The organism is Pseudomonas sp. MS646 (assembly GCF_036693845.1).
GTDB classification, from domain to species: Bacteria; Pseudomonadota; Gammaproteobacteria; order Pseudomonadales; family Pseudomonadaceae; genus Aquipseudomonas; species Aquipseudomonas chlororaphis_E.
Window position 1 is genome coordinate 6,117,350 of the sequence record NZ_CP144763.1, and the last position, 57,671, is coordinate 6,175,020.

The following is a 57,671-nucleotide window of genomic DNA, read 5'->3' on the forward strand; positions in this document are numbered from 1 at the left end:
TTGCCTACAACTACGCCAGAATTCGCCCGCTTGTGCGCCTTGTTCCTGGGTTCTATTGTCGTTCCTGCCACTGCCCATCAGTGGTCGGGTTTAGTAGCCCGAGGTAATCGAAGTTGTACAAGCACGTCTCAAACAGGGCCCTACCCTGTTCTTGATGGTGGCTGTACGCAGGGCGCCTAGGCGCGCCGGCTTCTTCGGTTCCCCGGTCTACTAACCTGCGTACAGCTGCCACCCCTTTGTTTAGTAGCTTCGGGTTGTCGGCATCACATCAGGAACCGAAGCGTATGTTCAAAATAACTCCGAACCCACCAGAACCAGGGTCCACCGCACAATCCGCAAAATCCAAAGCCAAGCAGCAAGACGAAGCCACCAAACGCGTGCTCGATCACTACCTGCTACCGAAATCGGAAAAATCTCAAGACGCCCCCAAACCAGGCCAGCTATTCACCGTCGTGAAAGGCCTCGACAACGAATGCTTGCTCGCTAACCTCAGTGAGACGTTGGCTTCGGCTGATGCGATGGTGAGTGATTTGGCGTTTGAGCTGGAGGGATCGCGGCGCCATGTGGCATTGGGGATTCAGCAGTTGATTGAGCTGGGTTCGTTGTTGGCGAATCGGGTGTTGGATAACGTGGAGCCGGGGCGGTAGGTAGAGGCTTACCAATCAAACCCGACGCCCTGCGTCGGGTTTTGATATTTCAAGCGTAGGAAAGGGCAGCATGTTTACTACATACTCCCCATAGACATATCGCTAAAGACTTCGTAATCTCGCCACAAGTCTTTTCGCTTTTCTTCTCTTAGCGCCTGTCGCACTCCAACTGTCGGCTCTCTCGCTCAGGAGATCAACACGAAGGACGAACTTAGCGATCGATATGCAGAAATATAAATACTACATGCGCTGCTTGCTTATAGGTAATCTATAAAGGGAAATCTAACTTGGCTGCCAAGATCACACCCCGTCTAATTGAGCTAACCTACGAGGCAGCGCTGCAGTCATATTGGCGACGGAAGGCACTGCGAAAATTCCTTATTGCATCGCATATTTCAAATAGCTTCATCTTAGAGTGGTCAGAAGACGAATCGAAACGCGATCTTCTAGATCGACTTTTCCAAAAATTGCAAACAACAGATAAAGGCAAAGCCGTTATTTTTCAAATGGCACGGAACCTATCGGAGCAATCTTCCTTTCCCGATCTTCGAAATTGGGAAGACTCCGAACAAAAAACACAAAATGCTCATAAGGCGGTTCAGGAACTTAAGCTATATTTAAGCCTGCAAGATGCGGAAATCACGTCCGAAAGGGAGCGTTTGAAAGTTCAAGAACGAGCACAAGCTGAAAAAGAGCTTGTTAAACGCTCATTGACAGATAGAGCAAAGCTTCAACAGCTTCTGGATGCGATGCACTCACGGGTAGGCACGCAAGAGGGCGGCTATGAATTTGAAAATTGGTTCTATCAATCGCTAGATTTTTGCGAACTACAAAATAGAAGGCCATATAAAATTGATGGCAGACAGATAGATGGCTCACTAACCCACGAAGGTACGACTTACCTCGTAGAGCTAAAGTTTACAAAAGATCAATCTGGAGCCAAGGACATCGATTCGCTTAAAGCAAAAGTTAATAAAATGGCTGACAACACGATGGGGATTATGGTTTCCATTAGCGGCTACAGCTCAGTAGCAATTTCTGAGGCATCAGGAAGTAAAACCACGTTAATTATCATGGATGCCAGCCATCTATATTTATTTTTGTCCGGAGCTATGAAGTTCGGGGAAATAATTTCAAGAATGAGACGTCACGCATCTCAAACAGGTGAAGCCTATTTGCCGGTCAGCAAATTTCATGCCTAGTGATATTGATAATATCAGACGTCCGCCTGTCTCTTTCCTACTTCTCCGGACGCTACGGACGGTATCCGCACCTGCGCTATACACAGTTAGATTTTTCATAGCCATTGTTCAAAACTGCTCGGGGAAAGCTAGCTTTCCCGAGTTTTTCAAATGGCCAAATAGCCTGCGACTAAACCTGCTCATATTCATGAACTGTTTTATTCACAATGTATTTTATCGGGGCGGCAGGATTTAGCGACTGACCGTCAAAAAACACATAATTTTTACCCTGTCCAAATGAGCTATTAAAAACAATGCCGTCGAATTTCGCTTCGCTTTTAATAAATTCGCATAAGAACTGCGTTGGAATATAGTCCAAGTTGCTATTTTCTGGTCTAATAGGTTTGGAAAGCTCATTGGAAAATAATTCAAGGAGCCCGAGATAGCCCAATACAGCTGACAGTTGTTCCTCTCCAAAAGCTGACGCGGAACAGTACTTTCTAGGTGCTGTTAAGTCCAGGAGGGATAATTCGCGCACTGGAGTGACTTGAGCGACATATACACCGCTAGAATTGCTCGGCCTGACCTCACTTATGCAGGTTACCAAACTGTCCGCTACATAGAGATAGGGAATTCCCAATGGGTTCGCCCGTCCCCCTGTCACAATTTCACGTGGAGGACAGCCCATTTGCCCGGCGTCCAATGGTTTGTCTGATATTCGTGCCCTGAAGAAACTTTCCCGTACATCAACCGGAATTTTTAATTGCTCCAGAAGCTGAAACAGCACCCCTTCATTGCTATCCGGCGCTGATCTGCTGAAGAGTGAGGCGTGCATGGTTGCCTTCGGAAAGAAACGATTCCTATGCTTAAGCTCTACCTTAAAGTCTTCCCATTCATCAGTATAACTTGCGACGTCAAAATCAAATAAAAACCGCTTGCTCGCTGTATCGCTTCCGAAAATATCCTTAACAAGGATGTCTGTCTGTCGAATCCCGTCACTTAAAACTCCATACGACCTAAGGATCTCAGCGAATGAATGTCCTCCTTCATCCTCACGCAGACCATAGGTAAAGAGCTCCAACTTATCAGCCAAATTGGTGGGATCAATGCAAGATACTTGACCAGTTCCGCAATAACTGCAACGACTAATTTCGCCTTGGGCATTTATTTTCGCAACTATAACGGAGTCATGAAAACACTGAACGCAGCATCTAGGCATCATGCACCCCTGACAAAGTTACACGTGGTTTCAATGTGATGCTTTATTGAGTACTTTTTAACCTGCCCTAGTCCTGGAAAAGGATTATCTCTTAACGAAACCAACTCCTGGAAGCCCTGTGTTTTATTGAATACCTCCGGATTGGATACGGAAAAATCCCACAACTTTTCAAGTGCTGATTTGAATTTGCCCCCTGGGTTAGCAGGTGAATCATCGTTGAATGATGAAAAGTGACGAACGTACATGGCATCAAATTCAGCTGAGTTAATATAACTCAGGTGAATAGTTACCACGTAGGCTGGCCCACCAGCTTCACTATACTCCTCACTTAGAATTGTATAATCACCAAAGCCGATGGCATTTGAATAGGATTTCCACTCTGTATGCAATGAAGAATAAAATGATTTATCTTCATAGTCTGCATTACGAATTTTTTTATCAAAAAAGTCTCCAAACAATACAACATTTTTTAAGAGCGAAAGCGCTCCAGGATGGATTTTTTCTTTGTTGACTAGAACGCATGATGCAGGGCCGAGCTTATCGACAAATGATTTATCTATGCCGCCATCTATTAAGACGGCACTTTCAGATAATGCGAACCCAAGCTCGGATAGTAATGATAGATCCTCTACACTTTTAGCTTTTATACATGGCCTAAAGGATTCTGACTGCCCACTAATCTCAAGCAAGACTTTTTCACTTTTAGAAAAATCGCCAATGTTTGGATTAACAATGACCAGAGGCTTAATTCCTGATTTATTTAGCGCCTCAATTGTTTTGTGCAGAGGAATCAGATTCCCTCTAACAGGCTCAATGACAGGACAAACTAACTCAGGCGAAATATTTTCTGCAAGTTCCCTAAGAGCGATCAGTTCAAACTGCTTGCCCCGCAATATTGGGTAATACATATAGCATCCTTACTAAAAATTCTGTTTAGATTATTAGACAGACTGCGCCGATGGGTAGCGCGCAATTTAAATCCGATCCCGGCCATTAATAAAGATCTTGGAAGAGATAGAATAAATTCTTTTTCAATTTTCCTGGTTTTTTTAAGAGTTGCGCAAAAAGCTCTCCTGACGTCAGGGGAAGGTATTTTTTGTAAAATGCTTTCGCATGCGGAAAAGATTTCCGTATTGGGGTAATCAATATTCTGATGCGAGACCGCCGTAACGATTTCTTTATATTCATGCACGCGAAGTGAGCGCATAAGAATGGAGATATCTACTGGCTCCTTAGATATAACTGCCTCTCTGATTAAACGAAGATTTTTTCTAGGGGTTAACTCTAGAATACCCACATCGTGCTCACAAGAGTTTAAAACTTTTGACAGATGCGACTGCCCTACAACTACATACACCTTATCAAATAGTTTTTTGTAGGATGCCAACTGCTCTGGCAGGCGGTCCAAATTGTCAAAGTCGGACTTTATTTCGTAGCATGTGGAGCTGCCATTTAAAATAACGCAATCTGCCTTACTTCGCCCTACCCTGAACTCCGGCAATACAGTTGCTGTATTTAGAGAGTGCCTACCCAAGAGTAAGCGCTCAGCAACAATATTCTTAAAAAAGTATTCGGTTCTGTATTCTTTGGATAGCGCTGAATAAGAGCACTCAAATACATCAGCAACGGTAAATTCTTCTTCAAGCTCTTCTTCGTAATGAGCCGCAACTTCCAAAAGAAAATCGAAATTTCCGGATGCTATTTCCGTAAGTCGTTTGCTTGAGAACAGTCTCGCTGCATCTCTTGTAGTTAACACTCTATTGACCTCGTACACCATCCCGTCAGTGATCGCCAAGCCAAGAGCAGATTTTCCCCGACGGCCGGTGGCATTTTCATTGCCACGTCGCCCACACCGTGCGTGCACCTCAATCGGTGGGGAGGGCTAGGCGTTGTCCGGCATTAGATAGGCCGGTGATACGTTGCCGCAAGAATACGCCAACTTGTAGGGAAGCGCATAAGGACAAAGAGGATAGATTTTTTCACAAAATGCATCTCCACCAGATTCGCGTGCCGATCAATCCCGACCGGCACGCGTGCTTTACTTTTCCTGTCTTCTGATAGGCCGCTTAACCCAATGCCCCCGCAACCGTCGTAGTCCCCCGCCCAATCAACCGCCCCAACACCCCATTCTCATCAAACAACGCCCCTTTCGCCGCCGCCACATCAGAATCCGCCAGCAACGCCGCCAACCCCACACTGATCAACACTGCCTCAAACTCAGCCTGCGGCAGGCTCTGATAAACCACTGGCTTATCGGTTTTCTGGCTGATCAACGCAGCCAGTTCGGTCAAGGTGTAGCTGCTATCCCCCGCCAGTTCATAGACTTTGCTCGCCTGCCCCTCAGTGGTCAGCACCATCGCTGCGGCTTGGGCGTAGTCGGCACGGGGCGCGGAGCTGATACGGCCCTCGCCGGCGCTGCCGAGCAGGACGCCATGTTCCACGGCGCTCGGTACGTTCGCCAGGTAGTTTTTGGTGTACCAGCCGTTGCGCAGCAAGACGTGGGGCACACCCGAGGCTTTCAAGGCGGCTTCGGTATCGCGGTGTTCAACGGCCAAGCCCAAGCTGGAGGTGTCGGCGTGCAGGACGCTGATGTAGGCGAGAAGTGCGATACCAACTGCCTTGGCGGCTTCGATCACGGCGCGGTGTTGGGCGGTGCGGTGGACAATCTGCAGATCGTGCTGGTGAGCGTCGACCCGAACCGCGACACGCCCAAGCAGCTCAAGCAGTACCTGGGCTACTTCGATCCGCAGTTCATTGGCCTGACGGCTTCGTCTGTTGAAGACCTGCAAAAACTCGCCAATGCGGTGAGCATTCCGTTCATTCCGGCGGACACCAGCAAACCCAACTACACCGTCGATCACAGCGGCAACCTCGCCGTGATTGGACCCGACGGCACCCAACGCGGGTTTATTCGTGCGCCGTTGAATAATCAGAAGCTGGTGGTGCAGTTGCCGGAGATGCTCAAACGCAAATAACCCACATCCCAAAAGCCTGCTCCCACCACAATCCCCGTGGCGAGGGAGCTTGCTCCCGCTCGACTGCGCAGCAGTCGCAAAACCAGAGAACGCGGTTTACCTGAAGAAACACCGGGGCCTGCTACGCAGGCCAGCGGGAGCAAGCTCCCTCGCCACAAAGGTTTCATCCGACTGAAGTGAACGGCATCAGGCGTTCTACGCCAGGCCTTTCATCAAATATCGCCTTGCACGAAACATTTGGAAATACGTATATTCGATTTTCCATATGTTACGAGTGCGCGACATGATCACGCCCCTCGATGTCTTCAAGAGCCTGGCCGACGAGACTCGCGTCCGCGCCATCCTGCTGATTGCCGAACAAGGCGAGCTCTGCGTTTGCGAGTTGATGTGCGCACTCAACGACAGCCAGCCAAAGATCAGCCGCCACCTTGCCCTACTGCGCAGCAACGGCTTGCTGCTTGATCGCCGTCAGGGCCAATGGGTCTATTACCGTCTTAATCCGGCGCTTCCCGATTGGGTGCGTGACATCCTGCAACGGACTTCGAAGGCCAATATCGGCTGGCTCAAGGACAACACCTCCCGCCTGAAGCATATGAACGGACGTCCCGTGCGCGAAACAGCCTGCTGCCCAGCCCTTATCGAGTGATTCACCCTTTCTGCTCTGGCGTTGCGCCTTAGCCTCTGACAACCGCCGAAAGCGGCAGGAGTACCCCATGCGAATCCTGTTCATGTGCACCGCCAACAGCTGCCGGAGCGTGCTGAGCGAAGGGTTGTTCAACCACATGGCACCCGAGGGAATGAGCGCGATCAGTTCGGGAAGCGTCCCCAGTGGGCGTCTCAATCCACGCGCAGTCAGCACCTTGCAAAACCTCGGCATCGACACCTCAAGGCTCTACAGCAAGGGCTCTGAAAGCTTCGCCGATAACCCGCCAGACATAGTGATCACGGTATGTGATAAGGCCAGGGGCGAGCCTTGCCCTGTCTACTTCGGACCGGCGATCAAGAGTCACTGGGGCTTGGCTGATCCATCGGATGTGCTAGGCAGTGATGAGGAGATCCAAGCGGCATTCGACGCGACGGTTGCGAAGATTCGCCAGCGCTTTGCGGCATTCCTCGCTCTCGACATCAGCGCCCTCGGCAAGACCGAACTGAAACAGGCGCTGGACGCCGTGGGAGAGCTGTGATGACCGAATCAACCCGCGACACCGCTAATGAGTTCCCGAATCTCGACCTGTCACTGGTTGACGTCCCGACCCCGGAGAAACTGTCGGAACGAGCAGTGCCACCCCATAAACCGCGCATCCTTTTACTGTATGGGTCAACCCGTGAACGTTCCTTCAGCCAATTACTGACACGAGAGGCTGCGCGCCTTCTGGAGCTCATGGGCGCTGAGACGGTTGTCTTCGATCCTTCCGGGTTGCCGTTGCCAGACGACGCACCGGTTGACCACCCCAAGGTGCAGGAGCTCCGTGACCTGGTGATGTGGTCGGAGGGACAGGTTTGGTGCTCGCCAGAACGTCACGGCTCCATGTCTGCCGTATTCAAGGCACAGATCGACTGGATCCCCCTCGCACTCGGGGCGGTTCGTCCCTCGCAGGGCAAGACCCTGGCAGTGATGCAGGTCTGTGGCGGATCTCAATCGTTCAACACGGTGAACCAGCTTCGCGTGCTGGGTCGCTGGATGCGCATGGTCACGATCCCCAATCAATCATCGGTGCCGAAAGCCTTTCTCGAGTTCGATGAAGCAGGGCGCATGAAACCATCGTCCTACTACGACCGCGTTGTGGATGTGATGGAGGAGCTGATGAAGTTCACTCTGCTCGTGCGAGGCCGCGAACATTACTTGGTGGATCGTTATTCCGAACGCAAAGAAAGCGCCGAAGCGCTCTCCAAGCGCGTGAACCAACGGTCTATTTAAGCGATTCGTTTTGCCATGTAACGGGCGGTAGCGGGGCACAGACTGCGTAGGCCGTCCAAGCGATCCACGCGCCGTTCGTTGGCTCCCTCCCATCTGCGTTGAAGATCTCCGTCAAATTCCTCCACGCACCGGCGGCGATATTAAATCCGTCCCCTTTTCCTCTGTGGGAGCGGGCTTGCTCGCGATGAAATCAACGCGGTTCCCAGCGAAAACCGAGCCCCTGCATCACCCAAAATCCCTTCTCCTACAGCCTCAGAATGTCGGTTGACTAGGCAGCCAGATAGACCGTGTTGAGTTTTTGGGGCTGCTGCGCACCCCAACGGGGATAAATCCCCTCGCCACAGAGAGAGTGCCGAGCTCTCCTTGACCCCCCCACAAAGAGCCATTTACGGTCAAACCTTTTGGCCATTTCGATCCCCTTTTGGCCGCTCCTGCCGTTCTCTCCAACAGCGCATCCCGCAAGACTGTCAGTTACTGGAACAGCCTTGCGGAGAACAATAAATGCTGACGATCTATTCCGACGATCACCACCTGCATCACGGCCGCTGTGAGTTGATGGATGGGCAGTTGATGCCCTGTTTCGAGATGCCTTCGCGGGCCGATCATGTGCTGGAGCGGGTCAAGGCGCGGGCGTTGGGCCCGGTCGAGGCACCACGGGATTTTGGTCTCGGGCCGATCCAGCGTATCCACAGCGCGGCGTATCTGGCGTTTTTCAAAGGGGCCTGGGAGCGCTGGGCCGCGTTCAATCGCGAGGGGGATCTGTTGCCCTATACCTGGCCGGCGCGGACGTTGCGCACGGTCATGCCGACCAGCCTGCACGGCCAGCTCGGCTATTACAGTTTCGATGGCGGCGCGCCGATCACTGCCGGCACCTGGCAAGCGGCCTACAGCGCCGCCCAGGTGGCCCTGACCGCCCAGGCCGACATCCAGGCCGGCGCCCGCAGTGCGTTTGCGTTGTGCCGCCCGCCGGGGCATCACGCCGCCGGTGACTTGATGGGCGGTTATTGCTACCTCAACAACGCCGCCATCGCCGCCCAGGCCTTTCTAGACCAGGGTCATCGCAAGGTCGCCATCCTCGATGTGGATTACCACCACGGCAATGGCACCCAGTCGATTTTCTACGGGCGCAGCGACGTGTTGTTCGCCTCGATCCACGGCCATCCAGAGGCGGAGTTTCCGTTTTTCCTGGGTTACGCCGACGAGCACGGCGAGGGCGACGGTGAAGGTTTCAACTTCAACTATCCTTTGCCGGCCGGCTCGGGCTGGGACACCTGGAGCGCGGCGCTGGAGCAGGCCTGTGGCGAAATCCGTGGCTACGACGCCGATGTGATTGTCGTGTCCCTGGGTGTGGACACGTTCAAGGACGACCCGATCTCCCAATTCAAGCTCGACAGCCCGGATTACCTGGCGATGGGCAAACGCATCGCCGCACTCGGCAAGCCGACCCTGTTCGTGATGGAAGGCGGGTACGCGGTGGCAGAAATCGGCATCAATGCCGTGAACGTCCTTGAAGGTTTCCAAAGCGCCCAATGAGGAAGAAAAGCATGAGCAGACTCAAGCGTTTGATGGTTCCAGCCCTGTGTGCTGCGCTGTTCGGCGGCGCGGTACACGCCGAAGAGCGGACCCTGCGGGTCTACAACTGGTTCGACTACATCACGCCCAAGGCGCTGGAGGATTTCAAGGCGCAGAACAGCCAGGTCAAGCTGGTCTATGACATCTTCGACACCAACGAGGCCCTGGAAGCCAAGCTGCTGACCGGTAACTCGGGCTACGACGTGGTGGTACCGTCCAATGTTTTCCTGGCCAAGCAGATCGAAGCCGGGGTGTTCCAGCCCCTGGACCGCAGCAAGCTGCCGAACTGGAATCACCTCGATCCCAAGCTGATGAAGCTGATCGAAGCCAACGACCCGGGCAACCAATTCGCCGTGCCCTACATGTACGGCACCATTCTGATCGGCTTCAACCCGGACAAGGTCAAGGCCGCCCTGGGTGACAGCGCGCCGGTGAACAGTTGGGACCTGATCTTCAAGGAAGAGAACATCAGCAAGCTCAAGCAGTGTGGCGTGGCGCTGCTCGATTCGCCATCGGAAATCCTGCCCCTGGCCTTGCAGCACCTGGGACTGGACCCCAACAGCAAGAAGCCGGCGGACTACGCCAAGGCCGAAGCGCTGTTGATGAAGATCCGTCCGTACATTACCTATTTCCACTCGTCCAAGTACATGGCCGACATCGCCAATGGCGACATCTGCGTGGCGGTCGGTTACTCCGGCAGCTTCTCCCAGGCGGCCAACCGGGCCAAGGATGCCAAGAACGGCGTTGTCGTGGACATGCGCTTGCCCAAGGAAGGCGCGCCGATCTGGTTCGACATGCTCGCCATCCCCAAGGGGGCGAAGAACCCGGAAGATGCCTACACCTTCATCAACTATCTGCTGCAACCGCAGGTGATCGCCCCGGTCAGCGACTTCGTCGGTTACCCGAACCCGAACAAGGACGCCACGGAAATGGTCGACCCGGCGATCCGCCAAAACCCCAACCTGTACCCGACCGAAGCGGCCATGGCCACGCTGTATACGTTGCAACCCTTGCCACGGGACGCCGAACGGGCGCGCACGCGGGCTTGGACGAGGATCAAGTCGGGTCAATAGAACGGTGAGGTCGTCCCTGGCCTGGGGGTGTGAAAGCTGGGTATACCCGTGATTCCAGTGTGGGAGCGAGCTTGCTCGCGATGGCGGTGTCAGGCACCGCCGTGTTGAATGGGCTGGCGCCTCCGCGGGCAAGCCCGCTCCCACAGGGTCGGTGGGGTTTGTAGTCCCGGGTATACCCGTGATTCCAGTGTGGGAGCGAGCTTGCTCGCGATGGCGGTGTGTCAGGCGCCGCCGTGTTGAATGGGCTGGCGCCTTCGCGGGCAAGCCCGCTCCCACAGGGTCGGTGGGGTTTATAGGCCTGGGTACACCCGTGACTCCAGTGTGGGAGCGAGCTTGCTCGCGATGGCGATCCCCCAGCCACCTCCCCCAAAAGCCCCATACATAGTTACCGCCGCCCCTGTTTTCCGCGCCGCTAGCATGGAAATCCCGAAGCGCTCGGCTTCGCCATTCCATACGGACTCAGATGACACCCACAGCCACCCCCACGATACCCAGGGCCGATGCCAATCCCAAGGATGCGATCCTGAATCAGTTGCTCGCCGGGCCCACGTATCCGGAGGTCGCGTCGATTCTCCTGCGCGATGGCCTCAGGAAGCTCTACCCCACGCTGAACCTCGATCCGCACAATACCGTGGTGGGCGAGCCGGCCTGGGACATTGTCGATGACCAAATCGTGCGACGGCCCACGCGCTACGAAACCCTCAGCGAAATACTCGCCGGCCTGGTGAATGAAAAAGACGATTCGATACTGCTGATCGAAGGCCTGCACTTCCTGACCCAGTTGCCACTCACCTCCCCCGATGTGCATTTACCGGTGCGAATCGACCAGATCGGGCGCCTGCTCAATGAGCTGATGCCGGCCATGCTGACAGCCTGCCAGGAACAGCAACTGGCGTATTGGAATGACTCTCTCGGTGGGTCCGGTCCCCGCTGGCACCTACTCTCCAGTGCGCTGCGCCAGGCCTGGAACGTCGGGCGCATCAAGGGCTGGACCGCGACCGAGTGCGACATGGCTCGACAATTGTTCGCCTACCCCGACCGCAAGAACCGCAAAGAGCACGACCCTTACGACTGCCACGCCTATTTGATCGACATCGATAATGTCGACGGCCCCAGCACGAAGCGCCTGAGTGACAGTTCGATCGTGCTGATCGGCACCCTCGACAAGAAGGAGGTCATCCTCAAGTACTCGATCGCCGGCGGTTACCAGAAATTCGATTCACAGCAGGCCCTGGGGCAATCCCTCGCCGCCCATTTCGATCCGGCCACCTATCGCAAGATCAAATGGCGTCTGTATGAGCCTGAGGGCAATATTTTCGATCACAAGGCCTGCGGGATGATTGCCGAACAGATCGAGATCATCGGGTCTTTCCCACAAACATGGGAAACCTACGAGCCTCCTGCCAGTGTTGAAGAAGGCGAAGAAGATCTGCTCGTGGCCTGGTTCCAGAAACAGATACCTCATTGGTTAATGGACGCCTCGCCGTCCGATCAGATCCTGTTTGCCCAGCACATGAAAAACCTGTCGATCCTGAATCAGGAGCATGTCGGCAAGACCTACCTGGACGGCATCGAGCCGCTCAAGGACTTCACGCTGAACCTGCTGAAAAAGCAGATGGTCGCGGACCATGCCGACGCCTCGCGGCTTGATTTGGAGGCCATCGAGATCGAGGTGCGCAGCCCGGTGATCTGGGGAAGCTTCGTGGTACCCGGCCAGATCGAGACCACCCGCTTGAGCCTCGTCGAGCTGGCCCTGCAAAACCTGATCTCCCTCCCCGTCGGCGACAAGACCGTCAAGCTGCGGGACGACACGCCAGCGCCCGGATGGCTGACCGTCGAGTACGTCGAGAACCTCATCACCCAGGTCGATATCGGTCGCGTCTACCCCGAGTTGATCAAGCGGATGCTGCTCGACGATCCGGCTGAATCGAGCCGCCGCGAACAGTTGTACACCGCTCAGTTGCGCATCCAACTGCCGATGCTGGCGCTCGAATGCAAGATCCGCGGCCAGGGTCACCTCGACGACACCGGCTACCGCTACGTCGCCGCGCTGATGGAGCCTGCGCCAGCTGATCGCAAGGTGGACGGCAAAACCATCGTCCTGCGCCCACTGGCTTTCGTGCCAGAACTGCAACTGGGCGACGCGCAAGACGTGGTGAGCAACATGTTCATCATCGGCCCCGAGAACTCCAGCGCCGGGCCCTGCCTGCTGTATCGGCCCATGCTGGAACCGCAACTGAACCAGTATCCGTCTTTCAGCAACCTGCTGTACGCCATCCGACAAGACCCAACGTTACGCCAATCGATACTGGCCTGGTTGCCCGATGGCGTGCGCGACGATTACGGCCGGTTCGTTTTTCCGGATGTCTTGCCCTCCCCTTGGGGCATCGTGGCATTCGTCGCCGACCCGTTGAGCGCCTTGGCCAACAGCGGTCCCGTCAGCTTGACCGACAAGACCCTGGGGACGAATTTCCTGCCGCTGTTGTTCAAGGCCAATGCCATGGCCCTGGTTAACCTGGCCGATCGTCAATCGGTGTCCAACCGGGAAAACCGCTGGGAGACCTTCAAGCGCGCGGGCTGGTTGTTGTTCAACCTCGCCTTGCCCTACCTGGGCACCGCCGTCGGCACCGCTGGCTGGCTCTGGCAGATCCTGGACGACATCGACAAGCTCACCCAGGGCAAGGATGCGGCCGACCGGCCGGCCAAGTGGGAGGCGTTCACCGACCTGCTGTTGAACATCGCGCTGGCGATCATCACCCATGCCGTCGACCGCGCCAGGGCGGCCAGAAACACTCACCGCGAGTCAATCTCGCAAGAAGTGCGCGAACTGGAAAGTCTACCTAAGCCGCCTCATAAGCTGGTGATCGAACAGCTCGCGCCGCTTGCCAGCGCTTCGCTGCCCACCGAGCACTTCGAGGCCATCCGCTCCAGCGGCGCGTTGATGGGCATCTCGAAGGACAGCACACGGCAGCTCGACAGCTTCAGCATCGACGAACCGGCAAACCTCGGTTCATTCCAAAGCGACGGTGCCCTCAAGGGTCTCTACAAACAGGACGGGGTCTGGCACGCGAAAATGGCCGGCAAGTGGTTCAAAGTGCAGGTCGAAGGCGAGCTGGTGTCTATCGTCGACGCCCAGGACCCTGCGCGCGAAGGCCCCCCGCTGATCAGCGATGGCCACGGCAAATGGCACATCGATACACGCTTGCGCGTGCGCGGTAGCGGGTCCAGGGGCATCCGGCAGAAAGTCATCGCCGATGCGCAGCGGCGCCGGATCGACCTGCTGGCTTCGCTGAACCAATTCGAAGCCAAGAAACCGCAGAACCAGAAACTGTTGACCATGTACGCCGTGGAAATGGACGAGGCGGCGGGCACCGCCAGGGAGGTCAAGCGCGACACCTACATCGCAACGCTGAAGGCCCAGCGGGAAAACTACGAACAAGCGCTGAAAACCCTGATGGAATGGCCGCTGTTCCAGTCCCGGCCCGACTACCCCCGCACACGGCTCGGCTACCTGAATGCGCAGATCAACTTCACCTTCGCCGAGATGGAGGCCCTGGGGGAACGGTTCGTCCCGGCCCTGGACAAGGCCAAAAGCATGGTCACCTCCGGGGTCAGGGTGTTGGAGCAACAGCACATTGACGCGGCCGAAAGCATGATCAGCGTCGGCGACGATATGATCGAGCGCCTGGACTACATGGAGACGCGGTTCATCGAACTGAAGAGCGTCGGCTATGAGGGCTTCGAGTTCATCCGCCGGCACCGCAAGAAAATGCCACTCTATACCAGCGCCGACCTGCGCCTGATCAAGCTGGATATGTTCCGCCACCTGTGCCTGACACTCGACAGCGTCGAATCGATGCCCGAAGGCTGGGAAGCGATCAACCAGATCGTCGATAACGCCACGGTCGCGTTCCAGAGCCTGCGCGACGCCATCGACGAACGCAGCGTGATTCGCCTCGATGAACGCATCGACGCGTTCGGCAGCCTGGCCGAGCAGTTCGCCGCCATTGACGAACACCTGCACTACCTGGGCAACGAGTACACGGGCAGCGTGCGGTCGCCCCAGCTCGCTCGCCTGCGCAAGGGGATTGCCACGCTGGAACAAACCACGATGCAGCACTTGGCGGCGGCCCTCGATGAGCGTCGGGATAGGCGCAACGCCGGTTCCCCGTACGAGCAACGCCCCCGGCCGAGGAAAAAATTCATCCGGGCGCGCTTCTGGGGCCTGGTGAGCGGTGAGCCGCGCTTGTCCCGGTTGATGGAGGAAACCGATTGGGTCGACGTGAAGAACCCGTTCTCGGGGGAGATCATCGTCACGTTCCACCGCAAGGAAACCGGCGAGTGGATCCCCCATGTCAAACCCGACGCGACGCCGCCGGCCGTTCCGTCCCTGGACGTCAGCGTCACCAAGGGCCAGGACCTGATCAACGGGCTGACAGCGTTCAAGGCGCAGATGCAAGCCGCGGTCACACAGCCCGACAAGACGCCCGCCGGGATCGGGATGATCCTCAATGCCCACGCCGGCAGGATGGAGAAAGTCAGCGCGGCCATCCAAAAGGCCCTCGACCAGGCCCAAGGCGTGGCTTCGAACGAAACGTTCGAGCTGCCAGAAGCACAACGGCGCTCGGCGCAAGCCTTGCGCACGCAGCTTGAACGCGAGGCCAGCGCGTTGTACGTCCTGGGTTTCGACACTGTGTTGAATGTCATCAAGCAACGCCCGCCGACCATGAGCAGCATCGTGTGGCTTAAAAGCCGGAACCAGATCTCCATCACCAAACAGAAGAGCCGGCAACGCATCAAGACCCCGCCCTACGGCTACCTCGACCGATATGAGATCAAGGACGTGAAAACCGGCAAGACGCTCTGGTTCGCCGACTTCCGCTATTCGACCAACTGGGTGCCCGCCTACGCGTTTCTTTCGGCGCGCTTGAAAACCATTGAGCAAGCCAGCCAGCAGGCCGTTGCCACCGACGCCGGCCAAGCCCTCAGCCAGCGCCAGTTGATCGACCGTTACCGCAGCGAAATTGCCGTGGACCAGGCCAAGGAGGTGTTCTTTCAAAAAGCTCGGCCATGAACCGTAATGCCGTTCACTTCAGGTTTATCAGGGCTCGTGGCGAGGGAGCTTGCTCCCGCTGGAGCGCGCAGCGGTCCCAAGTTTTTGGGGCGGCTACGCAGCCCAGCGGGAGCAAGCTCCCTCGCCACGGGGCGGTGGCGTTTTTGGGTTAACGGGTATGAACCGAGGCCCTCAGGGCTTCCAGGCTTGCGCCAGGCTCGCCAGGGCGGTCGCGATGGCCGCCGGTGGGACCGCGGCGAAGCCCAGCACCAGCCCGCCATGGATGGGCGCGGTGGTGCTGGGCAGCCAATAGCTGCTCAGGCCATTGATTTCGACCCCCGCCGCCGTCGCCTGGGCGATCAGCTCGCGCTCACGGGCAAGGTTGTCCACCGGCACCGTGACATGCAGCCCGGCGACGACAGTCGGCAGGGTGCCAACCCCCGGAATGCCTTTGGGCCAACCGGCCAGCAGCGCGTCACGCCGGGCCAGCGCGGCCCGGCGCATCCGCCTGATGTGACGCTGGAAATGCCCGGCCGCCATGAACTCGGCCATCACCGCCTGGGTGCTGACTTCGGAGTGGCGCACATCCACCGCCCGACGCCGGGCGAAGGCATCGACCAAACCCGCAGGTAGCACCAGATAACCCAGGCGCAGGGCCGGGAACGCCACTTTGCCGAACGTCCCGACATAGAGCACGCGCCCTTGGCGATCCAGGGCCGCCAACGGCGCCAGCGGCGCACCGCTGTAGCGGTACTCGCCGTCATAGTCGTCCTCAACGATCCAGCCGTCGTTGCGTTCGGCCCAAGCCAACAGCTCCAGGCGCCGCGCAAGGCTCATGACGACCCCGGTCGGGTATTGATGGGACGGCGTCACGTAGGCCAGCCGGCAATGGCTCAACGCACTGAGCGCCGTGCAATCCAGGCCATCGCCATCCACCGGCACGCCCCTCACGTCGGCACCGGCCACGGAGAATGCATGCCCGGCCGCGCGATACCCCGGGTTTTCCACCGCCACGACGTCGCCAGGGTCCACCAGCAACTGTGCACAAAGGCTGATCCCCTGCTGCGCGCCACTGGTGATCACAATTTGTTCAGCGGTGCACGACAAGCCGCGAGAGCTGCGCAGGTAGGCCGCGATCAGGCCGCGCAAGCGCGCATCCCCCTGGGAGTCGCCGTAGCACAGCTGTTGCAGGTCGGGCTTGCGCCAGAAAGCCGCATTCAGCTTGGCCCAGACGTCGAACGGGAACAGGTCGAACGCCGGGACACCCACCCGAAACGCCCGCGGCGGACCGCTGGGAGGCTGGGCCAAATGGTGCTTTTCGACCCGCTCCAATCCACCACTGTGGATAACTTTACTGGATGGAAGCACAGGTAAATCCAGCCAATCTGTGGATAAACCCGTGGATAAGCCTGTTGACAACCCTGTGGATACTTTTGTGGATATGTTTTTCGGCGCCGGCTCTTTCTCGAAGGCACGCGTTCCATTGTGGGAGCGAGCTTGCTCGCGAAGCGGCCACCCCGATCCCGGCGAGGACAACTGCGCCACATAGGTACCGTCCCCCACCCGCCCCTCGATGAATCCCTCGGCGTACAGTTGATCGTAGGCCCGTACCACGCTGTTGCGGGAAATCGACAAGGCCGCCGCCAGGTCGCGGCTGGCCGGCAGGCGCGTGCCGCTGGCCAGGCGTCCGTCCAGCACCCGCGCCCGCAACGCCTGGTAGAGCTGGCGGCTGAGCCCCTGGCGGCGATCCAGCTCGATGCCGGCCGGATTGAACGACAGCGGCGGTACGGCGTTGCTCATGATGACCCTCGCAATGGACCTATCGAATTGGTCTGAAGTGGCTCTTACAACAGACCAATAGCCTGCCTAGGATGCTCCCATTCGCCAAGGAAAAACATCATGTACAACCCCAAAGCCTTTGCCGTCGAAGACCTGCCCCAATTGCACGGGATGATGGCCGAATGTCGCCTGGCCTTGCTGGTCACCCACGGCGAGCAGGGCCTGCAGGCCAGCCACCTGCCGTTGCTGCTGGACCCGCAGCAAGGGCCCAACGGCAGCCTCTACGGGCACATGGCCCGGGCCAACCCGCAATGGCGCGACCTCGAAGCCGGCGCCGAAGCGCTGGTGATCTTCGCTGGAGCCGATGCCTACGTCAGCCCGGCGTTCTACCCAGGCAAACACGAGCACGGCAAGGTCGTGCCCACCTGGAACTACCAGGCCGTGCACGCTTATGGCCGCGCCGAGGTGTTCAGCGACGCGACGCGGCTGCGCAAACTGGTCAGCGACCTCACCGACCGCCATGAATCGGGGCGCACGCAACCATGGCGCATCGACGATGCACCGGCCGAGTACATCGACAGCATGCTCAAGGCCATCGTCGGCTTCGCCCTGCCCCTCCAGCGCCTGGAAGGCAAGCGCAAGCTCAGCCAGAACCGCAGCCCGGCGGATGCCGCCGGGGTACGCCAGGGGCTCGCCGCCAGCCCCGATCCACAGGACCAGAATGTCGCCCGCCTGATGTCCGTCTTTTCGCCCAAGGAGTGAACATGAGCCTCATCCAGATCCGCCCCGTGACCGCTGACGACCACGCCGCCTGGCTGCCGCTGTGGCAGGCCTACCTGACGTTCTACAACACACAGCTGCCGGAGGCGGTCAGCCACAGCACCTGGCAACGCCTGCTCGATGAGCGCGAGCCGACCCACGGGGCCCTGGCCTGGCGCGACGACACCGCCATCGGCCTGGTGCACTTCATTTATCACCGCTCGAACTGGAGCATCGAGAATTCCTGCTACCTGCAAGACCTGCTGGTAACCCAGCAGAGCCGTGGCACCGGCGTCGGTCGGCAGTTGATCGAGTTCGTCTACACCACCGCCAAGGCCGATGGCTGCTGCAAGGTGCATTGGCTGACCCATGAAACCAACGCCACCGCGATCCAGCTCTACGAGCGCATCGCCGAACGCCCCGGTTTCATCCAATTTCGCAAAGCCTTGTAAGGAGCGCCGCATGTTGACTTCACTGGCCGACTGGAAAGGCGCCCCGACGCCGTCCACCCAACTGATCGAAGGGCGTTTCATCCGCCTGGAAAAACTTGACCCGGCGCGCCATGCCGACGGTTTGTGGCAGGCGCTCGAAGGCCCGGGCGCCGATCCGAAGCTCTGGGACTACCTGCCCTACGGTCCCTTTTCCGAGCGCCAGGCGTTCGATGCCTGGCTGGACAACCATGCCGCCCACCTCGACCCTTACTTCTTCACGGTGATCGACCGCGCCAACGAGCAGGTGCAAGGCATTCTCAGCCTGATGTCCATCGTTCCAGCACAAGGCCGCATCGAGATCGGCCATGTGACATTCGGCGCCGCGATGCAGCGCTCGCCGAAAAGCACCGAGGCGGTCTACCTGCTGGCCAGGGAAGCCTTCGCCCTGGGTTATCGGCGCCTGGAATGGAAATGCAACAACGCCAACGCCCGCTCCCGGTATGCCGCCGAACGGCTGGGGTTCACGTTTGAAGGGGTGTTCCGTCAGCACATGGTGGTCAAGGGGCAGAACCGCGACACCGCGTGGTACTCCATGCTGGATTCGGAGTGGCCGGTGATCGGCGCGGCGTTTGAACAATGGCTCAGCGACGAAAATCAGCGCGAAGGCGGCCAGGTGCGCAGCTTGGCGCAATGTCGCTCGGCGTGATGAGTGAACGAGGATCGCCGCCGCGCCTCGGTTCGCGGTGGCGATCGATCAAGGACGATCAGGACTCAGGCGGCTTCCTCGTGGCCAGGAACGGCTTGAGCACCTCGGGCGTCACGCCGCTTCGGGCGTACGGCCAGGCCCATCGCGGGATGGTCCCGTGGGCACTCACATAACTGGCGAAATCCAGCCGGCTTTGCCCCGCAGGGCTCGCTGAAAAATCGAAGTTGTAGAGGAAGTACTGGGCCTGCCGTTCGGTCATGGCGTAGGCCCCCAGGATCAATCGGTGCGCCCGGCCCTCATCATTGACCAGACTGTCGATCAAGGCACCGGTGAGCGCCGACTCGCTGTCGAGCGAACCCGGCCGTCCCAGCGCGAAACGGATGTTGTCGTCACTGAACTGCGGCCCGATCAAGTCATGCCAGATAGCCCTGGCGCCATCACGGGTAATCCCGCGCATCGAGCGAATGGAGACCCACAGGTTCGGCCGGTTGAACAGGATCGCCACCCGGCTGTTGGACAGCGGCTGCCCTGGCATCGCGAACAACCTGGCGACCGCCGACAGGTCACTGTCCTTGAAGTACCGCACCTCCTGGAGAAAGCCGAAAAAGTCCAGCAAGGCCTGCCGATGCGTGAACAGGCTGTGCAGGTTCCAATCATCGAACGGCCGCATCCAGTTGATATCGATGGCACCGTACCTCGTCAGCTCGTCATAGTGACCACTGGCGTAATCGCCGATCAGCTGAAGGCGCGTGTTGGAAATGCTCGGGGTGCGTATCCATTGTGAAAGCAGGCTCACGGGGAACAGACCGCCCAGGTTGGAGGCGATCACCGGGGATTTGAGAAGAATATTTGCCCGCGCCTGCAACACAGGAAATCGCTCGAGCGCCACGGTGAGCAGGTCGACCAGGTCGTCGGCGCGGTCGTAGTAAATGTGTTGCTCCAGCAGGTCCGCGTCGTCATCCATGGGGTTGCCGGTCTCTTGCTCGTAGCGCCGCTTGGCCTTCTTCAAGTCTTCGCTATCCACCAGGTAGGCACCGTTGAGCGCCTCGTCGAGTTGCGTCTCGTTGAGGTGGCCATGCAGCGCCTCGTCATAGCGCACATAGGCCAGGCTGTTACGAGGGTGATGATCGGTCAGTTCCCGAGCCTTGATCCCGTATTCGAGCATGATGTGCACCACGTCCTGGGAGAACATCAGGTACTCATTGTTGAGCAGTTCGACAATCGCCGCGCGCTCGATGGGCGGCAGTAGTGTGTCCTCGAAGAAGGTCCGCAGGGCCTGATCGGTTTGCGTGTAGTACGGAACGCTGCTCAGTATCGGACGACCCGGCGCCCGCGGGGACAGGTAGCTGCCGATGTGTCGCAGCACCTCCGGTGGCAGGTCGGCGTTCCAGGCGTTGTTCAATGTTCGACGCGCCACGTCGTCGGCATACAGCTTGAGAAAATTCACCAGCGGTTGAAACAGGTTATGCGGGTTACCCGTGCCGTAGACAATCTGGCTCACATCAAAGACCGCGGCCTTGCCCATCAGATGTTCCAGCGAACGGGCATTGTCAGCGAGCGCTTGCTGCAGGCCGGTGGGCGGCGCTATCAGGTACTGGCCCATCTCCGGGTGGCGTTCGATGTAAGCGGCGGTTTCATTGCGCAGGCGCTGCATCGAGAAGGTTTGTGGCGACTGGCCCTCGTTCAACCCCCGGGCAACGGCATTGAAGAAGCAGTTGCCGTCCGGATCGAAGGTGACGTCGGTGTCGCCCGCCAATCGCAGCGAGTAGTGGTTTTCACCGGTGCGGATCAGCACGACGTCCGTGTCGGACCGCAGCGGATGCGTGCCAGTCGGATAGCCGCTTTCAACCTGGCCTGGGGTAAAGCGGATCGACCAGTCCCGTTGCCCTGGTCGTTGATCGATGATCAACAGGCTGCGATTTTGTGGCCAGCTTGGAAGGCGGGTGATGAGTGACGGGACCAGGTCCATGATCTCCACGTCCCACGCGTTGGGCGTGCGGATCAGGTTGGCCACGGCGCGAAGCGATGTCGAAGGTTGCTTAGGGGCTGACGGGCCCGGTTGGGGAGGTCCTCCGCTAGGGCGTTTGCCCCCTCCGCCCAGGCCAAAGCCCACGGCATGCCACTGCCCATCAGGCGCGCGGGCCACCGTGCTTCTCATCACGCCACTGGCGCGGATGTTCGACCCTGAAACCGGGTCGACGATGGTCGCCTCGATGGCCCCGAGCGGCGTATGGTCGTGCACCCGGAACACCACGCCGTCGGGTTGCTGCACATACACCCGGCGCGCGACGCTCCCCGTGGCGCTGTCGGTGATCGCGGGGCGATAGAAGCCCCGGGCATCGGCGGAAACCCCGCGCAGCACCGTGGTGTCCGCCACCGCATAGCGACGATAAAGCGCTGTTTCGAGGGGCAGGCCAAACGGCGCGCCAGCCTGGTTCTGACGGGCCGTAACTGCCAGGAACGAGGAGCCCCCTCGCACATTGAAGCTCACGCCACCGAGGCCGGTTGTCTTACGGGTGTTGGCCACCGCATGGACAAACGCCAGCGTCGTAGTGTTGGTGGGCACGGCACCGGTCTTGAGCACCAGCAAGCCGGTCCTGACGGCACGGGCCAGCATCTGAAAACCGGGGATCAACAGCAGGCCGGCCAGGTCCATGACGATTTCAACCGCCATCATCACCAGCCGCGCAGTGGTTTGCAGCCCGATGTCCCGGTTGCTGTTGGAGCGGTGGTCCGCATAGGCGCTTTGGAAATTGACGTGGGCGCGGTGAAAGTTCTCAAGCCAGTCACCGCTGATCAGCCAGCCACGGATCAGGGGCCGACCGCGGTGCTGCCCCAAGGCGCGCTTGACCTGCTCTTGATCGAGGGCGGAGATGCGCGAGCGGAAATAGGTGCGCCATTCTTCCTGTTGCAGCAGCCCGGTAATGCCATCGCTCAGATCGGCAAACTCATGCAGGTCATTGCCCTCGGGGCTGTCTGGCAAATACACGCCCACGGTGCCCTTGATGTCAGGCCCGGCCTGGTCTGAAAAGATCAGCGCACCGTCGATGCTCAGGGCATTGCGCGGCGCGTTGCCCTGCCCATCAACGCTGCCACCCAGGAGCAGCCCATGGACATGAACCCTGCGTCCACCCACCCAGGCCCGCTCGGCAACCGTGGGTGATTGCAGGATCGCCTCCAGCCAGCGGGCCAGCAGTTTGCGTGGTGAGGCGGGCTGGGCATCCGGATCGATCACCCTGGCCTTGAACACAGCATCGCCCTGGAGCGTCGCCTCATAGGCCTTGAATTCCAGATTGGCCCGGTACGCCGCCTGCCAGGCCGCCTTGTAGCGTGGTTCATTCATGCGCTGGCGCAACAGGATTTCATAGTTGCCACCGGCGTCGATGCTCGTCGCCATGCTGGCCAGCTCGGGCCCGGTCACGGTGATCGAGAAGCCGCTGTCCGGGTGTCGGATGCGCTGGCCATGGCGGTCGATCAGGTAGACCGCCAGCACTTCGCGCATGGCGTTCGGGTATTGCGGCGCCCGCAGATTGTCGAGCATCAACTGAGTCAGACTGCTGGTGCGCGACTGCCTCGGGTTGGCCTTGTCGCCATAAGACAGCCTGACCTGCGTCCGGTCCGGGTCCACGTCGATGCGCGGGTGGAGGGTTTGCCGCAGGTACTGCTTGATCTTCTGTCGCGTGAATTGCACCAACGTCGGCACATCGCTGCCCAAGGCGTAGACGGCGTCGAACACCTGGGTTTCGAGACGACGATAGTGGGCCTGCTCGGCCGGTGCCGCGCGCTTGTAGAAAGCGGGACGCTGCCTCTCTATCAAGGCTTCCTGGCGGGCCGCCAGTGGCCCGGCCAACGACAACGATGGCAGGCCAAGGGCATCTTCGGTGAGCCGGGCAAAGTCACTCACCGCCACCGTGGCGTTCGCCGGCGCGTCCAAAACCTTTTCCAGCGCTGCGCCTTGCATCTGCAACAGGTCCGCGGCCGCCACCTCGAAAACGTGCCCGGACAGTTCGGTGGAAATGTCCTGGATCCTGCGTTCCTGGCCGTCAAGAAAGGGACGTACGCGGCTGACCAGGTCCTGGAATGCCTCGAAGCGCTGAAGCCCTCGCTCCAGGGAATACAGGAACAGCGATGGTCGGTCGGTAAACCTGATCACCATCGCCGCCGGCCACTTCTGCGGCTGCGCCGCGCCGTGGTCGAGCATGACCGCGTAGACATGAGGCACGGGGGCTCGCGACAAGCGGCTTCTGTCGGCCTGGGACGGGTGGGTGATGATGAGGTCCAGCAAACGGTCGTCATCGCTTTGCTGGATTCGCGCACTGTGGCTGGGCTGGGCGACAGGATCCCGATCGGCCTTGTACAGGTCGAACAGGTGCAGGAAACGTCGGCATAACAATTGCGCCAGGGCGGCTTGCGTGGTGGACGAGGCCGTCACGCCCAGGGACGCTTCCCAGTTCTGGCGCTGGCGAAAGCGCGCCAGTTCGTCACGGAACTCACGTTTCACCTGCTCGTTCGTGGGCGGGTGGGCGATATGGAACACCGTCTCCAGGGCCCGCAGCGTAGGCCCGTCCAGTGCGCCGGCAAAGAGGCTGCCGCCCTCCTCAAGGGAATCGGGGCGGGTGAAAAAACCGACGCCACCGTTGGCGAAGGCAGGTGCCGTGTCGGTCAGCAGGCTGTTGCGCAGCACCTGGGTGAAACGCTCTGATGACGTGAGGGTGCGCTCACCGCTCGGGCTCGTGGTGAAGCGGTTCACATAACAGTGATCCGGCTCCAGGTTCGCCAGCAACGAGGGGCGAAAGGTCTGTGGGGCAATCCTGGCCTTGAGCAAGCTGACCAGCAGGTTTGCGATGACCGTGTCGAAGGTGGGAACGGCGGCGAACAAACGGGCCAACTGTATTTGGTGGGTGTCCAGCAGGTCCAACTGCCTGAGTTGCTCCCTTGCCTGGGCGTCGGTCGCGTCCGACTGGGGGCCAGGCGACGCACTGCCCGGCTCATCGTTGGGAAAAATCGACATCTGAAGGATCCGGTTCTGATTGAAGAGTCCGGACCCTATCGCGCTGTTCGAGCCGCCATGGCGTACATATGTATGGGGGGCGGCTGAACCGGGAGGCAAGCGTAAGCTGATATGACCTTTGCAAGGCCCACTGTGGGTGCGGGCTTGCTCGCGAAGCGGCCGGCGCGGCCTGACAAAGGCTGCGCGTTATCGTTCTTCGCGAGCAAGCCCACTCCCACAGAGGATGGGGGGCAAAGCTCAGGCCAGCTTTTGCGCCAACACCGCAATGTGCTCCGGGCCGATCCCGCAGCAGCCGCCCAGATGACTGGCCCCACGTTTCTGCCAGTCCGCTGCCCATTGCAGGTAACCCGGCGGATCGAGGTCGTCGCGCAGCGGGTCCAGACCGTCATTGGCGGTGGCTTCTTTCGGTTGCGGCGGGAAGGCGTTGGCGTAGGCACCCATGTTGATCGCCACCCCGAGGCGCTCGAAGGTCTCACGGGCGGCATCGATCGCCGCCCCGATCACTTCCGGCTGGCTGCAGTTGAACAGCAGTACCTGGACACCCAGTTCGGCCGCGACCGCCGCGGCCTCCGCCACCGGCTCACCGGAACGCAGGCGCGGCACTTCGTCGGTGTCTTCATCTTTCAAGGTAAACGACAGCCAGAACGGCTTGCCGTCCTTCGGCAGCCCGGCGTGGATCGCCCGCGCCTCGACCGTGGAACTCTGGGTCTCGGCCAGCCACAGGTCGACATGGGGCGCCAGGCCGGTGACCAGGGGCGTCAGCAGCTCGCTGGCACGGGAGGCGTCGAACAGGTCGGGCCGATAGGAACCGAACAACGGTGGCAGCGAGCCGGCCACCCGCACCGCTTTGCCGGATGCCAGCACGGCCCGTTGCGCCAACGCCCCCGCCAACGCGGCCAACGCCTGGCCTTCGGCGGCGAAACGCGCCTCGCCGATGTGAAACGGCACCACCGCGTAGCTGTTGCTGGTGATCACGTTGGCGCCGCTGGCGATGTAGGCCGCGTGCACGGCCTCCACGGCCTCGGGTGCTTCGCTCAAGGCCAGCGCCGACCACTCCGGCTGGCGGAACGGTGCGCCCCGGCGTTGCAGTTCGCGGCCCATGCCGCCATCGAGAATGACTGTCGTTGCTGCGCCCATATGCGATTCACTCATAAGCTTATGAAAAATACTCACTACCGGAGTTGTTCTTATAACTATTTAATACGCAGCCATCGGCTGACCACAACTTATTTTTTACCCGGGACTGCACATGAAACTTCAACCTTTGTTGGCCCTGGGCCTGACCTTACTGGCCGCTTCATCGCAGGCGTTCGCCGGCGCCACCCTGGACCGCATCGAACAGAAAAAAGAGCTGGTCGGCGTGTTGATGGAAAGCTATCCACCCTTCTCGTTCCTGAACGAACAGAACCAGCTCGACGGTTTCGACGTGGACGTCGCCAAGGCCGTGGCCGAGAAACTGGGCGTGAAGCTGCGCCTGGAAACACCGTCCTGGGACGTGATCGCGGCCGGACACTGGAGCGGCCGGTATGACATCTGCATCTGCTCCATGACCCCGAGCAAGGCGCGCGCCGAGGTGTTCGACTTCCCGGTGCAGTACTACGCCTCGCCGGCGGTGATCGTGGTCAACGCCAAGGACGACAGCATCCATGGCGCCAAGGACCTGAGCGGCAAGAAAGTCGGCCTCACCAGCGCCTCCAGCTACGAAAGCTACCTGAACAAGAACCTGGTGATCGAAGGCGCCGAAGACACCCAGTTGAGCTACCCCTTCGACAATGTCCAGATCGCCCCGTACGACACCGACAACGTCGCGTTCCAGGACCTGGGCCTGGGTGCCGGCGTGCGCTTGGACGCGGTGCTGACCAACCTGGTGACCGCACAGCCACGCCTGACGCAGGACAAGCGCTTCAAACTGGCCGGCGAAGCGCTGTACGCCGAACCGAACTCGGTGGCCATCGAAAAAGGCGATGCCCAGTGGGACGCCAAGGTGCGTGAAGTCTTCACCCAGTTGAAACAGGACGGCACCTTGAGCAAACTCTCGCAGAAATGGATCGGCGCCGACATCACTCAATGACCTCTTTCCCGTCCCCTTCTCGGCCACCGCAACCGGTGGCCGAGTCGCGTCTGCAGAAAATCTTCGGTTTCCGCACCCGGCTATACCTGACCTGGGCCACGATGCTGGTGCTGTTCGCAAGCTTCTTCCTGAGCTTCGACCTGAAGTTTTCCATCATCCTCGACAAACTGCCGAACCTGCTGGGGCTGCACCTGGCCCCCAACGGTTTCCTGCAAGGGGCGGTGCTGACGCTGTTTCTGTGCCTGTGTTCGATCGTCGCCTCGTCGTTGCTCGGCTTCATCACCGCCCTGGCGCGCCTGTCCAGCAGTGCGGTGGCGTTCGGCATCGCCAGTTTCTATGCGTCGTTCTTTCGTGGTACGCCGCTGCTGATCCAGATCCTGCTGATTTACCTGGGCCTGCCACAACTGGGCGTGGTGCCCGGCGCCGTCACCGCCGGGATCATCGCCCTGTCGCTGAACTACGGCGCCTACCTGAGTGAAATCTTCCGCGCCGGCATCGTGGGCGTTCCCCACGGCCAGCGTGAAGCGTCCCTGGCGCTGGGCTTGAGTGAAACCGTGATGTTCTGGCGCGTCACCCTGCCCCAAGCCATGCGCACCATCATCCCGCCCACCACCAACCAGTTCATCTCCATGCTCAAGGACTCCTCCCTGATCTCGGTGATGGGCGTCTGGGAAGTGATGTTCCTGGCGCAGTCCTACGGGCGCTCCAGTTATCGCTACATCGAAATGCTCACCACGGCGGCGATCATCTATTGGCTGATGTCCATCGCGCTGGAACTGATCCAGGCGCGGATGGAACGGCATTATGGGAAGGCGTATCTCAAGCGCAGCTGACGTTGCGCGGCGGGTCAAACCGATGGATCCGAGGATGCTGTAGGGCAAAGCTGCGGATCCTGGAGGCCAATGCGCAAATGCGTAAATGGCTTTATGAGTGGCCTACAGATTTCATCCGGTGTGTCTTGCTCCTGACTCGGAGTTGGCTGGCATCACGCTTCGGGCTGCGTTTTTACAGTGTGGACTCTGTTCATGAGGGTCCACACCGATGCCTATCCAACCTTTGTACGCTCCCCACTGCCTTGCGCTGGCGATTGCCCTGGCGCTCGGCCACGCCGACGTTTCAATGGCTCAATCAACCGCCAAAGGCGTTGCGTCGCCAGCCTCAGAAACCGCCGCCCAGATGCAGGCTCGCCTCAAGGCCTTCGCCCATGCGCCGCTCATCCAGCGCGACAAGATCACCCAGGATGTCACACTGGAAAAAGGCGACGAAGACGATCTGGTCATCGTGAGCGACGGCGGCAAACTCATCGGCCCGAGCGAGGGTGGAGGCGGCATCAACGTCTTGCAACTGGATACCGGCGCGGGTGGCCTGCTGGACGAAGTCCGAAACTTCCAGGACTTGCATGTCAGACAGGGAGAATGGACGAACACCGTGAGGTTCGACGGCAAAAGCCTGGTCGAACCGAAAGCCAGCCTGATCAACACCGGGCACATGGGCGGCGAGGTACAGGTGCTGGGCAAGTTTGATAACTCAGGCACTGTGGAGGGGCCTGTGTTCGTGAAGGCCAAAGGCAGGTTCAGCGGCGCCGGAACGGTCGAATCGCTGAACGTAGCGGGTGAGCTGGTGGTCAACCCGCAGAACGGCGCCCCAACGGTTACTAGGAACCTGGCGCTGTCGAAGAGCGCAACCCTGGTCTATGGCGTCAACCCCGAGGGTGGCAGCGCCACGATCAAGGTCGGTGGTGTCGCGACACTGGGCAACGCGACCCTGAAGGTCGTCACCGCACCGGGCGAATACGTGGGCAGCCGCCAGCATGTGGTGATCGATGCGAAGCAGGTCGTGGGGAAATTCGCAAAGGTAGACAGCGACCTGGCATTCATGACGGTGACACCTGACTACTCTGCCGAAACCCAAGTCAGCCTGACCTATGCCCGCAACGACGTACCGGTCACGCAGGTGGTGACGACTGAAAACGGGCAATCGTTTGTGGAGGCTATTGAAGACCTGCAGCAGGTCAAACCGACAGCACCCGAGCCTGTCGCAGTGCCCAGCGTTGCCCAGGCGGCGGTCCAGCCGGAAACGGCCGCAACGGCAGCCCCATTCATCGAACCCTTGCAAACAACCGCTCAAGCGTCCGTCGCCCCAGCACAGACAGACACCCCGGAGTCAAAACCCAACACCGCCATCAACGCCCTGCTCGGTACCAACCTGACGATCGCTGCCAACGCCATCGATCAGTTGGCGGGCTATGACGCGGCCGACCTGGGCAGCGCCACCCTGAGCAGCATCGCTCCCATCAGCACCGGGATGCTCGCGGCCATGGGCCAGAACACTCTGCAAGGCACCGATGGCAACGGCCAGGTCTGGATCCAGGCCATTGGCAACAGCGGCCGCATCGGCAAGCACCTGGATGACTACGCCCTGAAGCATTCGACTACAGGCGTGCTGTTGGGGACCGATTGGGCAATCAGCCCGACTTGGCGGCTGGGAATCGCCGGTGGCAAGAGCGAGACGCGGCTGGACGGTCATCGATTCGATGGCCGGCTCGACAGCTGGCACGTTGGCGCCTACGCCCTGCGTCAGGAGGGGCCGCTGGCGCTGCGCCTGGGCGCGCTGTATGGCGGCCACGACGGCGGCACCAAGCGCCACGTTGCCTTCAACGGTTTCAGCGATCGCCTCAAGGGGCGTTACGATGCCACGACACAGCAGGTCTTTGGGCAAGTCGGCTACAACCTGGATGTCGGCCATTTCGATGTCGAGCCCTATGTCCAAGTGGGCTACCAGCGCTACCAACGCGATGACTTCAGGGAGAAAGGTGGTGATGCCGCGCTGCATTACGAGCGCCAGGCCCAAGACCATTACAACAGTGACCTGGGCCTGCACCTGACCCGCCCCTTCGTGCTTGACCAGGGCGCGCGGCTGACACCCCGCCTGAGCGTCGGCTGGAAGCACACCTATGGCGACCTGCGCGGCCACTCCCGTCAACGCCTGGTCAGTGGCGGCAAGACCTACACCGTCGACGGCATCGAGTTGGACCGCGATAGCCTGCTCCTGGAAGCTGGGCTGGACCTGACGGTTTCGCCACGCCACACAGTGGGGCTCAGTTACAAAGGTGAAACCGGCCAGGACAACCGCAACGGTGCAGTAATGGGGCAATGGCGAATGATGTTCTGACTAGCTTAGTGACAGCGCCGCAATCTTTGTGGGAGCGGGCTTGCTCGCGAAAGCGTCGGTACATCCGACATTTGTGGTGGCTGTCACACCGCCTTCGCGAGCAAGCTCGCTCCCACAGGGGGCCGCGAAAAATCCAGGCAAAAAAAAGGGGAGCCCATGCCCCCCCGAGGTTAAAACGCTGGATCGAGGCTGTTAACTCAGCCTTCGATCTCGATCAGGATCTCGCCCGGATTGACCCGGTCGCCCTTGGCCACATGAATGGAGGTGACCTTGCCGGCGATGGCCGCCTGCACTTCGGTTTCCATTTTCATGGCTTCGGTGATCAGTACGGCTTGACCGGCCTTGACCACATCACCTTCCTTGACCAGCACATCGACGATGTTGCCCGGCATGGTGGTGCTGACGTGGCCTGGCGCGGTGGCTTGATTGCGCTTGCTGCCGCCACCGCCGACAAACTCGTTGAGCGGTTCGAACACCACTTCTTCCGGCATGCCGTCGATGGACAGGTAGAAGTGGCGCTTGCCTTCGGCCTTCACGCCGACACCGGTGATGTCGACACGGTAGGTTTCGCCGTGGACGTCGATGACGAACTCGGTCGGTACGCCTTCGCCGCCGACCGAGCCCACGCTGCCCGCTTCAGGAATGGGCAGCAGGACCTCGGGCGTCAGGCTGCCGGCTTCGCGCTCTTCGAGGAACTTGCGGCCGATGTCCGGGAACATGGCGTAGGTCAGCACGTCTTCTTCGGACTTGGCCAGCGCGCCGATCTCGCCCCGCAGCTTGGTCATTTCCGGCTTGAGCAGGTCGGCCGGGCGCACATCGATCACGTCTTCGCTGCCGATGGCCTGGCGGCGCAACTTCTCGTTCACCGCCCCCGGTGCCTTGCCGTAGCCGCCCTGCAGGTACAGCTTCACTTCGTTGGTGATGGTCTTGTAGCGCTCACCGGCCAACACGTTGAAGAACGCCTGGGTACCGACGATCTGCGAGGTCGGAGTCACCAGCGGCGGGAAGCCAAGGTCTTCACGCACCCGCGGGATCTCCGCCAGCACTTCGTTCATACGGTTCAGCGCGCCTTGCTCTTTCAACTGGTTGGCCAGGTTGGAAATCATCCCGCCCGGCACCTGGTTGACCTGCACGCGAGTGTCCACGGCGGTGAACTCGCTTTCGAACTGGTGGTACTTCTTGCGCACGGCGTAGAAGTACAGACCGATCTCCTGCAACAGCTCCAGGTCCAGGCCGGTGTCGAATTCGCTGCCCTTAAGGGCCGCGACCATCGATTCGGTGCCCGGATGGCTGGTGCCCCAGGCGAAGCTGGAGATCGCGGTGTCGATATGGTCGGCGCCGTTTTCCACCGCCTTGAGCTGGCACATCGCGGCCAGGCCGGCGGTGTCGTGGGAGTGGATGAACACCGGCAGCGACTGCTCGCTCTTGAGCGCCTTGACCAGCTCGCCGGTGGCGAACGGGGTCAGCAGACCGGCCATGTCCTTGATCGCCACCGAGTCGCAACCCATGGCTTCCATTTGCTTGGCCTGGGCCACGAAGGCCTCGATGGTGTGCACCGGGCTGGTGGTGTAGGCGATGGTGCCCTGGGCGTGCTTGCCAGCGGCTTTCACCGCCTCGATGGCCACCCGCAGGTTACGCACGTCGTTCATCGCGTCGAAAATGCGGAACACATCGATGCCGTTGACGGCGGCCTTGGCAACGAACGCCTTGACCACGTCATCGCTGTAATGGCGGTAACCCAGCAGGTTCTGGCCGCGCAGCAGCATTTGCAGGCGGGTGTTGGGCAAGGCCGCGCGCAATTGGCGCAGGCGCTCCCACGGGTCTTCCTTGAGGAAGCGTACGCAGGCGTCGAAGGTGGCACCGCCCCAGACTTCCAGCGACCAATAGCCGACTTTGTCGAGCTTGTCGCAGATCGGCAGCATGTCTTCGGTGCGCATGCGGGTGGCAAGCAGCGATTGGTGAGCGTCGCGCAGGATTGTGTCGGTAACGTGGATCTTCTTGGACATTGTCATGATTCCTTACAGGCCTGCGTGGGCGGCAATGGCGGCGGCGATGGCCAGGGCCAGCTCTTCGGGTTTGCGCTTGATCGAGTAGTTGGTCAGTTCAGGATGGCTTTCGACGAAGCTGGTATTGAACTGGCCGCTGCGGAATTCCGGATTGCGCAGGATCTCCTGGTAGTACGCCGCGGTGGTCTTGACCCCCTGCAGACGCATGTCATCCAGGGCCCGCAGGCCTCGGTCCATCGCTTCTTCCCAGGTCAATGCCCAGACCACCAGTTTCAGGCACATCGAATCGTAGAACGGCGGAATGGTGTAGCCGGTGTAGATCGCCGTGTCGGTGCGCACGCCGGGGCCGCCGGGGGCGTAGTAACGAGTGATCTTGCCGAAGCTGGGCAGGAAGTTGTTCTTCGGGTCCTCGGCATTGATGCGAAACTGCAACGCAAAGCCGCGGTGCTGGATGTCTTCCTGCTTGACCGACAGCGGCAACCCGGACGCGATGCGGATCTGCTCGCGCACGATGTCGATGCCGGTGATCTCTTCGGTGATGGTGTGTTCGACCTGCACCCGGGTGTTCATCTCCATGAAGTACACCTCGCCCTCGGCGAGCAGGAACTCCACGGTGCCAGCATTCTCGTAGCCTACGGCCTTGGCGGCGCGTACCGACAGGTCGCCGATGTAGGCGCGCTGCTCGGGGGTCAGTTGCGGGCTCGGGGCGATTTCGATCAGCTTCTGGTTGCGGCGCTGGATCGAGCAGTCACGCTCGAACAGGTGCACCACGTTGCCGAAGCTGTCACCGAGGATCTGCGCCTCGATGTGCTTGGGGTTGACGATGCACTTTTCCAGGAACACTTCCGCCGATCCGAACGCCTTGGTGGCTTCGGAGATCACCCGCGGGAACGCCTGTTCGAGTTCTTCGCGGCTGTTGCAACGACGGATACCGCGCCCGCCGCCACCGGACGTGGCCTTGAGCATCACCGGGTAACCGATGCGGTCTCCTTCGCTGAGCGCTTCCTCGATGCCCGACACGTTGCCTTCGGTGCCGGGCGTGACCGGCACACCGGCCTTGATCATGCTGCGGCGCGCTTCGGTCTTGTCGCCCATGCGGCGAATGACTTCCGCCGCCGGGCCGATGAATTTGATTCCGCGTTCGGCGCAGATGTCTGCCAGTTCGGCGTTTTCCGAGAGAAAACCGTAGCCGGGGTGCAGCGCATCGCAGCCGGTTTCCACCGCCAGGTTCACCAACTTGCGCGGGTTGAGGTAACCGGCCAGCGGATCGGCGCCGATGCTGTGGGCCTCGTCCGCACGCTTGACGTGCAACGCATGGCGGTCTGCGTCGGAGTAGACCGCGACCGAGCGAATGCCCATCTCGGCGCAAGCGCGCACGATTCGGACGGCAATCTCACCACGGTTGGCGATCAGGATCTTTGTTATCAATTGGAGGTTCCCTTGAGCCGGTGATACCACGGCCTGGGTCCCAGGCCGACGCGTGACCAGATGTAACAATTGGTCGCAGCTCCACACTAGTCCCGGGCGTTGATTAACAAAAATGAATATTTATTGGGTCACGCATAAGCAAAGACTTATAGTTGCACTATCCGCCTTGCCCCCGAGTATTTAGAAAATGCGTAAGTCATTGATGCGTATGACATTGCGTCAGTTGCAGATTTTCAATGAGGTGTGCGACCTGAGGTCCTACAGCCGGGCTGCCGACGAAATGTCTCTCACACAACCGGCCGTCAGCCTACAGATTCGATCCCTGGAAGAGCTGATCGGCCAGCCGCTGTTCGAGTACGTCGGCAAAAAACTCTACATGACCGAAGCCGCCGAAGCCTTGCAACGCGCCAGCCGGGACATCTTCGGGCGCCTGGAAAACCTCGACATGCAGCTGTCGGACATGCAGGGTTCGCTGCAAGGCCAGTTGAAGCTGGCGGTGGAGTCCAGCGCCAAATACTTCGTCCCGCACCTGTTCGCCGCGTTCAAGCGCCAGCACCCGGAGGTCAACCTGAGCCTCACGGTGGTCAATCGCGGACAGGTCATCCGGCGGCTTTCAGACAACCGCGACGACGTGGTGATCATGTCCATGGTGCCCCAGGACATGGGCCTGGAGTTCCTGCCGTTCCTCAACAACCCGATTGTCGCCGTCGCGCCCCCGGACCATCCGCTGTGCCACATGGGCCCCCTGCGCCTGCAGGACCTGGAGCCCTACACACTGCTGCTGCGCGAGCCGGGCTCAGGCACACGGCTGGCTTGCGAGGAATACTTCAAGGAAAAGCGGGTGCATTTCACCCAGACGCTGGAGGTCGCTTCGGCCGAGGCTCAGCGCGAATGCGTGGTGGCCGGGCTGGGCGTGGCGCTGTTGACGCGCCACGCCGTGAGCCGGGAACTGTCGTCCGGCGCACTCGTCGAGCTGCCGGTGGAGGAACTGCCGCTGTACCGCAGTTGGTGCCTGGTGCAGGCCCGGGCTAAACGCCTGTCACCCGTGGCGCACGCCTTCCTGGCGTTCGTGCGCGGCGAACGCGCTCAGATCAGCGCCCTGGTTGAGCGTTTCGACGGGAAGCCGCCGGCGTTGCCTGCCAGTAATTGAATTCTGCGGCGTCAGGGAATTCGCTGATTTCAGCCAGGAGCTGGCGCTGTTCGTAGCGGTCTTCGATCGCACGACGAAACGCCATGCGGCGCTGGTCTTCTTGCTGACGACGGGTTTTGACGGCGCTGCGTTCTTCGTAGGACTGGGTCATATCGAGACTCCCAAGACGTATACGGGAGCTTTACGATGCAGGCACGGGATGACCGTTTGGCGGCGCGTGGATGACAGAACAATGAATTCGGAGCGACCACCGCCCTGTGGTGAGCACGCCTGCGCCTGGCCACAGAAGCTTCGGCCCTCAGAACTCAGTCATCCAGCGCCTTCACCGACTTGGGCGACAAACGCAGGCTGCGCAAACTGCGCTTCACGCTCTTGAGATGGTTGACCAGGCTCGGCCCGCGGGCCATGGCAACGCCCATCGCCAACACGTCGATCACCACCAGGTGGGCGATGCGCGAGGTCAACGGGGTGTAGATTTCGGTGTCTTCGTGCACGTCGATTGCCAGGTTCACCGTGGAGAGTTCCGCCAGGGGCGTCTGGCTCGGGCACAAGGTGATCAGCGAAGCGCCGCTCTCGCGCACCAGGTTGGCGGTGATCAGCAAGTCCTTGGAGCGTCCCGACTGCGAGATGCAGATAGCAACGTCGGTGGGTTTCAAGGTCACGGCCGACATCGCCTGCATGTGCGGATCGGAATAGGCCGCCGCCGTCAGCAGCAGCCGGAAAAACTTGTGCTGGGCATCGGCGGCCACCGCGCCTGACGCGCCGAAGCCATAAAACTCCACGCGCTGGGCCTGGGACATCGCCGTGACGGCTTTCTGCAAGGCCACAGGGTCGAGCTTCTCGCGCACCTCCATCAAGGTGTGGAGGGTGGTGTCGAAGATTTTCAGGCTGTAGTCGGCGACCGAATCGTCTTCGTGGATCGCAAACTGGCCGAAGCTGGCACCGGCCGCGAGGCTTTGCGCCAGCTTCAGTTTCAGGTCCTGGAACCCCGAGCAGCCGATGGCCCGGCAGAAGCGCACGATGGTCGGTTCGCTGATGCCTACGCTGTGGGCAAGGTCTGCCATGGAGCTGTGCATGACGGCCGCAGGGTCGAGCAGCACGTGATCGGCGACCTTCAGCTCCGATTTGCGCAGCAGGTGGCGTGACTGGGCGATGTGTTGCAACAGGTTCAAAGGGCTGGACTCTTGTTATTGGCAGGTGCCGGGATGTAGCAAGCTTGTAGTTATACTACAAGAATCGGCTTTTTGCCTGCCCTAAACGTAACTGAATCACCGCGCTGCGCCTTTGTTTTAGCCGAAGATCCCTGATGTAGCCACCTGCGCGTGGCGCCGTGCGATCGCCTGGCGGCGGTTCCGCCCGCCCCTGCGCTGCCGACCGTCGCTCACGCGGTTAACGGTCAACTGTCTAGTTGCAAGTTACTGTATTGGCCTGGAAGTTTACTGCGTCGATTAAACCCCGAATAAATCAACTTACAAATGAAACAGCCTGGGTGATTTCTCATTCTTGGTCGGATGGTTATATTGAGTCCGCAGGAAGCCAATACATTCTCAAAGGAGTGACACCATGAACATTAAAACCAAAGACTGGACCGCACACATCAACCGCATGCCCGGCGACGCTTTCTTCCGTACCAACGGCACCGTTACCGTGCCCCACGCCGGCGTTACACCGAAGCTGGAGCGCAGCCTGGTACAAGACAAATCCTTCGACCTGCGCCTGGAGTTGAAACTTGAAACTTCTGACGGCATGCATTTGCAAGTCATTACTGACAAACCTGTCGAATATAAAGTCAGTGGCAATTCCAATGTAACCGGCGTCAGTATTTTCTACGAAGGCGAATTATTGCACCATATCGATAACGTTCTGATTACCGATTAAAAAACAGCGCTTCCTGACTTCCCACCAACTTAATAAAGGGTTGGTGGGAAGTTCCCCGTACAATCAGTGCTGAGCCCTCAACAAGTCCCCAAGCCCTTGCGCCTCGATCGGCTGGCTGATCAGGTAGCCCTGCACCTCATCGCACTGCTCGTTCCTGAGAAACGCCAACTGGTCTTCCCGCTCCACGCCCTCGGCCACTACCTTCAACGACAAGCCATGTGCCATGGCGATGATTGCCCGGGTGATCGCCGCATCCTCACTGCCCTCCCCCAACCCGCGAATGAAGGCCTGATCGATCTTCACGTAGTCCACGGGAATCCGCTTGAGGTAGCTCAAGGACGAATAGCCCGTGCCAAAGTCGTCGATCGCCAGCGTCACGCCCAGGTCGCGCAGTTGCTGGAACGTAGCGATGATATGTTCGACGCTGTCGAGCAATTGGCTCTCGGTCAGTTCCAGTTCCAGATACCGAGGCTCCAGCCCGGTTTCCTCCAGCACCTGCCGTACCAGGCTGACCAACTTGCCCTGGCGCAACTGATGCACCGACAGGTTGACCGATACCCTGATCGGCGCGAGCCCCTGGCGCTGCCATTCACACGCCTGCCAGCACGCCTGGCGCAACACGAACTCGCCAATCGGCCCGATCAGCCCGGTTTCCTCGGCCAGCCCGATGAAGTCGCCCGGCGGGACCCGCCCCATGGCTGGATGGTCCCAGCGCACCAACGCCTCCGCGGCATTCAGGCGGCCGGTGGCCAGGCACAATTTGGGTTGATAGAAGACCTTCAGTTGCTGCTCTTCAAGGGCCTTGCGCAGCTGGTTCTCCAACTGCAGGCGCTCCAGGGTGCTGGCCTGGAGGCTGTCGGTGTAGAACTGGAAGTTGTTGCCGCCCAAGTGCTTGGCATGTTGCATGGCCATGTTCGCCTGGCTGACCAGTGCGGAGACTTCCCGCGCATTGTCGGGCAGCAGGCTGATGCCAATGGACGCGCTGACCACCAGCTCATGGCCTTCGATGGTCAGCGGCAAGCGCAACTTGGCCGACAGCCGCGTGGCGACCCGCGCCAGGCTGGAGAGATTGCCATAGGCATCGAACAGTACGCCGAACTCATCGCCGGACAAGCGGGCAATGGTGTCGGCCTCGGGCAGCGCATTGATCAGGCGACGGGCCATTTTCTGCAGCAACTGGTCGGCGATGTCGTGACCCAGGCTGTCGTTGAGCAATTTGAAGCGGTCCAGATCGATGTGCAGCAGCGCCAGGCTGCGCCGTCCACCCTGGCGTACCCGCTGATGCGCTTCCTGCAAGCGTTCGCGAAACAGTGAACGGTTCGCCAGCCCGGTCAATTCGTCGTAGTGAGTCAGGTAGCGCATCCGCTCTTCGGATTCGCGCCGCGCTGAAAGATCGGCAAAGAAGCCGACGATATGGCTGACATTGCCCCGGGCATCACGCACCACGTTCAGGTGCAGCCACTGCGGATACAGCTCGCCGTTGGCCCGCGCTTCCACCAGTTCGCCCTGCCAGGTGCCATGTTGCTTGAGCGACTGGCGGATGACCGGGTAGTGCCGGCGTGCGTCGCGACTGCATGGCAGATCCACCACATTGCGGCCGAGTATGTCGTCGATGCTGAAGCCGGTCACCCGGGTGAAGGCCTGGTTCGCGGCCAGCAGCACGAAGCCCGGATCGAAAATCACGATGCCTTCGCTGGCGGCCTCGAACACCGTGGCCGCCAGTTGCCGCTGTTGCTCCTGCTCCTTGGTAGCGCTGATGTTTCGCCGCGTGCCGACCATGCGCAACACCCGACCGCCAGCGCTGCGCTCCACGGCCCGGCCACGGTCTTCGATCCAGACCCAGTGACCGTCGCCGTGACGCACGCGGTACTCGATCTGGTAATCCTCGCTGCGGCCCTTGAGGTGCTCGACGAGGGCCCGCTTGAGGGCCGGCAGGTCCTGGGGATGCAAGCGCGGGGTGAGATGGCTGAGCATTGCCGTGACGTACTCGGGCTCCAGGCCGAACAATTCCTTGAGCTGGGTGTGGTGGACTTCGTCGGTTTGCAGATTCCAGTCCCACAACCCCAGCTCACTGGCCTTGAGCGCGAGGGCCAGGCGCGCCTCGCTCTTGCTCAGGGCCTGGCTGGCCAGCTCCAGCTCGTGGCTGCGTTGCGCGACCCGTGCCTCCAGGCCAACCTGGGCGGCCCGCAATTTGTCTTCCGCCGTGCGACGTTGCTCGACCTCGCGGGCCAGTGCCTCGTTGAGCTGCCCGCCGCGGGCTTGCGCCTGTTGCAAGTGTTCGATCAGTGCCTGGTTCTGGAACCGCCGCAGCAGGCCGTTCTGGATCAGCCGATTGACCTGCCAGGCCACGACACTCAGCGAGACCAGCACCACCAGTCCAAGCCAACCCCAGCCGTGCTGCTGCTCATCACCGCCCCAGAAGAGATAGCCGATGGCCGGCAACAGGCACGGCAGGGTAAATGACAGGAAGGCTGGAAGGCTCACGGCATAGGCGACACTGGCCGAGAGCGTGGCGGCGCCGATCAGGCCGAATACCCAGGCCTGTTGCTGGAAGCTGTCGGCCGGCACCAACGCGATGCCAGCACCGGCCAGGGTCAGGCCGGTCATCGCCGAGCCCAGCAGGAACATGCGCAACCAGATCGGGTGTGCCTGGCGGCTGGGTATCGCCGAGTCGAACGCGGCGACCTGGATCACCCGCAACGCGACCAGCGACAGCAACCAGACCAGCCAGACGCTGACCAGGAAATAGCGCCGGGGCTCCCACAGCAGCGCGGCGCAGACCAGGCCATTGATCAACATGAACAGCGTAGGCAGCAGCGAGCCCTGGTACAGCAACCGTGTACGCTCTACCGCCATCTCCGTGGCGTACTGCTTGCGAATGACCCGCGGCTCCACACAAGGGCCCGCCAGATCGGAATTAAGGGTCATAGGCACTGTTCTTGTTCTTATTCAGAGGGCACGGAGAACCCGAAAACGAGCACCGAGCATACACAAGCCCGAGGCCATCCCACACTGCTCCAGCTCATAAAAATACGGAAAATACTCGCCTGTTCCTCACCCCGCGGCCTCTGCAAGCGAGCACTGACAACGGCTGCAGCCCATGACCAACCGGTCATCCTCAAACGATCTTTCATCGGCTCAGGCGAAGCGGAGTTTGCCCGGGGTGGCGCCGCACCCTAGAATGCCCCGATGCGCGATGATCTCTCCCTTCTGCTGAATTCCCTCAACGATGCCCAACGCCAGGCCGTAGCCGCCTCCGTGGGTCGTCAGTTGGTCCTGGCCGGTGCTGGCTCCGGTAAAACCCGAGTGCTGGTGCACCGTATCGCCTGGTTGATCCAGGTCGAGAACGCCTCGCCTCATTCGATCCTGTCGGTGACCTTTACCAACAAGGCCGCGGCCGAGATGCGGCATCGCATCGAGCAGTTGATGGGCATCAACCCCGCCGGCATGTGGGTCGGTACCTTCCACGGCCTGGCGCACCGCTTGCTGCGGGCCCATTGGCAGGAAGCCGGCCTGAGCCAGACCTTCCAGATCCTGGACAGTGACGACCAGCAACGCCTGGTCAAACGCGTGATCCGCGAACTGGGCCTGGACGAGCAGCGCTGGCCGGCCCGCCAGGCCCAGTGGTTCATCAACGGCCAGAAGGACGAAGGCCTGCGCCCGCAACACATCCAGGCCAGCGGCGACCTGTTCCTGGCGACCATGCGCAGCATCTACGAAGCCTACGAGGCGGCCTGCCAGCGCGCCGGGGTCATCGACTTCTCCGAGCTGCTGCTGCGGGCGCTGGACCTGTGGCGTGATCATCCCGGCCTGCTGGAGCACTACCAGAAGCGTTTCCGCCATGTGCTGGTGGACGAGTTCCAGGACACCAACGCCGTGCAATACGCGTGGTTGCGCCTGCTCGCCAAGGGTGGCGACAGCCTGATGGTGGTGGGCGACGACGACCAGTCCATCTACGGCTGGCGCGGTGCCAAGATCGAGAACATCCACCAGTACTCGGCGGACTTCCCGGACGCCGAAGTCATCCGCCTGGAACAGAACTACCGCTCCACCGCCGGTATCCTCAAGGCCGCCAACGCCCTGATCGCCAATAACACCGGGCGCCTGGGCAAGGAACTGTGGACCGACGGCGGCGAAGGCGAGGCCATCAACCTCTATGCCGCCTTCAACGAACACGATGAAGCCCGCTATGTGGTGGAAACCATCGAGAGCGCGTTGAAAACCGGGCTGGCGCGCAGCGACATCGCCATCCTGTACCGCTCCAACGCCCAGTCGCGGGTGCTGGAAGAGGCCTTGCTACGCGAACGGATCCCGTACCGGATCTATGGCGGCCAGCGCTTCTTCGAACGCGCCGAAATCAAGAACGCCATGGCCTACCTGCGCCTGATCGAAGGCCGCGGCAACGACGCGGCCCTGGAGCGGGTGATCAACGTGCCGACGCGAGGCATTGGCGAAAAGACCGTCGAAGCGATTCGCGATCACGCACGCCACAGCCATGTGTCCATGTGGGAGGCCATGCGCCAGTTGGTGGCCAACAAGGGCGTCACCGGGCGCGCGGCCGGCGCACTGAAGGCGTTCATGGACCTGATCGAAGACCTTGCCGCCAAGTGCGTGGAGATGCCGCTGCACCTGATGACCCAGACCGTCATCGAACAGTCCGGCCTGATCGCCTACCACGAAGCGGAAAAAGGCGAGAAAGGCCAGGCTCGGGTGGAAAACCTTGAGGAACTGGTCAGCGCGGCACGCAACTTCGAGAACACCGAGGAAGACGCGGAGCTATCGCCCCTGGCGGCGTTCCTCGGGCATGCCTCCCTGGAAGCCGGCGACACCCAGGCCGACGAGCACGAAGACAGCATACAGTTGATGACCCTGCACAGCGCCAAGGGCCTGGAATTCCCCTACGTGTTCCTGGTGGGCATGGAGGAAGGCTTGTTTCCCCACAAGATGAGCCTGGAAGAACCCGGACGCCTGGAAGAGGAACGGCGTCTTGCCTACGTCGGCATCACCCGGGCCATGCAGAACTTGGTCATGACCTATGCCGAGACCCGACGCTTGTATGGCAGCGAGACCTACAACAAGGTGTCGCGCTTCGTACGTGAAGTGCCCAAGGGCCTGATCCAGGAAGTGCGCCTGTCCAACAGCGTCAGCCGGCCGTTCGGCGGCCAGTCGCAAGGCACCAGCAGCCTGTTCGGTGGCAGCGATATCCCGGAAACCGGCTTCAGCCTCGGCCAGGCCGTACGGCATTCGGTGTTCGGCGATGGAGTGATCCTCAACTTCGAAGGCGCCGGCGCCCAGGCCCGGGTGCAGGTGAACTTCAGCGAAGGCAGCAAATGGCTGATGCTGGGGTATGCCAAGCTCGAAGCGATCTGAACCGGCCACAAAGCGGGTCTGTCCCTGTAGGAGCGAGCAGGCTCGCTCCTACAGCAAGGTTGCCTTCAGTTCTCCGACAGAACTTATGCATCTTTCCTACAGCCAAAAGCGAACAAGCCCTCTTGCGCGATTGAAGCTGAACCTCACCTGTCGCGCAAAAGCCCGAAACACTCTGCCGCTAGCCAGCACCACTTCACCTGTGCAACATGGCGCGTGTGCTATTCACAAATGGGAATGCCTTTATATGAAACGTTTTCTTAGCATCGCCATGGCGCTGTGCATTGGCCTGACGATGGCCATCGATGCCAACGCCGCCAAGCGCTTTGGCGGTGGTAAAAGCTCGGGGGCCGCTCCGACTCACCAAACCAGCCAGATGGCGCCTTCTTCGGCAGCCGGTTCCACGGCGGCCACCGCCGGTGCGGCCGGTGCCGCTGGCGCTGCCACCAAGGCCAGCGGCGCTTCGCGCTGGCTCGGCCCATTGGCCGGCATCGCCGCCGGTGGCCTGCTCGCCTCCATGTTCATGGGCGACGGCTTCCAGGGTATGCAGATCTTCGACATCCTGATCATGGCGGTCATCGCCTTCCTGGTGTTCCGCTTCATCGCCGCCCGCCGTCGCAAGCAGCAGGAGCAGTTCGCTCCGGCCGGCGCGCCGATGCAGCGTGAAGTGTTCAACCAGCAACCCGCTGGCGGTTCGATCTTCGGTGGTTCGGCAGCGCCCGTGGCGGCCCGTCCGGTCATCAACGCACCCGCCTGGTTCAACGAACAGCGTTTCGTCGAAGCTGCCCGCAGCCACTTCCAGGCCCTGCAGGAGCATTGGGACGCGAACGAAATGGACAAGATCGCCGAATTCGTGACCCCACAGCTGCTGGAGTTCCTCAAGCGCGAGCGTGCCGAGTTGGGTGACGGCTTCCAGTCCACTCACATCGACAATCTGCACGTGCAGTTGGACGGCGTCGATGATCGTGCCGACAAGACCATCGCCACCCTGACCTTCAGCGGCGTGTCGAAAAACTCCCGCTTCGACCAGGGCGAAGCGTTCAGCGAAAGCTGGAACATGGAACGTGCCCAGGGCGATGACCAGCCTTGGCTGGTAGCCGGTATCCGCCAGAACAGTTGAACCTTGGCGCGTTTTGCATGTTGAAATAAAAGAACCCCGGCCCCGGCCGGGGTTTTCTATTTCGCGGTTGCATCTATAGCGAGCTACTGTATAAACCGCTCCATACAAAACCGCGCCATCGAGAAAGAGGATCCCCGGACGTGGAAGAAATCATCGAACAATTGCGTGAAGCCAACGAACCCGTGCCGGTTCCGCTGGAGTTGCCCGACGAAGACCTGCTGGTAGAGATCGAAGAGCAGCTGTTCATCGATATCCCGTTCGTCTTCAGGGAGTTTTTGCTGACCGTCAGCGATGTCGTCTACGGCAGCCTGGAGCCGGTCACCGTTACCGACCCACAGTCACACACCTACCTGCCGGAAGTGGCTGCCAACGCCTGGGACGCCGGCGTCGACCGCAGCCTGATTCCGATCTGCCAGGATGGCGACGATTACTACTGCGTCGAAGAAGACGGCACCGTGGTGCTGTGGCAAGCCGAAGAAGAACTGATCGCCGAGGAAACCTGGGAATCGGTCTGGCACTGGGCCCGGGACGTCTGGCTGGAAAGCTGATCGACGCTCGCCGCGGCCAATCAATGCCCGGACGACTCCTTGTGATTGTCCAGGGTTTCGAGCAAGGCCACCTGCATCCGTGTGTGCAGGCGCACGAACCAGCGCCAGAGCAACGCGGCCACCGCGATGGCCACCACGGCGATCAGAACCAGTAGCTTGTTGGTCGGCAAAATGCTGGCCGACAAGGCTGCCAATAGCAGGAAAATCATCAGCAACGAAAGAATCGGGATCACTTCGGCGATCACCCGACGCACGCGCTGGGTGTGACGGCCGGCCATCTCCGGCTTCACGCCCAGCTCTGCCAACAGCATCGACAGCGCCTTGAGCTTGCGGTACGCGGCAATCAGGAACGGCAGCGACAACAGCAACGCCCCTCCCCAGATCAACGCTTTTTGCCAGCTTGGGTCACTGATCCAGGCTTGCAGGTAAGCCGACATGCCTTCGGCAAAATAACCACCCGAGACAAAGATCGCGATCACCAGCGCCAGATTGACGCCCACCTGGAGCAGAATCCGTCGGATCATCGAAGCCACCATCGCCCCCTCGCCTTGGGGCTGGATGCTGCGCAACCACTCACCGTACATCCCCAGTACCCGCGTCAGACGTTTCGGCATGACGGTCGCCAACCTTACGGACAGCGGGTCGGCGGCTCGGATCAGGTAAGGCGTCATCAGCGTGGTCAGGACCGAAACGGCGACCGCGACCGGATAGAGGAAATCGCTGGTGACCTGCAGGGTCATCCCCAACGAAGCGATGATGAAAGAAAATTCGCCGATCTGTGAAAGCCCCATCCCAACTCGCAACGAGGTACGCCCGTCGTTCCCGGCGATAAAGGCGCCGAGCCCGCAGGACAGCATCTTGCCCAGCACCACTGCGGCGGTGATCACGGCAATCGGCCAGGCGTACTGCAGCAATATGGCCGGATCGAGCATCAAGCCAATGGCCACAAAGAAAATCGCACTGAAGAGATCGCGCACCGGCTCTACCAGCCGCTCGATTTTCAGCAACTGCCGCGACTCGGCCATGATCGCGCCAATCAGGAAGGCCCCGAGCACCATGCTGTATTCCAGCTTCACCACCAGCAGGCAGAAGCCGAAACACAGGCCCAGCACGGTAATCAACAGCATCTCGTTGCTGTCGAACTTTGCCACATAGGCCAGCAGCCTCGGCACCAGCAGGATGCCGATCACCAGCGCGACAATCATGAACAACGACAACTTGCCGACCGTGGAAAACACCTCGCCAGAGCTCACCGTGCCGCTGACGGCAATACTCGAGAGCAAGGCAATGATGCCGATGCCCAGGATGTCCTCGACGATCAGGACGCCGAAGATCAGCTGGGCGAAACGTTCATTCTTCATCTTCAGGTCGTTGAGGGCCTTGACGATGATGGTCGTCGAGGAAATGGCCAGGATCGCGCCCAGGAACAGCGAGTCCATGGTGCTCCAGTCAAACCAGCGCCCTATTTCGTAGCCGATCCAGATCATCAGTACAATTTCGAGGAATGCCGCGATGAACGCGGTAGCCCCAACCTTGAACAGCTTGCGCAGGCTGAACTCCAGGCCCAGGCAAAACATGAGGAAGATCACCCCCAGCTCGGCCAGGGTCTTGATCGTGTCTTCGTCGTGGATGAAGCCGAATGGCGGCGTGTGCGGGCCGATGATGAAACCGGCGACGATGTAGCCCAGCACTACCGGTTGCTTGAAACGGTGGAAGAGTACAGTCACCACCCCCGCTACCATCATGATGATCGCCAGATCCTGGATAAAACTGATGGCATGCATGGCGCGGCTCCCTGTTCCCGATGACCCAACGCAGGGCTGGATAAGTCCGTTTCAGTTGTAGGAAATGCCCTCACATGGGCTTTTTGAAGGGTAACACCGCGACTTCCGACAAAAAGACGGTGCAATATAAGGAAACAGATCCATCGGCGCGTGACGGCAAACACAGGCCCAGCGTCCCGATATCGGTGGTATGCAAAGTGTGTCGCCTGCAGCCTCCCCATGAGCGCCCGTAGAGGTGCCTTCCTACATCGCTGCCTTGAACCGTGAGTACGTTATGGAACCCGGAAACGCCCAACTGTCGATGACGGTGTTGATGACCCCCGATATGGCCAACTTCTCTGGCAATGTCCATGGCGGTACCCTGCTCAAATACCTCGACGAAGTCGCCTACGCCTGTGCCAGCCGCTACGCCGGGCGCTACGTGGTGACGTTGTCGGTTGACCAGGTGATTTTCCGTGAGCCGATTCATGTCGGCGAGCTGGTGACCTTCCTCGCGTCGGTGAACTACACCGGTAACACGTCGATGGAAGTCGGCATCAAGGTCGTGACCGAGAACATTCGTGAACGCTCGGTGCGCCATACCAACAGCTGCTTCTTCACCATGGTCGCGGTGGACGATCAGCGCAAACCCGCTGCCGTCCCGCCACTGCAACCGCAGAACAGCGAGGAGAAGCGCCGCTTCGAACAGGCCAAGCAACGTCGCCAGATCCGCCAGGAACTGGAAAAACGTTATCAGGAGATCAAGGCCGACGGGCCGTAACGGCGCCGCAGAGAAGATGGGAGCGGGCTTGTCCGCTCCCACAAAGCACGCAGCAGCCTGGGGGGTGATCAGAGGCTGATCGGCACCGCCTCGAAGCGCACACGCGGATGGGCGATGCGGTCCTGGGCGCGAACCAGCTCCAGCTCGTAACTGGCGCATGCCTGGGTTTCCAGCAGCACCTCATGAACAGCGGCGGCGGTGAATTCGAAGGCCGCCACCAGGCTGTCCCCCAACAGTATTCGCGCCAGGAACAGCCCCGACGTCAGGTCACCCACGCCCACCGGCTGACGCGGGAAAGCCAGTAGCGGCCGGCGCAGGTGCCAACTGCCATCGGCGGTCACCAGCAGCATTTCAAAACTGTCTTCAGGCTTGCCAGGGTAGGCCAGGTGCTTGACCAGCACCGCCTTAGGCCCACGGATCAGCAACGCCCGGGCCATGGCCAGACAATCGAGTAATGACTGTGCCTTGCGTCCCGAGAAACTGTCCAGCTCCAGTTGGTTCGGGCACATGAGGTCCGCCACGGCAGCGGCTTCTTCCAGCAGAAACGTGCTCACCTCGGGCGCCACGATGCAGCCCTTTTCAGGATGCCCCATGACCGGATCGCACAGGTACAACGCCTTCGGATTGGCCACCTTGATCCGCGCGACACCGGTCAGAATCGCCCGCCCCTGGGCGGCGCTGCCCAGGTAGCCAGACAGCACCGCGTCGCATTGACCCAACTCACCGATGGCCGCGATGCCCTCCACCAGGGCCGGGATCTGCTGCGGCGCCAGCACCTCTCCGGCCCATTGGCCGTACTGGGTGTGATTGGAAAACTGCACGGTGTTGAGCGGCCAGACATTGACCCCGACCCGCTGCATCGGAAACACGGCGGCGCTGTTGCCGGCATGACCGAATACCACATGAGACTGGATGGCAAGCAGATGAGGTGTACGTTTCATGCGGGAGGTTTCCGTAAAACGATTGAAATTCAAGCCGCGCAGTATGCGACTAAACGCAGCCTGTACGACAGACCGGCGACACAGTTAAGCTGACGGCAACTTGTTGGAGCACTTCGTTCATGCTGACCCTTGGAAACATCTTCGTGCTGATGCTGCTGGCCACCGGCGGCGCCTGGCTGTGGCACAACCATGGTTTGCGTGAACGGGCGCTGGCAAGGGTCATGCAGCATTGCGCCCAGCTCAAGATCGAATTGCTCGACGGCAACGTGGCACTGAAGAAGATCGGGTTCGTGAAGGACGCCAACGGCCGACGACGCTTGGCGCGTATTTATAACTTCGAATTCACTGTCACGGGCGAAACCCGCCACTCGGGCACCATTACCCAGTTCGGCGCCCACAGTGCCCACATCGAACTGGCGCCCTACCCGATGCCATTCGAAGAAACCCCACCCGCACCGATCGAACCGGTCCAGACCCGGCCCAGGGCCGAAGTCATTGAACTGAGCCAGTGGCGACAGGAACACAACAAGTGGAAGCCCTGAACCAGTGCAGGTTCAGAGGCACCGGCATGTCGCCAGACCGGCCTGCAACATAGCCACGTCTTGCGGCCTGTCAAAGATCAGCTCGACGCGTGAATCCTGTCGCCATTCGCTGGGGTGCCAGTCCGGTGTCGCCCCTTCCACCGCGTTGGCCGACCACCAACCGTCGGCGCCGTGGATCACCATCTTCGCCCGCTTCCAGGCGCAGCCTTGCAGCCATTGGATCACCGCCGCCGTATCGAACCGTTGGCTGGGGTGCCAGCGCCATCCGATGCTCCAGGCAGTCTCTTGCTGTTGGAACAGGCAAATCGGCAGGGAGGGGTCGCTCCAGACTGCCGACAGCGCGCCCACGCCCTGGGGCAGTTTCAGATGAGCCACGGCCTCGCGCCCTCGAGCGGCCAGCCCCGGCAATCGATCAAGGGGCAACGCCGCGTGTTGGGTCCAGTGCAGCGCGCGCCCAGGCAATTGCCCGGCCACACGTTCGCGATCAGCTTGTGTGAGGGTCTCGGACTTGTTCAGTACCAGTAATCCCGCATCCGCCAGAGTTTCCAGCTGGGCGTCGGGCACTGGCCTGCCGTCCGCCAGCGCCCGCGCATCGAGCACCAGCACGCAGGGTTGCACCGCCAGCACGCCGAGCCATGGCGCCTCGTTCAATTGCTGCATCAACTGCATGGGATGGCCCAGGCCCGAGGGCTCGATGAATAGCCGGTCGGGCCGCGCCTTGCGCAGCAGTCGACCCAGGCCGATCTGGAACGGCACGCCATTGACGCAACACAGGCAACCCCCGGCCACCTCGCCCAGTGCGATACCATCGGCAGCTCGGGTCAGCAGCGCGGCGTCCAGGCCGATCTGGCCGAACTCGTTGATCAGCACCGCCCAGCGCTCGTTGGCCGGACGCTGGGCCAGCAAGTGCTGGATCAGGCTGGTCTTGCCGGCGCCCAAGGGGCCGGCGATGACATGGGTGGGAATGTGCTGCAACATAATCGACGGCTTTCGATGGAGGTGAAGATGCGGATGATGGGCGGGTTGTTGCTGGCGCTGGCGTCAAGCCAGGTGCTGGCCCAGGCTTGCGTGGTCCACAGCCAGGCGGAACGGCTGGATGTGAAAGTCTGCCAGCAGAACCGCAACATCCCAGCGAAGCTGTTCGCCGACGGTTTCTGCCAACCCAACCTTGCCGGCCAGAAAGTCGACGTGCAGTACGTTGATCAATGCCCTGGCGGCGCGTTCGGCATTTGCAGCAACGCCCAAGTCGCCAATATGCCTTATCGCCAGGATATTCACTATTACGGCGTGGCCACCGATGCCGCGTACCTCAAGCCATTTTGCCAGGGGCAGAACCAGGGCACCTGGCTCGCCCCTTAAGCCAGCCAATCCAGCGTGAGGATCAGCCGGCGCTGCCCCGGGGCAAGCGCCGGCGAGCGATGAATCAGGCCCCGGCCTTCGTTGCCGTGCCATTTCTCGCCCTTCAGCAAGCCCACGTCACCGCTGCGAAACTGCTGGATGAGGCGTGGATCGCCAGGCTCCGCCGCGGGCTCGGCAAGCCGTCGCCGATCCATTGCGCCTTCCTCAAGCCACTGGCTGCCAACGCCCGCATACGTGGTCAACAATCGCACCGGCACGTGATCCACGTGAAAGCGCGGGCACATGGCCTTGTCCAATGTCCGCAGGCGCAGGCCGACACGCCGCGCGCCCAGCAAGCACGCAAACGCACTGACCAGCCAGGCGACGTCAGCGATGAACCCATCGTGGCCTTGCAGATCCACGAAGCCTGCGGCCAGGTTGGCCAGGTTCGGCGCGGTCTCGTCGTCCGGTATTTCAAGCACCCGTGATTCGGCGAGAGGTTGGTCCATCGACAGCACCATCGCCGCAAAATCGCTGATGTGCGCGGGAAGCTGGCGCTGCCACACCGCCAGGTTGGTGTCGTCGGCCAAGACCTGGGCCAGTGTCTGCGGGGTATCACCCTGCACCTGGCGCGTCACGACGCTGTGCAGCAGTGGCGCCGCCATCACGCTGCAACCTCGTCATGCCAGGTGCCGAACGGGTCCGGCAACCGACGCCACGCCTCGACACCGAGGGCCATTTCCGCATCGGTCAGCAGACAGGCGTCCAGTTCGGCGGTGAGTCGGGCAAAATCGAGGCCCTGGCCGATGAAGACCAGTTCCTGGCGACAGTCGCCCGTGGCGGCGAGCCAATGGTTCATGATCGCCGCGGTGCTCTCCGGGTCCTGTGGCCACTGGTCCTTGGGGACGAAGCGCCACCAGCGTCCGGCAAAGCCATGCCGCATCAAACCGCCCGCCTGGGACCAACTGCCCGCCTCCTCAGGTTTGCTGGCCAACCAGAAGAAGCCCTTCGAACGCAGGAGTTTACCCTGGGTCCATGGCCGGTCGATGAAGTCGAAAAAGCGCTGGGGATGAAACGGCCGGCGCGCCCGGTAGGCTGTCGAGGCAATGCCGTACGCCTCGGTTTCCGGCACATGTTCGCCACGCATTTCGCGGAGCCAGCCGGGGGCCTGGGCGGCGCGCTCAAAGTCGAACAGGCCGGTGTCGAGGATTCGCCCCAAAGGCACCTGCCCCATCGTCATGGGAATGACCTGCGCCTGGGCATTGAGGCGTTGCAGGATCGCCATCAGTTCTTCCCGCTCGTCACGACTGATCAGGTCGATCTTGCTGATCAGAATCACATCGGCAAACTCGACCTGCTCAATCAGCAGGTCGGTGATGGAGCGTTCGTCCTCCTCCCCCAATGTTTCTCCTCGGGATGCGAGGCTCTCGGCGGCTTGATAATCCAGCAGGAAATTCACCCCATCCACCACCGTTACCAGGGTGTCGAGCCGGGCAACATCGGCCAGGCTCCGACCTTGGTCATCACGGAAGGTGAAGGTTTCAGCCACCGGCAACGGTTCGGAGATACCGGTGGATTCGATCAGCAGATAATCGAAACGCCCTTCCCTGGCGAGGCGGCCAACCTCCTCCAACAAATCCTCGCGAAGGGTGCAGCAGATGCAGCCATTGCTCATTTCCACGAGTTTTTCCTCAGCGCGGTTAAGTGTCACATCGCGCTGGACTTCGCTGCCATCGATGTTGATCTCGCTCATATCGTTGACGATCACAGCGACTCGCAGATTATCTCGATTGCGCAGGACATGGTTGAGCAAGGTACTTTTTCCGGCGCCGAGAAATCCGGAGAGCACAGTGACGGGAAGGCGATTGGGCATGGGGTCTATCCTCATCGGGCAACCCACCTGGGTCACGACGGACGCGCGCAACGGCCCGTCCTCGACCCAGGCGAGTCTTAGGTATATTTATGTTATAGTATAACAACAACCTCTTGCCAACCCCCGTCTTCCGAGAACGCGCCATGGTTAAACTTCTGCGATTCGTCGTAGCGAGCACATTGCTGCTATGGACTCTGGGCGCAGCCTCGGCACAAAGTCCGCTGCTGGCGACCTGTACACGCAGCGCAAATTTGCTGGCGTGCGTAGATGGGCAAGGCAATGCCTACAGCGTCATGACAGCTGGAAAGACGGTCTACTTGCGCGGATTTGAAATGGCCAGCCGGCGCTACTGGGCGCAAACCAATGATCGGTATGGTCAGCTCACCTTCTTCACAGGCGTAGCCTCCAACGGCGAAAGTTGGGTGGGTTACAGCCGGCGTGTGGGATGGACAACGATCAACCGTTTCGCCAGCTCAGGCGGCAGCGCTGGCGCATTTATCTGCGGTCGCCTCAACGGTTGCCAGAACTCAATGCCTTGATGTTTCACGTGGAACGCAGGCACATGAAACTCCGTTCATGAACAAAGAGTGTTCGAATTTTATGTAATACTATAACATCAACTTTGAACACATCACGGACTTCGACCATGAATGCGTTAACACTGCCAGACGTGGCTGCGCAGGTTTCACGCGAAACCCTTCCCCTCGATTGGGTGGGAATGTGCGGCATCGCGACCCCGGTTTTGATCGACGGACAACGCCTGGGCGCAACCGCCGATGCAGGTGTCAGCCTGGATGACGGCACCGCTCGGGGCATTCACATGTCTCGCTTGTACGTGGCGCTGGAAAAGCTCGAAGACGCACCATTGGCTCCATCACTGATGCGCGAAATCCTCCAGCAATTCCTCGACAGCCATGAGGGCCTGTCGCGCGCAGCCTCTTTGAGCATTCACACCGATGTGTTGCTCAAGCGACCGGCATTGGTCAGTCCGCTGGCCGGTTGGAAAAGCTACCCAGTAAGCATCGAAGCGCACTTGGAAAATGCAATGTTCCACGTGGAACTGCGCATTCAAATTCCGTATTCCTCCACCTGTCCCTGCTCGGCCGCGCTCGCCCGGCAGTTGATCCAACAACAATTCGTCGACGATTTCGCAAACAAGCGACTCGAGCACGCGGAAGTTCTCGCCTGGCTGGGCTCGTCTAATGGCATCGTCGCGACCCCTCACAGCCAACGCAGCACAGCCACCCTGACCCTATGCTTGAACACCGATTGCAACGACATGCCGCTGCTGGCCGTGATCGACAACGCTGAGGCCGCCCTCGGTACGGCGGTGCAAACAGCGGTCAAGCGTGCCGACGAGCAAGCGTTCGCCCTCGCCAACGGGCAGAACCTGATGTTCTGCGAAGACGCCGCCCGGCGATTGAACGCGGCGTTGAGTCCATTACCCAGCATCGTTGCCGGCCAGGTGCAAGTCGTTCATGCCGAAAGCCTCCACGCCCACAATGCCGTCGCCCACAGCCGTTGGCCTCGGGAGGCACCATGATCCGTTGCCAGGATCTGTGCTGGGGTGCTCCCGGACAACCCCTCACTCCGCCGCTGAACATGGAGCGACCGGCTGGCAGCCTGACCGCAATCATCGGTGCCAATGGTTCGGGCAAAAGCAGCCTGTTGAAAGTCCTGGCCGGGCTGCAAAAGCCGCTGTCCGGAAAAGTTGTGCTGGAGGTTCCACGTCGTGGCGGCGTTTCGTTCCTGCCCCAGCAGCAACACCTTGATCGTCAGTTTCCCATCAACGTGCAGGAACTGGTGGCTGCCGGCGCATGGGGAAACAAACACACCCCACTCATTCGTAAGCAGTTGCTGCAAAGCGCACTGGATGATTGGGCACTGACCGGCCTCGAACGCCGACCGTTGATGGCGCTGTCCGGAGGTGAGTTGCAACGCGCCTTGCTCGCCCGCCTGAGCCTGGCCGAAGCGCCGCTGCTGTTGCTTGATGAACCTCATGCTGCCCTTGATGAACAAGGTCAGGCCCTGCTGTGGAAACACATCCACGGCTGGCATGCCGAAGGTCGAACCGTGGTGGTGGTGTGTCATGATCTGGCTGCGGTACGCCAACATATTCCCCAAACGCTGCTGATTAAAAACACGGGTTGCACGCTGGGCCGAAGCGTCGAGCTGATTGCTCAACAACCCTGCGCGTGGGTGGCTTGATGCTCGCGGCCACTCATTTCTGGCAACCGTTCCAGGAGTTCCTCTTCATGCGGCGGGCCTTGCTGGGCGGCCTGGTGCTGGCGTGCAGCACCGCGCCGCTGGGCGTGTTCCTGATCCTGCGTCGCATGAGCCTGATCGGCGACGCCGTGGCCCATGGCATCCTGCCGGGGGCGGCGTTGGGCTTCTGGTTCGCCGGCCTCAGCCTGCCTGCCTTGACAATCGGCGGCCTCGGCGCGGGCTTGAGCATGGCCGGCCTCGCCGCTTGGATCACCCGGCGCACCGGCCTGCGGGAAGACGCCAGTCTTGCGGCGATTTATCCCATCTCACTGGCGGCCGGTGTGTTGATTCTCGGCATCGCCGGCAAGCGTCTGGATCTGCTCCACCTGCTATTCGGCTCGGCATTGGCGGTGGACGGTCCGACGCTTACCGGCATGCTCTGGGTCTCGGGGCTCAGCCTCCTGGCGCTGGCATCGATCTATCGCCCCCTGCTGCTCGATACCCTGGATCCTCTGTTCCTGCAAACCGTCAGTCGTCTTGGCCCGCTGGCCCATGGCGTGTTCCTGACCCTGGTGGTGTTGAACCTGGTGATCGGCTTCCAAGCCATTGGCGCATTGATGGTGGTCGGGCTGATGATGCTGCCGGCCGCCGCATCGCGATTCTGGAGCCGCCGCCTGCCGGTGCTGATGGCTGTGGCCGCGCTCCTGGGCTGTCTATCGGTTTGGCTGGGCCTGTTGTTGTCCTTCCATTTTTCACTGCCCAGCGGGCCATCCATCGTATTGGTGGCCGGCGTGCTGTACCTGCTGTCCGTGGTATTCGGTCCGGTGCACGGCCTTTTCCGCCGCCCACCCTTGCTCACATCCCAATGAGGTGTTTCCCGATGCGCGCTCTACTCGTGCTGTTCAGCCTGATGCTGTCCATGTCTTTATCCGCTGCCGAGAAACTCCAGGTGGTGACCAGCTTCAGCATCCTCGCCGACATGACCCAACAGATCGGCGGCGAACACGTGCACATCACCAACATGGTCGGGCCGGACGCCGATGCGCACACCTACGAACCCACGCCAGACGACGCCAAGGCGCTGCTGCGGGCGAAACTGATCATCAAGAATGGCTTGGGCTTCGAGCCGTGGCTGGATCGCCTGGTCACCAGCACCGAAACCACGGCGCCGGTGATCAGCGCCAGCCGTGGCGTGATCCCGCGCTCGCTGGATGAGGACGGTGAAACCGTTCCCGACCCGCACGCCTGGCATAACCTGGCGAATGCCGAGCTGTACGTGAGCAACATCACCAAGGCACTGAAAGCCGCTGACCCGGCCAACCGTACGGATTACCAACGCAACAGTCAGGCTTACTTGAAAAAGATCTACGCCCTGTTGGCCGAGGCCAAGGCCAAGCTCGGCGCATTACCGCCGGGCAATCGCAAGATCGTGACGTCCCACGACGCCTTTGGTTACCTGGGCCAGGCCTACGGCATCGAGTTCATGGCACCTCAGGGCTTGTCCACCGAACGTGAACCCTCGGCGGCCGAAGTCGCGGCGCTGATTACCCAGATCCGTCAAGCGAACGTCAAAGCGGTGTTCATGGAAAACATCAAGGATGCGCGCCTGCTCAAGCAAATCGCCGACGAAAGCGGCGCCCACATCGGCGGCACGCTGTACTCCGATGCACTCGCCGCCAGTGGCCCGGCCAGCACATTCACCGGTCTGTTCGAGTACAACCTCAACACCTTGTACGAGGCGTTGAGCAAACCCTGATCACATTGCGTCAGGTTTGTGGGAGCTCTCGGCTCCCACAAGGCCATTCATCTTTGGCCCGGCTTTCAAGCCCGCGGCTTGACCGTCCCGCAGTCCTGGCCTAACCACACCGCACGGGTATCGAGGCTGCCATTCTGCTGGATACCGGTGGCGTTGAAAGTGCCGCTCACCTTGGTCGTGAATTCCCGATCACTCTGGAACGTCGCAATACCATTGCCCTGCGCTTTCGGGCAACTGAAGCGGAATTTCCACTGATTGCCGGTCCGCTCGGTGATCTGCTGCTTGCAGCCCGACTGCGGGTCTTGCAGGGGAATATCATTGGTTTGCACCTGTGCCGGGGTCAGGCAGACGCGAATGCCTTTGCCGCCCATGGTAATGCCCTGCTTTTCCAGCATCGCCCGCTGCTCCGGGGTCATCTGATTTTGCACCTGGCCCAGGATCAACTGCAGGTCCGGCAGATTCTGGTTATCGACTTTCATATTGCTGGAGGTCAATTCCCATAATCCCGGCTGAAGCATTTGTGCCTGGGCCGCCACAGATACCGACAACCCCATCGCCATGGCCACACCCAGCAGACGAACATTCATTGCGAAAACTCCAGAGGACAAGTGGCCGTTAGACGCCGCCCACAGGTTTCGGTTCAGGCCCACATGGCTGAATTAAATAGCGACAATCGCCCTGGAACATGGTCTGTTAAGCATTGAAACTTCAGGAGCAAGGCTGCCCCATGGATTATTTCGGCCCGCATATCTTCGGTTACCTGATCGCGTTGCTGCATACCCTGGGCTCCATCGCCGCCGTCCATGCGGTGCTGACCGTACGCACTGCCCAAGGCTCGATCGCCTGGGCCCTTTCCCTGGTGTTCATTCCCTACCTGACGTTGATTCCTTATCTGGTCTTCGGTCGCAGCACCTTCGATGGCTACATCAAGGCGCGGCGGCAGGCCAACGAAGAAATGCGCAAGGCTGTCTCCGAGCTCAACTGGCGCCCATGGGTCGAGGAAGCCCTCGCCGCCCGCGCTTCGCAGGCCTACGCTTCTTTGCGGGCGATGCCCAAACTGGGGCGTACGCCGTGCCTGGCGAATAATCAGCTGCGGTTGCTGGTCAACGGGCAGGCTACATTCGAAGCGATCTTCCAGGCCATCGAAAGCGCGCGCGAGGCGGTGCTGGTCCAGTTTTTCATCATTCACGACGACCATCTCGGCCGACGCCTGCACGCGTTGCTTTTGAAGAAAGCCGCCGAAGGCGTGGCGGTGTACCTGCTCTATGATCGTATCGGCAGCCACTCCCTGCCCCACCAGTATGTTCAAGCATTGCGCGATGGCGGTGTCCAGGTAAAAGCGTTCGCCACCCGCAGTGGTTGGCTCAACCGGTTCCAGGTCAACTTTCGAAACCACCGCAAAATTGTCGCGGTGGACGGCGTGGTGGGGTTCGTCGGCGGGCACAACGTGGGCGATGAATACATGGGCGAACTGCCGCCGCTGGCGCCGTGGCGCGATACCCATGTCGAAGTGCGCGGGCCGGTGGTGGCGAGCATGCAGGAATCGTTTGCCGAGGACTGGTTCTGGGCTGCTCGCTCATTGCCGCCGCTGATTTTACCGGACGCCTACCCGGACGACGGTGTGCTCTGCCAACTGCTCGCCAGCGGTCCGGCCGATGCCTATGAGACCTGCTCGCTGTTCTTCGTCGAGGCGATCCACGCGGCCAGTGAACGGGTGTGGATCACCACGCCCTACTTCATCCCTGACGAAGCGGTATTCGCCGCGTTACGCCTGGCAGTACTGCGCGGCGTCGACGTGCGCATCCTCCTGCCCTCGCGGCCAGATCACAAGGTGGTCTATGCCGCCTCCAGCCTGTATGCGTTTGAAGCCGTGCGCGCGGGGGTACGGGTGTTCCGCTACAGCCCAGGCTTCTTGCATCAGAAGGTGGTACTGATCGACCGGGAAATCAGCGCCATCGGCAGCGCGAACCTGGACAACCGTTCGTTCCGATTGAATTTCGAAGTCATGCTACTGACCGTGGACATCCCGTTCGCCAGCGAAGTCGAGCAGATGCTCGAACGCGACTTCGCCCAGGCCCAGGAAGTCGACAAACAGGAAAGCCGGGAGACCCACCGCCTCCAGAAAGTCGGCATGCGGATCGCCCGGCTTATTTCCCCGATCCTTTAAGGGGTGTAGAGGTCGTCGCGAGTCCAGGGCAGATCGTGGCTACCGTCTGCATGCGTTTTCACCGCAAGGATCTGGTGCAGGTTGATCCAGCCCTTGGCGAACGCGTAGGCGCAGCCGGCCAGGTACAGGCGCCAGATTCGCAATGCCTGCTCCGGCACTTCCTTTGCGGCCGCCGCCAGGTTGTCTTCCAGACGCTCGCTCCAGTGATCGAGGGTGCGCGCGTAATGCAGGCGCAGGCTCTCCACGTCGACGATCTCAAGCCCGGCTTCGCTGATGTGGGCAGCGATCATCGACAGGTGCGGCAACTCGCCATTGGGGAACACATACTTCTCGATGAATTCCCCCGCACCGCGTCCCACCGGACGCCCGTCGGTGTGCTTGGCCGTGATGCCATGGTTCATCACCAGCCCGCCCTCTCGCACAGCCCCAAACAATGTCTTGCAGTACTGCTCGAGGTTCGCGTGGCCGACATGCTCGAACATACCCACGCTGACCACTTTGTCGAAGCGGCCATCCTGGGGCAGGTCCCGGTAGTCCAGCAATTGCAGTTCTACCTGGTCTGACAGGCCCTGCGCCTTGACCCGCTCTCGCGCCAGGTCCAGTTGCGCCTGGCTGAGGGTAATGCCGAAGACCTTGGCCCCGAACTCCCGCGCCGCGTAACGCGCCAACCCACCCCAGCCGCAACCGACGTCCAGCAGGTAGTCGCCGGGTTGCAACCGAAGCTTGCGGCACAAATGACGAAACTTGGCTTGCTGGGCCTGTTCGAGGGTTTCACTGCCGGTCTCGAAATAGGCGCAGGAATACGCCATGTCGCTGTCGAGCCAGAGCTGATAGAACGCGTTGGAAAGGTCGTAGTGATAGGAAATCGCCTTGGCGTCGGTTTCCTTGTCGTGGGCCGAACGCACGGGATGGCTGTCGGCGTCCTCCTCCACCAGTGCCTGGCTCCACTCATCGCAGACCCGCACGACTTCGTGGATCGAGCCCTCAAGTTCCAGTTTGCCTTCGACGAACGCCGCACCCAGCGCATCCAGGCTGGGATGGGTTAATTGCCCGACCATCTGTGGGTCCTTTACCACGATCGTGACACTGGGGTCGGCGCCCAGTGTGAATTCATGGCCATCCCAGAGCCGCAGCCGAAGCGGCAAGTGAAGATTCTGGAGGGCCGGTGGAAGCTGCGCGAGCATGAGATATCCCCCTGGTTTCAGAACATCTGAACTGAGGGTAGACCATGGTAGAAAAATA

46 protein-coding genes and 2 pseudogenes are annotated in these 57,671 nt (G+C 60.5%); 29 read left to right on the forward strand and 19 right to left on the reverse strand.

All coding sequences use genetic code 11. From position 1 onward, the window contains the following. Positions 1 to 284 precede the first annotated feature (284 nt). Both V3H56_RS27200 and V3H56_RS27205 read left to right on the forward strand, forming a co-directional pair. Positions 285 to 647 (forward strand): DUF6124 family protein, encoded by a 363-nt coding sequence (locus V3H56_RS27200; RefSeq protein WP_338474044.1) that lies wholly within the window; start codon positions 285 to 287, stop codon positions 645 to 647. 287 nt (positions 648 to 934) lie between these two features. Continuing rightward, positions 935 to 1,849: a hypothetical protein gene (locus V3H56_RS27205; RefSeq protein ID WP_338474045.1), complete on the forward strand. Its 915-nt coding sequence runs from the start codon at positions 935 to 937 to the stop codon at positions 1,847 to 1,849. Between the two features lie 169 nt (positions 1,850 to 2,018). Here V3H56_RS27205 and V3H56_RS27210 read toward each other — a convergent pair whose 3' ends face one another. From V3H56_RS27210 to V3H56_RS27225, 4 genes and pseudogenes are all read right to left on the reverse strand, one after another. Further along, positions 2,019 to 2,921: an RES family NAD+ phosphorylase gene (locus V3H56_RS27210; protein ID WP_338474046.1), complete on the reverse strand. Its 903-nt coding sequence runs from the start codon at positions 2,919 to 2,921 to the stop codon at positions 2,019 to 2,021. Positions 2,922 to 3,046: 125 nt separating this feature from the next. Further along, positions 3,047 to 3,955, reverse strand: a complete 909-nt coding sequence (locus tag V3H56_RS27215; protein WP_338474047.1) for a sce7725 family protein — start codon at positions 3,953 to 3,955, stop codon at positions 3,047 to 3,049. Beyond that, the gene (locus tag V3H56_RS27220) at positions 3,916 to 4,803 is read right to left on the reverse strand and encodes a sce7726 family protein (protein ID WP_338474048.1); all 888 of its coding nucleotides are present in this window, start codon (positions 4,801 to 4,803) and stop codon (positions 3,916 to 3,918) included. The genes V3H56_RS27215 and V3H56_RS27220 overlap by 40 nt, the downstream gene beginning before the upstream one ends. A gap of 310 nt (positions 4,804 to 5,113) precedes the next feature. Then, a pseudogene (locus V3H56_RS27225) lies at positions 5,114 to 5,695 on the reverse strand (KR domain-containing protein); the annotation flags it as partial. Between the two features lie 6 nt (positions 5,696 to 5,701). Between V3H56_RS27225 and V3H56_RS27230 the strand changes: the two are divergent. From V3H56_RS27230 to V3H56_RS27260, 7 genes and pseudogenes are all read left to right on the forward strand, one after another. Next, positions 5,702 to 6,022, forward strand: a pseudogene (locus tag V3H56_RS27230) (SCO family protein); the annotation flags it as partial. Positions 6,023 to 6,305: 283 nt separating this feature from the next. Further along, positions 6,306 to 6,668: a metalloregulator ArsR/SmtB family transcription factor gene (locus tag V3H56_RS27235; RefSeq protein WP_338474049.1), complete on the forward strand. Its 363-nt coding sequence runs from the start codon at positions 6,306 to 6,308 to the stop codon at positions 6,666 to 6,668. A 67-nt stretch (positions 6,669 to 6,735) separates the two neighbouring features. Next, complete coding sequence (locus V3H56_RS27240) at positions 6,736 to 7,206, forward strand: arsenate reductase ArsC (RefSeq protein ID WP_338474050.1); 471 nt, start codon at positions 6,736 to 6,738, stop codon at positions 7,204 to 7,206. Beyond that, positions 7,206 to 7,940: an arsenical resistance protein ArsH gene (arsH, locus tag V3H56_RS27245; RefSeq protein WP_338474051.1), complete on the forward strand. Its 735-nt coding sequence runs from the start codon at positions 7,206 to 7,208 to the stop codon at positions 7,938 to 7,940. Before V3H56_RS27240 ends, arsH begins: the two co-directional genes overlap by 1 nt. Positions 7,941 to 8,441: 501 nt before the next feature. Continuing rightward, positions 8,442 to 9,473: a histone deacetylase family protein gene (locus V3H56_RS27250; RefSeq protein ID WP_047735700.1), complete on the forward strand. Its 1,032-nt coding sequence runs from the start codon at positions 8,442 to 8,444 to the stop codon at positions 9,471 to 9,473. An 11-nt stretch (positions 9,474 to 9,484) separates the two neighbouring features. Then, on the forward strand, positions 9,485 to 10,585 hold the full coding sequence (locus tag V3H56_RS27255; RefSeq protein WP_042730503.1) for a polyamine ABC transporter substrate-binding protein: 1,101 nt from the start codon (positions 9,485 to 9,487) through the stop codon (positions 10,583 to 10,585). 463 nt (positions 10,586 to 11,048) lie between these two features. After that, positions 11,049 to 15,659 (forward strand): DUF6543 domain-containing protein, encoded by a 4,611-nt coding sequence (locus tag V3H56_RS27260; RefSeq protein WP_338474052.1) that lies wholly within the window; start codon positions 11,049 to 11,051, stop codon positions 15,657 to 15,659. 171 nt (positions 15,660 to 15,830) lie between these two features. On the opposite strand, the gene V3H56_RS27265 is transcribed toward V3H56_RS27260, so the two are convergent. Then, on the reverse strand, positions 15,831 to 17,438 hold the full coding sequence (locus tag V3H56_RS27265; RefSeq protein WP_338474053.1) for a PLP-dependent aminotransferase family protein: 1,608 nt from the start codon (positions 17,436 to 17,438) through the stop codon (positions 15,831 to 15,833). 99 nt (positions 17,439 to 17,537) lie between these two features. Here V3H56_RS27265 and V3H56_RS27270 point away from each other — a divergent pair, with 99 nt between their 5' ends. The 3 genes from V3H56_RS27270 to V3H56_RS27280 are packed head-to-tail and all read left to right on the forward strand — an operon-like array spanning position 17,538 to position 19,313. Next, positions 17,538 to 18,179, forward strand: a complete 642-nt coding sequence (locus tag V3H56_RS27270; RefSeq protein ID WP_047735693.1) for an FMN-binding negative transcriptional regulator — start codon at positions 17,538 to 17,540, stop codon at positions 18,177 to 18,179. A 2-nt stretch (positions 18,180 to 18,181) separates the two neighbouring features. Further along, positions 18,182 to 18,628 carry a GNAT family N-acetyltransferase gene (locus V3H56_RS27275; protein ID WP_042730036.1) on the forward strand — a complete coding sequence of 149 codons (447 nt, stop codon included), beginning with the start codon at positions 18,182 to 18,184 and terminating at the stop codon, positions 18,626 to 18,628. A 10-nt stretch (positions 18,629 to 18,638) separates the two neighbouring features. Continuing rightward, positions 18,639 to 19,313, forward strand: a complete 675-nt coding sequence (locus V3H56_RS27280) for a GNAT family protein (RefSeq protein WP_212803176.1) — start codon at positions 18,639 to 18,641, stop codon at positions 19,311 to 19,313. A gap of 58 nt (positions 19,314 to 19,371) precedes the next feature. Here V3H56_RS27280 and V3H56_RS27285 read toward each other — a convergent pair whose 3' ends face one another. Both V3H56_RS27285 and V3H56_RS27290 read right to left on the reverse strand, forming a co-directional pair. Then, positions 19,372 to 24,324, reverse strand: a complete 4,953-nt coding sequence (locus V3H56_RS27285) for a hypothetical protein (RefSeq protein WP_338474054.1) — start codon at positions 24,322 to 24,324, stop codon at positions 19,372 to 19,374. Between the two features lie 237 nt (positions 24,325 to 24,561). Next, positions 24,562 to 25,461, reverse strand: a complete 900-nt coding sequence (locus tag V3H56_RS27290; RefSeq protein WP_338474055.1) for a homocysteine S-methyltransferase family protein — start codon at positions 25,459 to 25,461, stop codon at positions 24,562 to 24,564. Between the two features lie 112 nt (positions 25,462 to 25,573). On the opposite strand from V3H56_RS27290, the gene V3H56_RS27295 reads away from it, so the two are divergent. From V3H56_RS27295 to V3H56_RS27305, 3 genes are all read left to right on the forward strand, one after another. Continuing rightward, entirely contained in the window at positions 25,574 to 26,395 is an 822-nt protein-coding gene (locus V3H56_RS27295) for an ABC transporter substrate-binding protein (RefSeq protein WP_042730032.1), read from the forward strand. Continuing rightward, positions 26,392 to 27,228, forward strand: a complete 837-nt coding sequence (locus V3H56_RS27300) for an amino acid ABC transporter permease (protein ID WP_123579264.1) — start codon at positions 26,392 to 26,394, stop codon at positions 27,226 to 27,228. Before V3H56_RS27295 ends, V3H56_RS27300 begins: the two co-directional genes overlap by 4 nt. A 208-nt stretch (positions 27,229 to 27,436) precedes the next feature. Continuing rightward, positions 27,437 to 29,566, forward strand: a complete 2,130-nt coding sequence (locus tag V3H56_RS27305) for an autotransporter domain-containing protein (protein WP_338474056.1) — start codon at positions 27,437 to 27,439, stop codon at positions 29,564 to 29,566. Positions 29,567 to 29,763: 197 nt separating this feature from the next. On the opposite strand, the gene oadA is transcribed toward V3H56_RS27305, so the two are convergent. Beyond that, positions 29,764 to 31,572 carry a sodium-extruding oxaloacetate decarboxylase subunit alpha gene (oadA, locus tag V3H56_RS27310; protein ID WP_338474057.1) on the reverse strand — a complete coding sequence of 603 codons (1,809 nt, stop codon included), beginning with the start codon at positions 31,570 to 31,572 and terminating at the stop codon, positions 29,764 to 29,766. 12 nt (positions 31,573 to 31,584) lie between these two features. After that, entirely contained in the window at positions 31,585 to 33,000 is a 1,416-nt protein-coding gene (locus tag V3H56_RS27315) for an acetyl-CoA carboxylase biotin carboxylase subunit (RefSeq protein WP_042730028.1), read from the reverse strand. Positions 33,001 to 33,187: 187 nt separating this feature from the next. Here V3H56_RS27315 and V3H56_RS27320 point away from each other — a divergent pair, with 187 nt between their 5' ends. Further along, the gene (locus V3H56_RS27320) at positions 33,188 to 34,150 is read left to right on the forward strand and encodes a LysR family transcriptional regulator (RefSeq protein WP_047735410.1); all 963 of its coding nucleotides are present in this window, start codon (positions 33,188 to 33,190) and stop codon (positions 34,148 to 34,150) included. On the opposite strand, the gene V3H56_RS27325 is transcribed toward V3H56_RS27320, so the two are convergent. Both V3H56_RS27325 and hexR read right to left on the reverse strand, forming a co-directional pair. Beyond that, positions 34,092 to 34,301, reverse strand: a complete 210-nt coding sequence (locus V3H56_RS27325) for a hypothetical protein (RefSeq protein WP_018613928.1) — start codon at positions 34,299 to 34,301, stop codon at positions 34,092 to 34,094. The two genes, V3H56_RS27320 and V3H56_RS27325, sit on opposite strands and share 59 nt — an antisense overlap. Positions 34,302 to 34,455: 154 nt before the next feature. Continuing rightward, the gene (gene hexR / locus V3H56_RS27330) at positions 34,456 to 35,322 is read right to left on the reverse strand and encodes a transcriptional regulator HexR (protein ID WP_003187110.1); all 867 of its coding nucleotides are present in this window, start codon (positions 35,320 to 35,322) and stop codon (positions 34,456 to 34,458) included. Between the two features lie 391 nt (positions 35,323 to 35,713). Between hexR and V3H56_RS27335 the strand changes: the two genes are divergently transcribed. Further along, the gene (locus tag V3H56_RS27335) at positions 35,714 to 36,028 is read left to right on the forward strand and encodes a hypothetical protein (RefSeq protein ID WP_042732062.1); all 315 of its coding nucleotides are present in this window, start codon (positions 35,714 to 35,716) and stop codon (positions 36,026 to 36,028) included. Positions 36,029 to 36,091: 63 nt separating this feature from the next. Here the strand turns inward: V3H56_RS27335 and V3H56_RS27340 are convergent, their stop codons facing one another. Then, positions 36,092 to 38,956: an EAL domain-containing protein gene (locus tag V3H56_RS27340; RefSeq protein WP_042732061.1), complete on the reverse strand. Its 2,865-nt coding sequence runs from the start codon at positions 38,954 to 38,956 to the stop codon at positions 36,092 to 36,094. A gap of 261 nt (positions 38,957 to 39,217) precedes the next feature. Here V3H56_RS27340 and uvrD point away from each other — a divergent pair, with 261 nt between their 5' ends. The 3 genes from uvrD to V3H56_RS27355 all read left to right on the forward strand — a co-directional run bounded on the left by uvrD (position 39,218) and on the right by V3H56_RS27355 (position 43,063). Further along, positions 39,218 to 41,398: a DNA helicase II gene (gene uvrD / locus V3H56_RS27345; protein WP_042732060.1), complete on the forward strand. Its 2,181-nt coding sequence runs from the start codon at positions 39,218 to 39,220 to the stop codon at positions 41,396 to 41,398. A gap of 244 nt (positions 41,399 to 41,642) precedes the next feature. Then, complete coding sequence (locus V3H56_RS27350; RefSeq protein ID WP_047735401.1) at positions 41,643 to 42,515, forward strand: Tim44 domain-containing protein; 873 nt, start codon at positions 41,643 to 41,645, stop codon at positions 42,513 to 42,515. Positions 42,516 to 42,655: 140 nt separating this feature from the next. After that, positions 42,656 to 43,063: an SMI1/KNR4 family protein gene (locus tag V3H56_RS27355; protein WP_042731763.1), complete on the forward strand. Its 408-nt coding sequence runs from the start codon at positions 42,656 to 42,658 to the stop codon at positions 43,061 to 43,063. Between the two features lie 20 nt (positions 43,064 to 43,083). Here the strand turns inward: V3H56_RS27355 and V3H56_RS27360 are convergent, their stop codons facing one another. Beyond that, a complete protein-coding gene (locus tag V3H56_RS27360; RefSeq protein ID WP_047735400.1) occupies positions 43,084 to 44,847 on the reverse strand; it encodes a cation:proton antiporter in 1,764 nt (587 codons plus the stop codon). A 274-nt stretch (positions 44,848 to 45,121) separates the two neighbouring features. On the opposite strand from V3H56_RS27360, the gene V3H56_RS27365 reads away from it, so the two are divergent. Further along, complete coding sequence (locus tag V3H56_RS27365; RefSeq protein WP_042731761.1) at positions 45,122 to 45,607, forward strand: acyl-CoA thioesterase; 486 nt, start codon at positions 45,122 to 45,124, stop codon at positions 45,605 to 45,607. A gap of 68 nt (positions 45,608 to 45,675) precedes the next feature. Here the strand turns inward: V3H56_RS27365 and pdxY are convergent, their stop codons facing one another. Continuing rightward, positions 45,676 to 46,548 (reverse strand): pyridoxal kinase PdxY, encoded by an 873-nt coding sequence (pdxY, locus tag V3H56_RS27370; protein ID WP_047735399.1) that lies wholly within the window; start codon positions 46,546 to 46,548, stop codon positions 45,676 to 45,678. 119 nt (positions 46,549 to 46,667) lie between these two features. Here pdxY and V3H56_RS27375 point away from each other — a divergent pair, with 119 nt between their 5' ends. Next, on the forward strand, positions 46,668 to 47,090 hold the full coding sequence (locus V3H56_RS27375; protein ID WP_042731759.1) for a DUF3301 domain-containing protein: 423 nt from the start codon (positions 46,668 to 46,670) through the stop codon (positions 47,088 to 47,090). Positions 47,091 to 47,102: 12 nt separating this feature from the next. Here V3H56_RS27375 and V3H56_RS27380 read toward each other — a convergent pair whose 3' ends face one another. After that, the gene (locus V3H56_RS27380; RefSeq protein WP_047735397.1) at positions 47,103 to 48,068 is read right to left on the reverse strand and encodes a CobW-like GTP-binding protein; all 966 of its coding nucleotides are present in this window, start codon (positions 48,066 to 48,068) and stop codon (positions 47,103 to 47,105) included. A gap of 27 nt (positions 48,069 to 48,095) precedes the next feature. On the opposite strand from V3H56_RS27380, the gene V3H56_RS27385 reads away from it, so the two are divergent. Beyond that, complete coding sequence (locus tag V3H56_RS27385) at positions 48,096 to 48,449, forward strand: hypothetical protein (RefSeq protein WP_042731757.1); 354 nt, start codon at positions 48,096 to 48,098, stop codon at positions 48,447 to 48,449. Here the strand turns inward: V3H56_RS27385 and V3H56_RS27390 are convergent. Then, positions 48,446 to 49,093: a DUF1826 domain-containing protein gene (locus V3H56_RS27390; RefSeq protein WP_047735394.1), complete on the reverse strand. Its 648-nt coding sequence runs from the start codon at positions 49,091 to 49,093 to the stop codon at positions 48,446 to 48,448. The two genes, V3H56_RS27385 and V3H56_RS27390, sit on opposite strands and share 4 nt — an antisense overlap. Continuing rightward, complete coding sequence (zigA, locus tag V3H56_RS27395) at positions 49,093 to 50,301, reverse strand: zinc metallochaperone GTPase ZigA (protein WP_047735393.1); 1,209 nt, start codon at positions 50,299 to 50,301, stop codon at positions 49,093 to 49,095. Before zigA ends, V3H56_RS27390 begins: the two co-directional genes overlap by 1 nt. Positions 50,302 to 50,444: 143 nt before the next feature. Between zigA and V3H56_RS27400 the strand changes: the two genes are divergently transcribed. The 5 genes from V3H56_RS27400 (at position 50,445) to V3H56_RS27420 (ending at position 54,262) form a co-directional block, all read left to right on the forward strand. Then, positions 50,445 to 50,840, forward strand: coding sequence for a glutamine synthetase (locus V3H56_RS27400; protein WP_080964261.1), 396 nt, complete (start codon positions 50,445 to 50,447; stop codon positions 50,838 to 50,840). A 107-nt stretch (positions 50,841 to 50,947) separates the two neighbouring features. Beyond that, a complete protein-coding gene (folE2, locus tag V3H56_RS27405; RefSeq protein ID WP_047735391.1) occupies positions 50,948 to 51,844 on the forward strand; it encodes a GTP cyclohydrolase FolE2 in 897 nt (298 codons plus the stop codon). Continuing rightward, the gene (locus tag V3H56_RS27410) at positions 51,841 to 52,509 is read left to right on the forward strand and encodes an ATP-binding cassette domain-containing protein (RefSeq protein WP_042729924.1); all 669 of its coding nucleotides are present in this window, start codon (positions 51,841 to 51,843) and stop codon (positions 52,507 to 52,509) included. The genes folE2 and V3H56_RS27410 overlap by 4 nt, the downstream gene beginning before the upstream one ends. After that, the gene (locus V3H56_RS27415; protein WP_047735389.1) at positions 52,509 to 53,375 is read left to right on the forward strand and encodes a metal ABC transporter permease; all 867 of its coding nucleotides are present in this window, start codon (positions 52,509 to 52,511) and stop codon (positions 53,373 to 53,375) included. The genes V3H56_RS27410 and V3H56_RS27415 overlap by 1 nt, the downstream gene beginning before the upstream one ends. Positions 53,376 to 53,386: 11 nt before the next feature. Beyond that, positions 53,387 to 54,262, forward strand: coding sequence for a metal ABC transporter substrate-binding protein (locus tag V3H56_RS27420; protein ID WP_047735384.1), 876 nt, complete (start codon positions 53,387 to 53,389; stop codon positions 54,260 to 54,262). Positions 54,263 to 54,327: 65 nt separating this feature from the next. On the opposite strand, the gene V3H56_RS27425 is transcribed toward V3H56_RS27420, so the two are convergent. After that, positions 54,328 to 54,849 carry a DUF3617 domain-containing protein gene (locus V3H56_RS27425; RefSeq protein ID WP_047735382.1) on the reverse strand — a complete coding sequence of 174 codons (522 nt, stop codon included), beginning with the start codon at positions 54,847 to 54,849 and terminating at the stop codon, positions 54,328 to 54,330. A gap of 140 nt (positions 54,850 to 54,989) precedes the next feature. Here V3H56_RS27425 and cls point away from each other — a divergent pair, with 140 nt between their 5' ends. Beyond that, entirely contained in the window at positions 54,990 to 56,429 is a 1,440-nt protein-coding gene (gene cls, locus V3H56_RS27430; RefSeq protein ID WP_047735380.1) for a cardiolipin synthase, read from the forward strand. On the opposite strand, the gene cfaB is transcribed toward cls, so the two are convergent. Then, positions 56,426 to 57,613 carry a C17 cyclopropane fatty acid synthase CfaB gene (gene cfaB / locus V3H56_RS27435; protein WP_042729919.1) on the reverse strand — a complete coding sequence of 396 codons (1,188 nt, stop codon included), beginning with the start codon at positions 57,611 to 57,613 and terminating at the stop codon, positions 56,426 to 56,428. The genes cls and cfaB overlap by 4 nt on opposite strands. Positions 57,614 to 57,671: the final 58 nt, after the last annotated feature.

What these genes read in the sequence shown, in the direction of transcription:
- V3H56_RS27255 (WP_042730503.1), top strand. Translation starts at nt 9,485, where the DNA reads ATGAGCAGACTCAAGCGTTTGATGGTTCCAGCCCTGTGTGCTGCGCTG.
- V3H56_RS27365 (WP_042731761.1), top strand. Translation starts at nt 45,122, where the DNA reads ATGGAACCCGGAAACGCCCAACTGTCGATGACGGTGTTGATGACCCCC.
- V3H56_RS27270 (WP_047735693.1), top strand. Translation starts at nt 17,538, where the DNA reads ATGTACAACCCCAAAGCCTTTGCCGTCGAAGACCTGCCCCAATTGCAC.
- V3H56_RS27215 (WP_338474047.1), bottom strand. Translation starts at nt 3,955, where the DNA reads ATGTATTACCCAATATTGCGGGGCAAGCAGTTTGAACTGATCGCTCTT.
- V3H56_RS27200 (WP_338474044.1), top strand. Translation starts at nt 285, where the DNA reads ATGTTCAAAATAACTCCGAACCCACCAGAACCAGGGTCCACCGCACAA.
- V3H56_RS27340 (WP_042732061.1), bottom strand. Translation starts at nt 38,956, where the DNA reads ATGACCCTTAATTCCGATCTGGCGGGCCCTTGTGTGGAGCCGCGGGTC.
- V3H56_RS27360 (WP_047735400.1), bottom strand. Translation starts at nt 44,847, where the DNA reads ATGCATGCCATCAGTTTTATCCAGGATCTGGCGATCATCATGATGGTA.
- cls (WP_047735380.1), top strand. Translation starts at nt 54,990, where the DNA reads ATGGATTATTTCGGCCCGCATATCTTCGGTTACCTGATCGCGTTGCTG.
- V3H56_RS27265 (WP_338474053.1), bottom strand. Translation starts at nt 17,438, where the DNA reads ATGAGCAACGCCGTACCGCCGCTGTCGTTCAATCCGGCCGGCATCGAG.
- V3H56_RS27400 (WP_080964261.1), top strand. Translation starts at nt 50,445, where the DNA reads ATGGTTAAACTTCTGCGATTCGTCGTAGCGAGCACATTGCTGCTATGG.
- folE2 (WP_047735391.1), top strand. Translation starts at nt 50,948, where the DNA reads ATGAATGCGTTAACACTGCCAGACGTGGCTGCGCAGGTTTCACGCGAA.
- V3H56_RS27350 (WP_047735401.1), top strand. Translation starts at nt 41,643, where the DNA reads ATGAAACGTTTTCTTAGCATCGCCATGGCGCTGTGCATTGGCCTGACG.
- V3H56_RS27285 (WP_338474054.1), bottom strand. Translation starts at nt 24,324, where the DNA reads ATGTCGATTTTTCCCAACGATGAGCCGGGCAGTGCGTCGCCTGGCCCC.
- V3H56_RS27240 (WP_338474050.1), top strand. Translation starts at nt 6,736, where the DNA reads ATGCGAATCCTGTTCATGTGCACCGCCAACAGCTGCCGGAGCGTGCTG.
- V3H56_RS27390 (WP_047735394.1), bottom strand. Translation starts at nt 49,093, where the DNA reads ATGGCGGCGCCACTGCTGCACAGCGTCGTGACGCGCCAGGTGCAGGGT.
- uvrD (WP_042732060.1), top strand. Translation starts at nt 39,218, where the DNA reads ATGCGCGATGATCTCTCCCTTCTGCTGAATTCCCTCAACGATGCCCAA.
- V3H56_RS27385 (WP_042731757.1), top strand. Translation starts at nt 48,096, where the DNA reads ATGCGGATGATGGGCGGGTTGTTGCTGGCGCTGGCGTCAAGCCAGGTG.
- V3H56_RS27375 (WP_042731759.1), top strand. Translation starts at nt 46,668, where the DNA reads ATGCTGACCCTTGGAAACATCTTCGTGCTGATGCTGCTGGCCACCGGC.
- V3H56_RS27295 (WP_042730032.1), top strand. Translation starts at nt 25,574, where the DNA reads ATGAAACTTCAACCTTTGTTGGCCCTGGGCCTGACCTTACTGGCCGCT.
- V3H56_RS27410 (WP_042729924.1), top strand. Translation starts at nt 51,841, where the DNA reads ATGATCCGTTGCCAGGATCTGTGCTGGGGTGCTCCCGGACAACCCCTC.
- V3H56_RS27325 (WP_018613928.1), bottom strand. Translation starts at nt 34,301, where the DNA reads ATGACCCAGTCCTACGAAGAACGCAGCGCCGTCAAAACCCGTCGTCAG.
- V3H56_RS27425 (WP_047735382.1), bottom strand. Translation starts at nt 54,849, where the DNA reads ATGAATGTTCGTCTGCTGGGTGTGGCCATGGCGATGGGGTTGTCGGTA.
- V3H56_RS27275 (WP_042730036.1), top strand. Translation starts at nt 18,182, where the DNA reads ATGAGCCTCATCCAGATCCGCCCCGTGACCGCTGACGACCACGCCGCC.
- V3H56_RS27415 (WP_047735389.1), top strand. Translation starts at nt 52,509, where the DNA reads ATGCTCGCGGCCACTCATTTCTGGCAACCGTTCCAGGAGTTCCTCTTC.
- V3H56_RS27290 (WP_338474055.1), bottom strand. Translation starts at nt 25,461, where the DNA reads ATGGGCGCAGCAACGACAGTCATTCTCGATGGCGGCATGGGCCGCGAA.
- V3H56_RS27260 (WP_338474052.1), top strand. Translation starts at nt 11,049, where the DNA reads ATGACACCCACAGCCACCCCCACGATACCCAGGGCCGATGCCAATCCC.
- V3H56_RS27300 (WP_123579264.1), top strand. Translation starts at nt 26,392, where the DNA reads ATGACCTCTTTCCCGTCCCCTTCTCGGCCACCGCAACCGGTGGCCGAG.
- cfaB (WP_042729919.1), bottom strand. Translation starts at nt 57,613, where the DNA reads ATGCTCGCGCAGCTTCCACCGGCCCTCCAGAATCTTCACTTGCCGCTT.
- zigA (WP_047735393.1), bottom strand. Translation starts at nt 50,301, where the DNA reads ATGCCCAATCGCCTTCCCGTCACTGTGCTCTCCGGATTTCTCGGCGCC.
- V3H56_RS27420 (WP_047735384.1), top strand. Translation starts at nt 53,387, where the DNA reads ATGCGCGCTCTACTCGTGCTGTTCAGCCTGATGCTGTCCATGTCTTTA.
- V3H56_RS27235 (WP_338474049.1), top strand. Translation starts at nt 6,306, where the DNA reads ATGATCACGCCCCTCGATGTCTTCAAGAGCCTGGCCGACGAGACTCGC.
- V3H56_RS27305 (WP_338474056.1), top strand. Translation starts at nt 27,437, where the DNA reads ATGCCTATCCAACCTTTGTACGCTCCCCACTGCCTTGCGCTGGCGATT.
- arsH (WP_338474051.1), top strand. Translation starts at nt 7,206, where the DNA reads ATGACCGAATCAACCCGCGACACCGCTAATGAGTTCCCGAATCTCGAC.
- V3H56_RS27320 (WP_047735410.1), top strand. Translation starts at nt 33,188, where the DNA reads ATGCGTAAGTCATTGATGCGTATGACATTGCGTCAGTTGCAGATTTTC.
- V3H56_RS27335 (WP_042732062.1), top strand. Translation starts at nt 35,714, where the DNA reads ATGAACATTAAAACCAAAGACTGGACCGCACACATCAACCGCATGCCC.
- V3H56_RS27250 (WP_047735700.1), top strand. Translation starts at nt 8,442, where the DNA reads ATGCTGACGATCTATTCCGACGATCACCACCTGCATCACGGCCGCTGT.
- oadA (WP_338474057.1), bottom strand. Translation starts at nt 31,572, where the DNA reads ATGTCCAAGAAGATCCACGTTACCGACACAATCCTGCGCGACGCTCAC.
- V3H56_RS27280 (WP_212803176.1), top strand. Translation starts at nt 18,639, where the DNA reads ATGTTGACTTCACTGGCCGACTGGAAAGGCGCCCCGACGCCGTCCACC.
- pdxY (WP_047735399.1), bottom strand. Translation starts at nt 46,548, where the DNA reads ATGAAACGTACACCTCATCTGCTTGCCATCCAGTCTCATGTGGTATTC.
- V3H56_RS27380 (WP_047735397.1), bottom strand. Translation starts at nt 48,068, where the DNA reads ATGTTGCAGCACATTCCCACCCATGTCATCGCCGGCCCCTTGGGCGCC.